Origin of the sequence: Kitasatospora sp. NPDC051984 (genome assembly GCF_044593455.1) — a bacterium.
Classification (GTDB): domain Bacteria; phylum Actinomycetota; class Actinomycetes; order Streptomycetales; family Streptomycetaceae; genus Kitasatospora.
Genome location: NZ_JBIUCB010000002.1, coordinates 391202 through 448872 on the forward strand (window position 1 = coordinate 391202; position 57671 = coordinate 448872).

45 protein-coding genes and 2 pseudogenes (1 of these 47 cut by a window edge) are annotated in these 57671 nt (G+C 71.6%); 21 read left to right on the forward strand and 26 right to left on the reverse strand.

Annotated features, from left to right (window positions below; translation table 11 throughout):
- Together ACIHEI_RS05685 and ACIHEI_RS05690 are read right to left on the reverse strand one after the other, a co-directional pair.
- Positions 1–921 (reverse strand): hypothetical protein (locus ACIHEI_RS05685; protein ID WP_396605738.1); only part of this gene is annotated, 921 nt, incomplete at its 3' end.
- Between the two features lie 280 nt (positions 922–1201).
- A complete protein-coding gene (locus ACIHEI_RS05690; RefSeq protein ID WP_396605739.1) occupies positions 1202–2071 on the reverse strand; it encodes a universal stress protein in 870 nt (289 codons plus the stop codon).
- 185 nt (positions 2072–2256) lie between these two features.
- Between ACIHEI_RS05690 and ACIHEI_RS05695 the strand changes: the two genes are divergently transcribed.
- Complete coding sequence (locus ACIHEI_RS05695) at positions 2257–2658, forward strand: hypothetical protein (protein WP_396605740.1); 402 nt, start codon at positions 2257–2259, stop codon at positions 2656–2658.
- 94 nt (positions 2659–2752) lie between these two features.
- A complete protein-coding gene (locus tag ACIHEI_RS05700) occupies positions 2753–4330 on the forward strand; it encodes a multicopper oxidase family protein (RefSeq protein ID WP_396605741.1) in 1578 nt (525 codons plus the stop codon).
- 11 nt (positions 4331–4341) lie between these two features.
- On the opposite strand, the gene ACIHEI_RS05705 is transcribed toward ACIHEI_RS05700, so the two are convergent.
- Entirely contained in the window at positions 4342–4863 is a 522-nt protein-coding gene (locus ACIHEI_RS05705; RefSeq protein WP_396605874.1) for a hypothetical protein, read from the reverse strand.
- Between the two features lie 95 nt (positions 4864–4958).
- Positions 4959–5231: pseudogene (locus tag ACIHEI_RS05710) on the reverse strand (lytic murein transglycosylase); the annotation flags it as partial.
- A 94-nt stretch (positions 5232–5325) separates the two neighbouring features.
- Here ACIHEI_RS05710 and ACIHEI_RS05715 point away from each other — a divergent pair.
- A complete protein-coding gene (locus ACIHEI_RS05715) occupies positions 5326–5448 on the forward strand; it encodes a hypothetical protein (RefSeq protein ID WP_396605875.1) in 123 nt (40 codons plus the stop codon).
- A 448-nt stretch (positions 5449–5896) separates the two neighbouring features.
- Here the strand turns inward: ACIHEI_RS05715 and ACIHEI_RS05720 are convergent, their stop codons facing one another.
- Together ACIHEI_RS05720 and ACIHEI_RS05725 are read right to left on the reverse strand one after the other, a co-directional pair.
- Positions 5897–6802, reverse strand: a complete 906-nt coding sequence (locus ACIHEI_RS05720; RefSeq protein WP_396605742.1) for a 2-hydroxyacid dehydrogenase — start codon at positions 6800–6802, stop codon at positions 5897–5899.
- A 61-nt stretch (positions 6803–6863) separates the two neighbouring features.
- A complete protein-coding gene (locus tag ACIHEI_RS05725) occupies positions 6864–7235 on the reverse strand; it encodes a hypothetical protein (RefSeq protein ID WP_396605743.1) in 372 nt (123 codons plus the stop codon).
- A 249-nt stretch (positions 7236–7484) separates the two neighbouring features.
- Between ACIHEI_RS05725 and ACIHEI_RS05730 the strand changes: the two genes are divergently transcribed.
- A complete protein-coding gene (locus tag ACIHEI_RS05730) occupies positions 7485–7796 on the forward strand; it encodes a hypothetical protein (protein ID WP_396605744.1) in 312 nt (103 codons plus the stop codon).
- A 21-nt stretch (positions 7797–7817) separates the two neighbouring features.
- Here the strand turns inward: ACIHEI_RS05730 and ACIHEI_RS05735 are convergent, their stop codons facing one another.
- The 8 genes from ACIHEI_RS05735 to ACIHEI_RS05770 form a co-directional block, all read right to left on the reverse strand.
- Positions 7818–8597 (reverse strand): GntR family transcriptional regulator, encoded by a 780-nt coding sequence (locus tag ACIHEI_RS05735; protein WP_387636332.1) that lies wholly within the window; start codon positions 8595–8597, stop codon positions 7818–7820.
- A 178-nt stretch (positions 8598–8775) separates the two neighbouring features.
- The gene (locus ACIHEI_RS05740; protein WP_396605745.1) at positions 8776–9570 is read right to left on the reverse strand and encodes a sulfite exporter TauE/SafE family protein; all 795 of its coding nucleotides are present in this window, start codon (positions 9568–9570) and stop codon (positions 8776–8778) included.
- Entirely contained in the window at positions 9567–10982 is a 1416-nt protein-coding gene (locus tag ACIHEI_RS05745) for a rhodanese-like domain-containing protein (protein WP_396605746.1), read from the reverse strand. The genes ACIHEI_RS05740 and ACIHEI_RS05745 overlap by 4 nt, the downstream gene beginning before the upstream one ends.
- 77 nt (positions 10983–11059) lie before the next feature.
- On the reverse strand, positions 11060–12259 hold the full coding sequence (locus ACIHEI_RS05750; RefSeq protein WP_392950250.1) for an FAD-dependent oxidoreductase: 1200 nt from the start codon (positions 12257–12259) through the stop codon (positions 11060–11062).
- A gap of 408 nt (positions 12260–12667) precedes the next feature.
- Complete coding sequence (locus ACIHEI_RS05755) at positions 12668–13435, reverse strand: transposase (RefSeq protein ID WP_396605747.1); 768 nt, start codon at positions 13433–13435, stop codon at positions 12668–12670.
- A gap of 203 nt (positions 13436–13638) precedes the next feature.
- Entirely contained in the window at positions 13639–14094 is a 456-nt protein-coding gene (locus tag ACIHEI_RS05760; protein ID WP_396605748.1) for a hypothetical protein, read from the reverse strand.
- Positions 14081–17890 carry a DUF6531 domain-containing protein gene (locus ACIHEI_RS05765; protein ID WP_396605749.1) on the reverse strand — a complete coding sequence of 1270 codons (3810 nt, stop codon included), beginning with the start codon at positions 17888–17890 and terminating at the stop codon, positions 14081–14083. Before ACIHEI_RS05765 ends, ACIHEI_RS05760 begins: the two co-directional genes overlap by 14 nt.
- Positions 17887–18609 carry a WXG100 family type VII secretion target gene (locus ACIHEI_RS05770; protein ID WP_396605750.1) on the reverse strand — a complete coding sequence of 241 codons (723 nt, stop codon included), beginning with the start codon at positions 18607–18609 and terminating at the stop codon, positions 17887–17889. Before ACIHEI_RS05770 ends, ACIHEI_RS05765 begins: the two co-directional genes overlap by 4 nt.
- A 40-nt stretch (positions 18610–18649) precedes the next feature.
- Between ACIHEI_RS05770 and ACIHEI_RS05775 the strand changes: the two genes are divergently transcribed.
- Positions 18650–19042 (forward strand): hypothetical protein, encoded by a 393-nt coding sequence (locus tag ACIHEI_RS05775; protein WP_396605751.1) that lies wholly within the window; start codon positions 18650–18652, stop codon positions 19040–19042.
- Positions 19043–19770: 728 nt separating this feature from the next.
- Here the strand turns inward: ACIHEI_RS05775 and ACIHEI_RS05780 are convergent.
- Both ACIHEI_RS05780 and ACIHEI_RS05785 read right to left on the reverse strand, forming a co-directional pair.
- Entirely contained in the window at positions 19771–21282 is a 1512-nt protein-coding gene (locus tag ACIHEI_RS05780) for a M1 family metallopeptidase (protein WP_396605752.1), read from the reverse strand.
- A 143-nt stretch (positions 21283–21425) separates the two neighbouring features.
- A complete protein-coding gene (locus tag ACIHEI_RS05785) occupies positions 21426–21887 on the reverse strand; it encodes a PACE efflux transporter (RefSeq protein WP_387636356.1) in 462 nt (153 codons plus the stop codon).
- 103 nt (positions 21888–21990) lie between these two features.
- Here ACIHEI_RS05785 and ACIHEI_RS05790 point away from each other — a divergent pair, with 103 nt between their 5' ends.
- Together ACIHEI_RS05790 and ACIHEI_RS05795 are read left to right on the forward strand one after the other, a co-directional pair.
- Positions 21991–22875 carry a LysR family transcriptional regulator gene (locus ACIHEI_RS05790; protein WP_396605753.1) on the forward strand — a complete coding sequence of 295 codons (885 nt, stop codon included), beginning with the start codon at positions 21991–21993 and terminating at the stop codon, positions 22873–22875.
- Positions 22876–22907: 32 nt separating this feature from the next.
- Positions 22908–23138: pseudogene (locus ACIHEI_RS05795) on the forward strand (aldo/keto reductase); the annotation flags it as partial.
- Positions 23139–23169: 31 nt separating this feature from the next.
- On the opposite strand, the gene ACIHEI_RS05800 reads toward ACIHEI_RS05795, so the two are convergent.
- Positions 23170–24315, reverse strand: a complete 1146-nt coding sequence (locus ACIHEI_RS05800; RefSeq protein ID WP_396605754.1) for a LuxR C-terminal-related transcriptional regulator — start codon at positions 24313–24315, stop codon at positions 23170–23172.
- Between the two features lie 261 nt (positions 24316–24576).
- On the opposite strand from ACIHEI_RS05800, the gene ACIHEI_RS05805 reads away from it, so the two are divergent.
- The 7 genes from ACIHEI_RS05805 to ACIHEI_RS05835 all read left to right on the forward strand — a co-directional run bounded on the left by ACIHEI_RS05805 (position 24577) and on the right by ACIHEI_RS05835 (position 38981).
- On the forward strand, positions 24577–25854 hold the full coding sequence (locus ACIHEI_RS05805; protein WP_396605755.1) for an acetyl-CoA carboxylase biotin carboxylase subunit family protein: 1278 nt from the start codon (positions 24577–24579) through the stop codon (positions 25852–25854).
- 211 nt (positions 25855–26065) lie between these two features.
- The gene (locus ACIHEI_RS05810; protein WP_396605756.1) at positions 26066–29782 is read left to right on the forward strand and encodes an amino acid adenylation domain-containing protein; all 3717 of its coding nucleotides are present in this window, start codon (positions 26066–26068) and stop codon (positions 29780–29782) included.
- A 44-nt stretch (positions 29783–29826) separates the two neighbouring features.
- Complete coding sequence (locus ACIHEI_RS05815; protein WP_396605757.1) at positions 29827–34836, forward strand: amino acid adenylation domain-containing protein; 5010 nt, start codon at positions 29827–29829, stop codon at positions 34834–34836.
- Between the two features lie 79 nt (positions 34837–34915).
- The gene (locus tag ACIHEI_RS05820) at positions 34916–36211 is read left to right on the forward strand and encodes an MFS transporter (RefSeq protein ID WP_387858856.1); all 1296 of its coding nucleotides are present in this window, start codon (positions 34916–34918) and stop codon (positions 36209–36211) included.
- Positions 36212–36224: 13 nt separating this feature from the next.
- Positions 36225–37415, forward strand: coding sequence for an ATP-grasp domain-containing protein (locus ACIHEI_RS05825; RefSeq protein WP_396605758.1), 1191 nt, complete (start codon positions 36225–36227; stop codon positions 37413–37415).
- A gap of 92 nt (positions 37416–37507) precedes the next feature.
- Complete coding sequence (locus tag ACIHEI_RS05830; RefSeq protein WP_387636380.1) at positions 37508–38026, forward strand: isochorismatase family cysteine hydrolase; 519 nt, start codon at positions 37508–37510, stop codon at positions 38024–38026.
- Between the two features lie 316 nt (positions 38027–38342).
- A complete protein-coding gene (locus tag ACIHEI_RS05835) occupies positions 38343–38981 on the forward strand; it encodes a class I SAM-dependent methyltransferase (RefSeq protein WP_396605759.1) in 639 nt (212 codons plus the stop codon).
- 31 nt (positions 38982–39012) lie between these two features.
- Here ACIHEI_RS05835 and ACIHEI_RS05840 read toward each other — a convergent pair whose 3' ends face one another.
- From ACIHEI_RS05840 to cynR, 3 genes are all read right to left on the reverse strand, one after another.
- The gene (locus tag ACIHEI_RS05840) at positions 39013–39993 is read right to left on the reverse strand and encodes an alpha/beta fold hydrolase (RefSeq protein WP_387636386.1); all 981 of its coding nucleotides are present in this window, start codon (positions 39991–39993) and stop codon (positions 39013–39015) included.
- Between the two features lie 132 nt (positions 39994–40125).
- Positions 40126–41424: a cation:proton antiporter gene (locus ACIHEI_RS05845; protein WP_396605760.1), complete on the reverse strand. Its 1299-nt coding sequence runs from the start codon at positions 41422–41424 to the stop codon at positions 40126–40128.
- A 191-nt stretch (positions 41425–41615) separates the two neighbouring features.
- On the reverse strand, positions 41616–42524 hold the full coding sequence (cynR, locus tag ACIHEI_RS05850; protein WP_396605761.1) for a transcriptional regulator CynR: 909 nt from the start codon (positions 42522–42524) through the stop codon (positions 41616–41618).
- A 356-nt stretch (positions 42525–42880) separates the two neighbouring features.
- Here cynR and ACIHEI_RS05855 point away from each other — a divergent pair, with 356 nt between their 5' ends.
- The 6 genes from ACIHEI_RS05855 to ACIHEI_RS05880 all read left to right on the forward strand — a co-directional run bounded on the left by ACIHEI_RS05855 (position 42881) and on the right by ACIHEI_RS05880 (position 49398).
- The gene (locus ACIHEI_RS05855; RefSeq protein WP_396605762.1) at positions 42881–43879 is read left to right on the forward strand and encodes a zinc metalloprotease; all 999 of its coding nucleotides are present in this window, start codon (positions 42881–42883) and stop codon (positions 43877–43879) included.
- A gap of 222 nt (positions 43880–44101) precedes the next feature.
- On the forward strand, positions 44102–44692 hold the full coding sequence (locus ACIHEI_RS05860) for a hypothetical protein (RefSeq protein ID WP_387636396.1): 591 nt from the start codon (positions 44102–44104) through the stop codon (positions 44690–44692).
- Between the two features lie 120 nt (positions 44693–44812).
- Positions 44813–45961, forward strand: a complete 1149-nt coding sequence (gene solA / locus ACIHEI_RS05865) for an N-methyl-L-tryptophan oxidase (protein WP_387636399.1) — start codon at positions 44813–44815, stop codon at positions 45959–45961.
- Between the two features lie 38 nt (positions 45962–45999).
- The gene (locus ACIHEI_RS05870; RefSeq protein WP_392950200.1) at positions 46000–46770 is read left to right on the forward strand and encodes a class I SAM-dependent methyltransferase; all 771 of its coding nucleotides are present in this window, start codon (positions 46000–46002) and stop codon (positions 46768–46770) included.
- Between the two features lie 207 nt (positions 46771–46977).
- Positions 46978–48276, forward strand: a complete 1299-nt coding sequence (locus ACIHEI_RS05875) for a hypothetical protein (RefSeq protein WP_396605763.1) — start codon at positions 46978–46980, stop codon at positions 48274–48276.
- A 51-nt stretch (positions 48277–48327) separates the two neighbouring features.
- Positions 48328–49398, forward strand: coding sequence for an SDR family oxidoreductase (locus ACIHEI_RS05880; protein ID WP_396605764.1), 1071 nt, complete (start codon positions 48328–48330; stop codon positions 49396–49398).
- A gap of 106 nt (positions 49399–49504) precedes the next feature.
- Here the strand turns inward: ACIHEI_RS05880 and ACIHEI_RS05885 are convergent, their stop codons facing one another.
- Positions 49505–50437 carry a MerR family transcriptional regulator gene (locus ACIHEI_RS05885; protein ID WP_396605765.1) on the reverse strand — a complete coding sequence of 311 codons (933 nt, stop codon included), beginning with the start codon at positions 50435–50437 and terminating at the stop codon, positions 49505–49507.
- A gap of 37 nt (positions 50438–50474) precedes the next feature.
- Here ACIHEI_RS05885 and ACIHEI_RS05890 point away from each other — a divergent pair, with 37 nt between their 5' ends.
- Entirely contained in the window at positions 50475–51992 is a 1518-nt protein-coding gene (locus ACIHEI_RS05890; protein WP_396605766.1) for an alpha/beta hydrolase, read from the forward strand.
- A 101-nt stretch (positions 51993–52093) separates the two neighbouring features.
- Here the strand turns inward: ACIHEI_RS05890 and ACIHEI_RS05895 are convergent, their stop codons facing one another.
- The 5 genes in view from ACIHEI_RS05895 to ACIHEI_RS05915 are tightly spaced (each overlapping or abutting the next) and all read right to left on the reverse strand, a layout consistent with a single transcriptional unit that may run on beyond the window.
- Positions 52094–52939 carry an ABC transporter permease gene (locus ACIHEI_RS05895; RefSeq protein ID WP_396605767.1) on the reverse strand — a complete coding sequence of 282 codons (846 nt, stop codon included), beginning with the start codon at positions 52937–52939 and terminating at the stop codon, positions 52094–52096.
- A complete protein-coding gene (locus ACIHEI_RS05900) occupies positions 52936–53886 on the reverse strand; it encodes an ATP-binding cassette domain-containing protein (protein ID WP_396605768.1) in 951 nt (316 codons plus the stop codon). Before ACIHEI_RS05900 ends, ACIHEI_RS05895 begins: the two co-directional genes overlap by 4 nt.
- On the reverse strand, positions 53879–55120 hold the full coding sequence (locus ACIHEI_RS05905) for a M50 family metallopeptidase (protein WP_396605769.1): 1242 nt from the start codon (positions 55118–55120) through the stop codon (positions 53879–53881). The genes ACIHEI_RS05900 and ACIHEI_RS05905 overlap by 8 nt, the downstream gene beginning before the upstream one ends.
- Entirely contained in the window at positions 55117–56181 is a 1065-nt protein-coding gene (locus ACIHEI_RS05910; RefSeq protein ID WP_396605770.1) for a thiopeptide-type bacteriocin biosynthesis protein, read from the reverse strand. The genes ACIHEI_RS05905 and ACIHEI_RS05910 overlap by 4 nt, the downstream gene beginning before the upstream one ends.
- Positions 56181–57671, reverse strand: partial view of a lantibiotic dehydratase gene (locus ACIHEI_RS05915; protein WP_396605771.1) — the 3' portion only. The gene runs 1161 nt beyond the window's last position; the window shows 1491 of its 2652 coding nt (coding positions 1162–2652); its start codon lies beyond the right edge, outside the window; it ends in the stop codon at positions 56181–56183. Before ACIHEI_RS05915 ends, ACIHEI_RS05910 begins: the two co-directional genes overlap by 1 nt.

Consider the following 57671-nt stretch of genomic DNA (forward strand, 5'->3'; position numbering starts at 1 on the left):
CGAATGCGGCTCCTCACCCACGTCGCGCGTGGCAGGCGAGCGCAGCTGCATCGCCTCCTGCGCAATGGACTGGCTGTGCGTCTGCGAATGCGGCTCCCCACCCATATCCCGGGTGGCGGCCTCGACCAACTTGCTGCCCCCGCCCCCACCGCTCGTCGACTCACTGTGCGTCTGCGAATGCGGCTCCTCACCCACGTCGCGCGTGGCAGGCGAGCGCAGCTGCATCGCCTCCTGCGCAATGGACTGGCTGTGCGTCTGCGAATGCGGCTCCTCCCCACCGACATCCCGCGTAGCAGCCGCAGTCAACTTGCTGCCCCCGCCCCCACCACTCGTCGACTCACTGTGCGTCTGCGAGTGCGCATCCTCCTCACTCCCCACGCCCCGTGTGGCGGCAGACCGCAACTGCGCGGCGTCCTGCGCGATCGCCTGACTGTGCGTCTGCGAATGCGGCTCCTCCCCACCAACATCCCGCGTAGCAGCCGCAGTCAACTTGCTGCCCCCGCCCCCACCACCCGACGTCGTCTGACTGTGCGTCTGCTCGTGGGGAGTCTCGCCGCCCACATCGCGCGTAGCGGCCGAGCGCTGGCTGACGGGGCTCTGGACCTCGAGGGCCGTGCCCTGGCTGTGCGTCTGTCCGTGGCCGCCGCCGGTCCCTTCGCTGTGCGTCTGCGAATGCGCCTCAGGGCCTGCATCACCTGCATCACGCGTGGCGGGCGCCTGCGACTGCGAGGCAGCCGCCGAGCCGCCGCCGGACTGGCTGTGGTCCTTGATAAAGAAATTTTCCGCTTCGCGATCCGCAGGAACGGACCGCACCTGAATCGCCGGAGTCTGATTGTGGCTACAGCTTCCGCTGGCGTCGCTGTCGTGGGACTGACTGTGTCCCACGGCGTCCGCCGATTCCGATGCCAGCTGCGTCTGCACCGCGGATCGCAGGCTGCGGGCGACTTCTCCGGCCAATGTGTCCGAGACCTTCCCCGGGGACGATCCCGCACTATTTTGTTGATCACCAGCCACGTGATTCTCTCCTATACCAACACACAGCCATCGGTCAGCTACTTAGTTCATGTACGCACAGCCTCCCGCCGATGGCATGTTCGTTTGCGCCATTCAGCACACGAGGCCGTCAACACCATCGAGTCGCGGATATCGCACCGCACACACAATTCCGCAAGTCAGGGCAGTGCGGGAAACCCACCGGCGGCTACTGCTCGGCCACACCGGGCACCGTGACGACGGGACAGCTCGCCTCGTGCAGCAGCCCGCGGGGCACGGAGCCGAGCCGCATGCCGGTGAAGCCGCCGCTGCCGCGCCGTCCGACCACGACGGCCAGCGCGTGCCGGGACTCATCGGCGAGCACCCGGACGGGATGGCCGGGGACGACTTCGCTCGTGACGGGCACGTCCGGGTTCGCGGCCAGTTGCCCGGCTGTTGTTTCGGCCATCGTCCGGCGCAGTTCGGCGAGCGTGGCGTCCTCGTCGATGCGTGCCAGGCGCGGCCGCTGCCACACCCACAGAGCCCGCACCGTCGCGCTGCGGTGCCGTGCCAGTTCCAGGGCGGCGGCGAAGGCGACGGCCGAGGAGGCGCTGCCGTCGACTCCGACGACAATTCGGGGCGGGTCGTCCGGCTCCTCCTGGCGTCCGCCGACCACCACCACCGGGCAGTCGGCCTGCGCGCTCACCGGCACGGTGATCGAGTAGCCGCTGAGCAGTTCCTCGACCCGGCTGAGCGACCGCGAACCGAGCACCACGTACGCGGCCTCGCGGGAGGCCCGGACCAGCACCGGGCCCGGCGCCCCCTCCAGGATCTCGGCGGACACCTCCAGATCGCGGTGCCGCGTCCGGGCGAGCCGGCCGGCGAGGTGGAGCTGCCGGCGTCCGACCCGCCTCTGGTCCTGCTGGAAGGCCGCCCCGAGCACGCGCATGCTCCGGGGAGAGGGCTGAACGACGTGGATCATGCGCAACGGGAGGCCTCGACGTTCCGCCTCGTCCGCCGCCCAGCGCAGCGCGTCGTCGTGATTGCCGAGCGCATCGACGCCCAGGACGACCGAACGGCCCGGATCGGTGGCTGCCATCACTCCTCCAATGAGCCCTCGGGCCTCGCCCGCCGGACCTCGTCGGCTCCCCTCTCGCACGGTATGCGGCACCGGGGGAAGCCGCGCGCCGGAGCACCTCGGCCGCCGGGGATCTGTCCCAGTGTGAGGGCGGTTACCGTTGACGCACGGTGGCCGGGACGGGCCAGGGGAGCGGGCGGGAGCAGATGGCAGCGGCGCGGACGTTCGGAGGACCGGCACGCCGGCCACGGGCCCGCCTGTTCCACGCGCTGCTGCTCGCCCTGACCGCGGCACTGGCGCTGCTCGTGCACCACAGCATCTCGGCCGAGTCGTCCCCGGCGGTGCGGAGCATGCCGGGCATGGCGCACCACCTGACCGCCTCGGCGCCGGACGGGCCACGCGCCCACTCCCCCGCCGGCCAAGCGTGCGCGACCGGCATGCACTGCGTCGGGACCGACGTCCGCGGGCCGGTGCTCACCGCGCCGCCCGCCCACCCGGTGCCCGTCGCCGCGGCGGCCGGCACCACGACGGGCGGTGGCCACAACAGCCGTCCGACCACCGGCCGTTCGCCGCCCGATCCGTCACTCCTCTCGGTCCTGCGCAGATAGGCACGGGCCGCGGCCTCCGCATGCCCGGCGGCCGCCGTCGCCCACGTCCACCGGCACGGCCGGGCCGTGCCACGCGCACCCGCGAAGAGGAACGATGACCACCATCAACCGACGCTCCCTGCTGCTCGCCGGCCTGGGCCTGGCCGGCGGCGGAGTGCTCGCCGCCTGCTCCGGCCCGAAGGGCGGCTCCGCCGCACTCGTCGGCCCGTCCGGCTCCGCCGTGGCGGCGGCCGAGACGAAGCGCGCCGCCGGCGGCGCCGAGCGCACCGTCCGGCTGACCGCCGCCGCCACCCCCGTCGACCTCGGCGGAACGACCGTCAACACCTGGACCTTCGGCGGGCAGCTGCCCGGCCAGGAGATCCGCCTCACCGCCGGCGACACCCTGGTCGCCCAGCTCGCGAACAACCTCGCCGCGCCCACCTCGATCCACTGGCACGGCCTGTCGCTGCGCAACGACATGGACGGCGTCCCGCCCGTCACCATGCGCGAGGTACCGGCCGGCGGCAGCTTCGACTACCGCTTCATCGCCGACCGGCCCGGCACGTACTGGTACCACCCGCACGTCGGGGTGCAGCTCGACCGCGGACTGTACGGACCGCTGATCGTCGAGGACCCGCACGAGCCGCTGAAGTACGACGACGAGTGGGTCGTCGTCCTGGACGACTGGCTCGACGGCGTGACCGGCACCCCCGACGAGGCGTTCGCCGAACTCTCCAAGGGCATGGGGGGCATGAACCACGGCATGGACGGGATGGACCACGGCTCGGGCGGAATGGGCTCGGGCGGGATGGACATGGGGCAGAGTCCCTCGTCCACCGGCGGTGGGATGTCGATGAAGTTCATGCTCATGGGCGCCACCAGCGCGCTGCTCGGCGGCGACGCCGGCGACGTGAACCACCCGCACCATCTGATCAACGGCCGGCTGCCCGCGGCCCCGGCGGTCAAGCAGGCCAAGCCGGGGGCCCGGGTGCGGCTGCGGATCATCAACGCGGGCGGCGACACCGCCTACCGGGTCGCGCTCGGCGGGCACCGGCTCACCGTCACGCACACGGACGGCTACCCGGTCGAGCACCAGGAGGTCGACGCGCTGCTGCTGGGCATGGGCGAACGGTACGACGTCCTGGTCACCCTGCAGGACGGGGTGTTCCCGCTGGTGTCCCTCGCGGAGGGCAAGAACGCCACCGGCACGGCCCTGATCCGCACCGGCTCCGGCCAGGCCCCGGAACCGTCCTTCCGTCCGACCGAGCTGGACGGCAGGCTGCTGACCGCCGATCAGCTCCGCGCCGACCAGGGCGTCCGGCTCGCCGCGCGCACCCCCGACGTCACGCACCGGCTCCAACTCACCGGCGGCATGGCCCGCTACGACTGGTCGATCAACGGGCGGCGCTTCGACATGAACGACCCGACCGCCGGCGCGTTCCTGATCGGCCAGGGACAGCGCGTGCGGCTGGAGTTCACCAACTCCAGCGAGATGTGGCACCCGATGCACCTGCACGGCCACACCTTCCAGGTGGGCGACACGGGACCGCGCAAGGACACCGTGATCGTCAAGCCGAAGCAGCGAATCGTCTGCGACTTCGACGCCGACAACCCCGGCCAGTGGATGGTCCACTGCCACAACGCCTACCACGGCGAGAGCGGCATGATGGGCCTGGTCGCCTACCGCGCCTGACAGCAACTCACCTACCGGGACCGGCACTTGTGCGCCGGTCCCGGCAAGCTCACTTGACCGGAGCGGCTCCGGGGGACGCGGACGGGACGCTGCCGGCCCGCGCCGAGGGCGACGGCGACGAGGACGTGGATGCCGTCGGCGAAGGAGCGTTGCAGCCGGGCGAGGGCGAACCCGACGGAGTCGCGGACGGCGACGGCGACGGCGATGCGCTCGTCGTGGGCGACGGGGACGGGGACGGGGACGGCGACGCTGACGCCGATGCGCTCGGGCTCGGGCTCGCGGTGGGACCTGCCGTCGGCGACGGGCAGCCGGAGGGCGTCCCGCTCGGCGAGGCGGACGGCGACGGCGATGGCGATCCGCTTGCCGTGGGCGACGGCGAGGAGCCGGCACTCGTGCTCGGCGCCGGAGTCGGCCCGGCCGTCGGCGTCGGGCTCGGCTTCGGCGCGGACGGAGACGGGGTCATGGTCGGCGTCGGCGCCGGTGCCGGTGCCGGCGGGGTGACCGAGACGCCGGACTGGAAGTGCACCATCCACGCCCGGACCGTCCGCAGGTACTCGGCGGAGTGGTTGTAGCCGAGGACCGCCCGGTCGAGCTGCGCGGGGACGGCCAGGTCGCGGCCGCCCGCGCAGAGGTACCGGCCGGCGGCGAGTGCGGCGTCCCAGATGTTGTTCGGGTCCGCCTTGCCGTCGTCGTTGCCGTCCGCACCCCAGGTCGCCCAGGTGGACGGGATGAACTGCATCGGACCGACGGCCCGGTCCCAGGCGGCACTTCCGTCGTACCGGCCGCCGTCGGTGTCGGGGATCGCCGCGAAGCCGTTCCCGTCGAGGACCGGGCCGAGGATCGGGCGGTAGGTCGTCCCGTTGGCGTCCACCCGGCCGCCGTCGGCCTGTCCGGACTCCACCTCGCCGATCGCGGCGAGCAGTTGCCACGGCAGGTGGCATCCCGGGGACGACTTGGCCAGCGACGCCTCCGCCTTGCGGTAGGCGTCGAAGACGATGGACGGCAGCCGCGCGCCTCCCCCGTCCTGGAGCGCGACGGTCTCCGCACTCGGCGCCCCGTCCGCCGGCGCCGGCGGCTGGGGCAGCGGACGGGCCCCGCCACCGTCCATGGGCACCTGACCGTCCGGCAGGTCGACCGGCCCGTCGTCCGTGAAGGCGGCGAGCGGGCCGACCCCCGCGGCTCGCGCCGGCAGTGGTTCCGCCGGTGCCGTGGATGCCGTCGCCGCTGCCAGGGCCACCATCACGCCCGCCGCATGCAGAAACACCCGTTTACGTATCCGCCGTGCCATCCGGGTCCCTTTCGCCGATCTCGCGGTCAGCAGTTCCGACGAACCTACGGCCTGTCAGGTTCCAGGCAGGCCCGGGGCCTGCCTTCAAACCCCCGCCTGCCCCACAGCCCGCCCGCAGCCCTGGCGGGCTGGGAGGTACCCCGGCACGCGCTCTCGCCGCACCGGGCGAAAGGCCAAGTGCACCCAGTACGAGGCCTTCCACCCGGCACGCCGAGAGCACGCACCAGACGCCGCGGGGCTGCGACGCGGGTTTGAAGGCAGGCCCTGGCGTATCCGCGTCAGCGGGCGAGCGGCTCGCCGTTCTCGAACCGCAGGATCTGCCGGCGCAGCACGCGCTTGGCCCGCGGCAGGAACGCGCTGCTGGGGCCGCCGACGTGCGGGGTGATCAGCACACCGGGGGCGTGCCAGAGCGGGTGGTCGGCGGGCAGCGGCTCCGGGTCCGTGACGTCGAGGGCGGCCCGCAGCCGCTGCGCGGTGAGTTCCGCGAGGAGTGCCCCGGTGTCGACGACGGGGCCGCGCGCGACGTTGACGAGCAGCGCGCCGTCCTTCATCCGGGACAGGAACCCGGCATCGACGAGATGACGGCTCTCGGGGGTCAGCGGTGTCAGCAGCACGACGACGTCGGCGGTCGGCAGCAGTTCCGCCAACTCCGCCACGCCGTGCACCCGTTCCTCCGGGCGGGCCCGGCGGGCGACCCGGACGATGTCGCACTCGAAGGGCTCCAGCCGCGCGGCCAGCGCCCGGCCGATCGAACCGTATCCGAGGATGAGCACCGTCCGGTCGGCGAGCGACTGGTGGAACTCCTGGCTCCAACGCCCTTGGTCCTGAAGGCGGGTGAAGTGCGGGATGCCCCGCAGCGAGGCGAGGATCAGCGCCACTGCCAGCTCGGCGGTGCTGGCGTCGTGCAGTCCGCGCGCACTGCACGCGACGACACCGTCCGGCACCTGCGGCAGGACGTCGTCCATGCCGGCCGTGAGCGTCTGGACCACCTTCAGCGACGGCAGGTGCGGGATCACCGGGAGCGCGGCGGCGTGCCGCAGGTACGGCAGGCAGAAGAACTCCACCTCCCGGAGCGCGTCGTCCGACGGCACCGGCCCCTCCCCGTCCCACACGAGGGCGTCGAGACCGGCGGGCAGGCCGCCGATCGCATCGGGGGCGTACGGGAGGACGTAACGAGCACTCATGCCCCGACCCTAGCCGCACCGACACCCCGCCCCGCCGGGCCCCCTCAACGACGTCCCGCGTTCACAGCACGAAGACCAGCAGGTAGGACAGGGCGCAGGCCAGCAGATAGGCGCCGAGCGCGGCGGGCAGGGCGAGCCAGGCCGAACGCCCGCGCCGGCGCGCCCGGACGGCGCCCAGGGAGGCGACCAGCACCAGCGCCACCAGACCGGCCCACGGAAGGGCGACCGCGAGCAGCCACACGGCCGGTGTGCACACCGGCGCCGAGCCACCGGCGCCTCCCGTCCCGCAGCTGTCCGTGGCGAACAGCATCCCGAACGAGAACAGCGCGTCGACCAGCCCGCCGAGCACGGCGAACAGCACCACCACGACGATGTACCCGACCGGCCGCCGGGCCGCCGGCGCCGGCAGGTACCCGCCTTGGTATTCCCCCACCACTCAGGTCCTCCCCACCACCCGGCACGTCCCTCTCGACGCGCCACCCACCAGGGCGGCACACACTATCCACTCGCCGTCCGGCTGTCACACAGGAGCCGCAAGGACACTGACGCCTCGTCAGCACCGGGCGCCGTCGTCGACTGGCAGGATATCGACGCAATTAGTCATTTCTGCCACCTTCGCGTACGGGCTTCCCGACCCAGAATGGAGAAACCCGATCGCATTGCCCGAACGGAGAGATCCCCCGTGCGTTTCCTCGACCCCTCCTCCTTCACCGCCGAACGCCCGTGGGGCGCCCTCGACCTCGCCGCGATGGACGACGCCACCGTCCGGCTGCACTGGACCGACCAGCCCTACCGATGGCACGTCAACGACGGCCCGGAGGTGTTCGTCGTCCTCGACGGCGCCGTCGACATGCACTACCGCGTCGACGGCGTCGAACACACCGAGCACCTCACCCCGGGCCGGGTGTGCTGCGTGGAACCCGGCGACGAACACGTCGCCCACCCCGCGCCCGAGGCCCGCATCCTGGTCGTCGAGCGGCGCGACAGCGACTGACCGCGGCAGACAATCCGGCGGTCAGAGTGCGTGGATCGGTGCGCCCAGGCGGTAGTCGGTGTTGGAGAACGCGGCGGAGACGGCGAAGCGGTCGGCGCGGACGAGGGTCTGGCGCCATTCGATGAGGCGGCCGCGGGTGTCGTGGCCGAGGCGGTCGATGGCGAGCAGGGCGGTGGTCGGGGGGCAGTCGAGGAGGATGCGTTCGCCGCGGCCGGGGACGACGGCGCGGATGCGTTCCCAGCCGCCGCAGATGCGGCTGCCGCAGTGGCGTTCGAGTTCGTCGTAGAGCGCGGTGTGGGTGAAGTCGACCTCGAGGAGCGGGTGGGCGATGTCCGCGGGGAGCCATATCCGGTCGACGGCGAGCGGTTCCTCGTCGGCCAGGCGGATGCGTTCGAGGTAGATCAGTGGCGTGGATTCCTCGAGCCCGAGGCGGGCGGCGATGACGCCGTCGGCGCGCTGGTCAAGTGCGCGCACGACGCTGCGCTGGACGGCTCCGACTTCCTCGACGGAGCGGAAGAGGCTGTACGCCTCGCCGACGTCCTGCTCCAGCGGGCGGTTCGCGGTGAACCGGGAGGCCTTGCCGCGCTGGGCGCTGACCAGGCCCTCCTCGCGGAGCTTCCGCAGGGCCTCGCGGACGGTGTGCCGGCTGACCTGGTACTCGGCGACCAGGTCGTGTTCGCCGGGGAAGACGTCGCTGAACTCGCCCTCGTCGAGTCGGCGCAGCAGGTCGGCGCGGAGTTGTGCCCAGAGCGGGTTCCCCGGGGCGCGGACGAGGGGCTGGGGGCCGGGGGCGGTGGTCACGGCGCCGTCCTGGGGTGGTGAGTCGGAAGGGTGGTGCGGGGCACGAAGTGAATGTTCGTACCTTTGCGGGGGCAGCGCAAAATCGGCGCCGGCCGCTCTACGGGGGAGACGCGGCGACCGCTGCCCGGGCGGGTTCGTCCCGGGCAGCGGTCGTGGGGAGGCGTTCGCACCGGAACTGTCAGGCGACGGCGCCGATCAGCATGGCGGCGGACACCGCGAGCAGCATGGCCGCGAAGGTGCGTTGCAGGGCGGTGCCGGAGATCTTGGCCGCCAGTCGTTTGCCGTCCCAGGCGCCCAGGACGGCGGCGCCCACGAACGGTCCGAAGACCGCCAGGTTCAGGGACATCCCGGAGACCGTCAGCCGGGTGGCGAGGGAGACCACCGAGTTGACCAGGATGACCACCAGGCTGGTGGCGGCCGCCTTGCGCATCGGCAGCCGGAGCACGGACACCAGGGCGGGCACCGCGAGGAAGCCGCCGCCGACTCCCAGCAGCCCGGTCACCGCCCCCAGTCCGGCCCCGGCGGCGAGCGTGCCCGGGTGCCCGCCCCGACCGCCCCGACCGCCCCGGCCTGCGGCGTCGGCCGGTTCCGCGGACGGCGCGCGCCGCGCGGTGCGGGTGCCGCGCAGCATCGCCGCGGCGGCCAGCGCGGCCAGCACGGCGAACGCGGCGGTCAGCACCGCCTGCGGGATGCGGTGGGCGAGCGCGGACGCCCCGATGGCGGGGAGCACGCCGGCCGCGGCGAACAGGAAGCCGGTCCGCCACTCGATGGTGCCGGCGCCGGCGTGGCGGGCGAGCGCGGTGACCGAGGTGGCGATGACGATGACCAGGCTGGTGGTCCCGGCCTCCGCGGGCGCGACGCCCAGCAGGTACACCAGGGCCGGGACCGCCAGCACTCCCCCGCCGCCGCCCAGCGCGCCGAGCGCCACGCCGACCACGGCTCCGCAGAGCAGAGCGGTGATCAGAACGCTCACGCCGTGACGCCGTCCGCATCGCCGGCCGGGCGGGCGACCTCGCCCTGCCAGGCGGCGAAGCCGCCGCGCAGGTCGGTGGTGTCGAAGCCGCGGGCGCGCAGCACGGACGCGGCCACCGAGGAGCGGTTGCCGCTGGCGCAGATCACGGTCAGCGGCTGTCCGGTCGGCAACTCGCCGAGGCGGGCGAGGAGTTCGGGCAGCGGGATCAGTCGGGCGCCGGGGACGGTGCCCTTCTCCTGCACCTCGCCGGGGCCGCGCACGTCCAGCACCACGAGGTCGGCGGCGGCGAGCTGCTCGGCGAGGGCGTCGGCCTCGACCCGTATCGCGCGGGTCAGGTGCTCGGCGCCGACGGCGCCCACCGGCGCGGCCAGGGCGCCGAGCACGCGGTCGAAGCCGATCCGGGCCAGCCGGGTGCGGGCCTCGACGGCGGTGTCCGGGTCGCCGCACAGCACGACGGTGTCCTGGGCGTCGAGCACCTGGCCGGCGAGTTCGGCGAACCGGCCGCCGAGCGGGACGTTGACCGCGCCGTGCAGGTGCGCGGCGGCGAACGCCTCCGGGTCCCGGGTGTCCAGCACGATCGCGCCGCCGGCCCGCGCCTGGAGCAGTTCGTCCGGGGTGAGCGACGGGACGCCGGTGTCCTCGTCCAGGACCGGGCGGGCCTGCCGGTTGCGCACCGAGGTGAACGCGAAGTAGGCGGGCACGGCGGGCTGACCGTCCGTCACCACGGCGACGAACTCGTCCTCGGTCATGTCGGCCAGCGCGTAGTTGCCGCGCCGCTGGTTGCCGATCGAGCAGCTCAGCTCGGCGGAGAGGTTCTTGCCGCAGGCCGAGCCGGCCCCGTGCGCCGGGTAGACGCGGGTGTCGTCGGGGAGGGCGAGCAGCGCGCGGGTGGAGCGGTACAGCAGGCGGCCCATCTCGTCGGCCGACCGGCCGCGCGAGCTGAGCAGGTCGGGGCGGCCGACGTCGCCGATGAACAGCGTGTCGCCGGTGAGCACGCCGTACGGGACTTCGTCGTCCGCGTGCTCGCGCACCACCACGCAGATCGACTCCGGGGTGTGGCCCGGGGTGTGCAGGATCTCCAGCTCGACCTCGCCGAGGACGAGGCGCTCGCCGTCGGCCAGCGGGTCGGTGTCGAAGTCGAGTGCGGCGGCGGAGCCGTAGGAGATCCGGGCGCCGGTGCGCTCGGCCAGCTCCAGGTGGCCGGAGAGGAAGTCCGCGTGGATGTGGGTCTCGATGACCCGCTCGATGGTCAGGCCGTGGCGCTCGGCGGTGACGAGGTAGTCGTTGACGTCGCGCTGGGGGTCGACCACGACGGCGCGGCCGGTGGTGCGGTCGCCGACCAGGTAGGAGGCGTGGGAGAGGCAGTCGAGGTAGAACTGCACGAGGACCAGCGGTCCGGCGTTCTCGGGCATGACGGGCTCCTGAGGGTGGGCAGGGATGGTGGCGCCGCGAGGCGCGGGACGGTGACGCGGGTCGGTCGGCCTTCGGCTCAGGCGAGCCCGCGGAGCATCAGGTTCCAGTAGAGGAACGGCAGTCCGCGGCGCTTGAGGTACCACATGTCGGTGCGCTCGCGGACGGTGTTGATCACCGGGATCGACGGGGCGGGCCGTCCGCTGTAGTCGAACTCGGCGAGCAGCATCTTGTTGCGCGCGGTGGTCAGCGGGCAGGACGAGTAGCCCTGGTAACTCGCCCTGGGTTCCCGGCCGCCCAGCACGGCGAGCAGGTTCTCCACCAGCACGGGTGCCTGCTTGCGCACGGCGGCGCCGGTCTTGGAGTTCGGTGACGATCCGGCGTCCCCGAGCGCCCAGACGTTCGGGTACCGGACGTGCCGCATGGTGTGCTTGTCGATCTCGACGTAGCCGGCCGGGTCGTCGGCGCCGGCCAGCGGGCTGCGCTTGATCCAGTCCGGGGCGCTCTGCGGCGGCACCACGTGGGCCATGTCGTACGGCAGCGTCGTGGTGCCGCCGCCGTCCAGCTCGGTGACGACCAACTCGCGCGCCTCGGGGCGCACTTCGGTGACTTCGCTGCCGTAGTGGACCTTGATGCCGTACCGGCGCACCACGCCGTCGAGCACGCGGGCGAACTCCGGCACGCCGAAGATCGCGGCGCCGGGGATCACCAGGTGGACGTCGATCTTGTCGAGGACGCCCTGCTGGCGCCAGTGGTCGGCGGCGAGATAGGCGATCTTCTGCGGGGCGCCGCCGCACTTGACGGCGCCCGTCGGCATGCTGAACACCGCGCTGCCGGAACGGGTTTCGCGGATGAAGCGCCAGGTCGCGGGGGCGTGCTGGTACGAGTAGTTGCTGGACAGTCCGTCCTTTCCGAGCCCCGCCTCCAGGCCCGGTATGCGGTCCCAGTCCAGCTGGATGCCCGGGCAGACCACGAGCTGCTCGTACGAGACGGTGCCGCCGTCGTCCAGCGCCACCTCTCGCGCCTCGGGGTCGACGGCGACCGCGGCACTGCGGATCCACCGGACGCCCTTCGGCATGACGGACGCCTGCGAACGGACACTCTCCGCCAGCGGTGCCCGGCCACCGCCGACCAGCGTCCACAGCGGCTGGTAGTAGTGCCGCTCGCTCGGATCGAGCACGGCGACATCCCGTTCCCCGGCGCGGCGGAGCCGGGCCGCGACGGTGATCCCGGCGGTACCGCCGCCGATGATCACGATCCGGTGATGCTGCTTGGCCATCAAGGACCCCCTTCAAATGTACGGACATTAAGTTAGGACGGCGCAGGCCGAACACGCAAGCCACCTGCGAGGATTCGGCCGAATTTGTCCGTACATTTAGCCGGGAGAGTGCCATCGGGGCTCTCCGACAGGGCATGCAGGAGCAGGGCGGCGCCTGCGGATCACGTCGCCCGAGGCCACCTGACGCGCCGACGCCCACCCCGCCGCCACCGCCGGCCCTCTGAGCCCCGAAGCGAGAGGTGACACCGCGAGCATGACGACCTCGACGATGCCGAACCCGGCGAGCTCACCGCCCCTCGTCGTGATCAGCATCCGGTCCGTCCGGGCAGCCGGAACACCTAAGGGTTGTCCCGTAATTGATCTCTGGCGGTGGCTGGGCGGGCCTCGTCCACCGGTGGCAGGCCCGGACTATGCGGCTTGGAGGAGGTAGTGGAGGCGGGCGATGCCGAGCATGGCGTGGTGGACGCCATCGCCCTTGAGGCGGCAGTCGCGAAGGATCTTCCAGGTCTTCATCCGGGCGAAGACGTGCTCGACGCGGGCCCGGACCCGCTTGTGGTCGCGGTTGTGTCCGGTCTGCCATTCGGTGAGCTCGCCGCCCTTGGGCCGGCGGTGCGGGATCACGAGACCGGTGCCGGGGTAGCCACCGTCGGCGATGGTGGTGGCCCGGCCGGCGGCCGCCTTGGCGCCGGACTCGACCCAGGCTTTGCAGTCGTTGCGGTTGCCCGGAACGGGAGTGCCCACCATGACGACCAGGCGGGTGTGGGCGTCGACGACGACCTGATGGTTGGTGGAGTACCTGTAGTTCTTCGACTTCTCCGCGATGGTGTGGTCGCGGGTGGGGACGAGGGTCCCATCAACGATGAGCACAGAGTCCTTGCGGAACCGGCGCCGGGGCTTGAGCGCCAACAGCGGGCCGACGTGGTCGATGATGCGGTCGGCCGCCGACTTGGACACGCCGAACAGCGGCGCGAGCTGCCGCAGCGTCAGGTTAGTCCGCCAGTAGGCCGCGACCAGAAGGACCCGGTCCTCCAGCGGAAGACTCCAAGGCCGGCCCGGCCGCACGGTGTCAGCGCCCTCTCGGCGGAGCATCGTCATCAGCTTGCGGAAGTCGCGCGGGCTCAGCCCCGTGAACGGGGTTATCCAGGACGATTCCGACGCCGTGATCACACCAGCCATGGCGAGATCATCCCAGCCGGGATCACTGCTCCGGGAGCCAGTTCGCGGCCCTCAAGGCGCACGGCGGGCGCCCGAATCAGAATCGGTCGCCCGGCCGGGCGACCATCGGATCGATCGAATTATGCCGCCCCCTTGCTCTCCCGGGCGACTGCCAAGAGAAGTGCCAACCGGAGAGCCAAGGGGCGCGCATCAATCACTTCCTGTCACGACTCGGGCCTTCGCCCGACATGGGCCTGGTAGTAATGCTCGCCTTCCGTTACGGAAACGACGAGGTCGAGCGCCGAATTGACGAACACCCAGGGATCAGCCAGAACCTTCCGAATTCCGGTCACCCATCCACTCGATGGCGCGTCGCACTCGATCCACGGGTAACCGCTGAGATGACTGGAGACGAATACCGTCCCCGTGATCCCGTGCTGTGCGAGCAGGGATTCGATCCAGGCGTCGACCACGGCGGGCGCTTCCTCGTCCGACAGGACCGCTGCGGGCTCGGCGGACATGTCCCAGAAGCCCCACTCGGTCTCGCGGACCCAGGCCGGCATTTCACCCTCTACCAGGGCGCGACCCGTGAACAGACCGGACAGCTCGCGGCCGATCTCCGCCAGCTTTGCGCTCTCCTGCCGTTCCCTGAGTTTCCGCCGGAGCTCACTTTCCTGCATTGCACCCTCCCTCCGTGTAGTAGAGGTGATGCTTCGGCATGATCTGCTTGTACGTCTTGCCCTGCATATTGACTCCCGGCGGCGCACCCTCTGGCGGCTTTCCAGCATGAAAATGAGGATACGGGGCTTTCGGGTCGGATGTGTGTTCGGCGATGACCCGCGTGCCGTGCGGCGTATCGAACTGATAATAACGTCCCCATCCGGCGCGCGGGTCGAGCACCGAGTTCGAGGCCGGATCGTACGGGCTGTAAACGTAGTTTGCCCGCCCGGCCAACCTCGCGTCACCACCGACCGTCCATTGACGAATGGGCTGGTTGGCCCGCGGGACACCGGCCATGTCCCTTGCCTCGAGGAACGCTTCTCTGCGCGTCCTGAATATTGGGTTCTTGGTGGACGCCAGGCCGAGCGGGTCGAATGCGGTGTGGGGGTTGTCCACATAAGCGTGCGGGTTGGGGGACGGCAGGAGGCCGAGAGGGTCGGGCGTGAGGTAGCGGGCGGTGGTGGGGTCGTAATAGCGGTGGTGGTTGTAGTGCAGGCGGGTCTCGGAATCGTAGTACTGGCCGGGGAACCGGAGCGGGGTCGAAGTGATGCCCGTCTGCTGCTCGGCGGCAGCACCCCAGATCGTCGTACGAGCCTGCCAGGCGAGGGTGCCGTCCGCGTCGAGAAGGTGGGTGGGGGTACCGATGAGGTCGGTGACGATGGCGAAGAACCGGCGGTTCACGTCGTCGGGGGAGTCCGACACGGCGAGGCGCTCGGTCTGGGCGATGGGGTGGTAGCCCTCGTGATCCCAGGTCAGGGTGTATGGGCCCGGAAGTGCCGGACTGTGAGCGGTCTGCTCGACGAGGATCGAGCCGTCCCAGGTGAAATCGGTCCACTCGAGCACGTTGGTGCTGCTCTCATCGGCGAGGTGCAGCTTGGCGATCCGCCGGCCGAACGGGTCGTACAGGTAGCGCCATCGAGCACCGTCCGGGGTGGTGACCGCGGTGAGGCGGTCTTCGGCGTCCCAGGTGTAGTGCCAGGTACTGGCCCGGCCGGAGAGGGTCGTCTGCCTGCGGGTGGCGATGCGGCCCTGCCGGTCGTGCTGGTAATTGACTCGGCCCGCCTCCTGGATGAGGGTTCCCCGATAGGTCCGGTTACCCCGTGCAGGCTCGTCCCGTCGAGTCGGCCAGGTGGCAGCGGTGAGGTTGCCCGCACTGTCGTACGCGTAGGTCTCGGACCAGTCGGGGGCACGAGCGGCAGTCACCCTGCCCGCCGGGTCCAGCTCGAAGCGGCGCGTGCCGGTGTGCGCGTCGGCCACGGACAGCAGATCGCCGTTCTCCCGATACGTGTAGGACCGGGTCTGCAGGGAACTGCCGTCCGACCGACGGGTGATGGCGTGGGCGGTCGGGCGGTCGAGCCCGTCCCATGCGGTGGCGAGCGCGAGATCCGGACCGATATGACGGGAGATCTCCCGGCCGAGCCCGTCCCGTTCGAAGGCCATGAGGGTGCCGGAAGCCGTGATCGAGGAGACGTTGCCCGCTGCGTCGTAGGCCCACCCCGTGTCGGCACCGGACGGAGTACGGCGGCTGGTACGACGGCCGAGCCTGTCATAACCGACGGCGATGGTACGCCCGTTGACCGTCTCGGACGTCAGGCGGCCGAGCGCGTCGTAGCACCGGGTGAGCTCGACGCCGGGGCAGGACGCCCTGATCAGACGGTCTGCCTTGTCGTAGCCGAAAGTGGAGACCACGCCGTCGACGTTCTTGGAAACCAGGTTCCCCAGGAGGTCGTACTCGTAGGCGACGGTCTGTCCAGCACCGTTTGTCCGGGAAACCAGCTGCCCCGCCGCATCGCGCTCAAGGGTGAGGGCAGTTCCGTTGAAGTCCGTCTCCGACACGACCTGCCCGGTCGGCGAGTAGGAATAGTTCCAGCTCGCCCCCTGCGGGTCGGTCACTCGGACGAGCCGGAGTTCGCTGTCATGGGTGAAGCGGTAGCGGGAGCCGTCGGGCCCCGTACGGGCTGCGAGCAGATCAAATTGGGTGTACTCCATCAAGGTCACCGCGCCGACCTGATCGGTGTGGGTCAGCGTGTTGCCTTCGGCGTCGTACGTCCACGACTCCACCGTGCCGTCCGCCCTGGTGTACGAGAGGAGTCGACCCTCAACCGTCCACGTGTACCGGCTGGTGTTGCCCAACGAGTCCGTGACGGCGATCGGGCGCCCGAAGGCGTCGCGCTGATAGGCGGTTCGTCCGCCCAGTGGATCGGTGACTTCAATGACCAGTCCGACGGCATTGTCCCGCACGGTGGTCATCTGCCCCGACTCGTCCGTGACGGACGACAGATGGCCGGCCTCGTCATAGCCGAGGAACGTGGTCGCTCCGGTCGGGTCGGTGAGGGAGATCCGGTTGCCGGCGCGGTCGTACGCCTGTCGCCAGACGGAACCGTCGACCGCCACGATCTCGACCGGCAGACGTAGATCGTTGTACCGGACGGCCAGGTGAGTGCCGTCCGGGCGGTCGATACGTGTGATCTCGCCGTGGGCATCGAGGGTGTAGCGCGTGGTTCGCCCGAGGCCGTCGGAATGCGACAGAAGGCGGCCATGGCGGTCGTGCTCGGTACGGACCGTGCCGCCCGCAGCGTCCACGACCATGCTGATGTGCCGGTAGCGGTCGTAGTGGTAGCGGGTGCTGTTGCCAAGACTGTCGGTGACCGTGGTCACGCAAGCCTGATCGTCGTACTCGAAAGTGGTGTCGAGGGCACCGTTCGAGCCGTGACCACGTACCACCCGGCCGTCGGGACCGTACTGATACTCATACCAGTACTCGTTCCGGTCGGTCCACGAGGTGATCCGGTCGTGGGCGTCGAACCCGTAGACGAATGGGCGGCCGGAGGAGTCGCTGACTTCGACCAGTCGGCCTCGAGCGTCATAGCCGTACATCGCGACTGTGGTGCCGAGGCCGTGGTTGGCGCCGTCGAGCAGGCGCAGGGATTCGATGCGCGGGCCGACAGCGGTGTGGATGACGTCGATCGCGACCCGGTATCCGCCCGAGTGGCGGATTTCGGCCGGAAGACCGTCACCGTCGTACAGATAGTCGATCCGGTGACCGTTGCGGTCGGTCATCGCGCTGAGGAATCGGACGGCCCCTCCGCCAGGCGCTGCGGCGAAACTCCTGGTCCAGCCGGTTTCCACATCCTCGATCTCGACGATGTCGCTGTCCTGGTCCCACGTGAGAGGCCAGCGGGCTCCATCGACAGGCAGCGTTTTCCCGCTTCCCGACGGATCGGGGTAGTGGAGAAGCTCCGCATCCTCACCTGCGTAGTGAACGCCTTGGTGGTCAACCTCTACGCGCTGGTCCAAGGTTGAGGACCAGCCGGGACCGAAGTGGCACCCGTACCGATAGCCGGAGGCATACGAACGCCGAAAGACCAGCGGCAATGCCCCGGCCAGCTCCAGGTCGACCTTGGACATAATCATCTGCCCCGAGACCACGTCCACCGGGTCGCCCGCAGTCCGGCACTTGCCGTTGCCATGAGAAGCCTGGCCGGGCCTGCTCGGGCCACCGAGCGAAGCGATCCGCGTCGTGCCACCCCGGCCACCGCGCGGAGAGTGCGGCATGTCTGTCTTGCCGTCCCCGAGAATCTTGCGCAGCTCGGCGGCGTGCCTGGCGTCGACCTCGCGGGTGTTCTTGGCGACCTTGGTCAGGTTGTCTCCGGCCTGCTTGTACAGCTTGTGCACGGCCTTGCCCGCATCCTCTGCGAGCGTCTTGCCGAGCTTCTGCGCGCCGTGTTCGAGCGCCTTGACGATCCGGTTGCTCATTCGAAGCTCACCCCCGCAAGCTTGGACTGGAAGGCCTGCGCATGCCCGGCCACGGTCTCGGCATGCTGGTGCATGGTTCGCGCGTGCGCCTCCAACGCATCCGGGCTGATCCGGAACCCGGTACCGCCATCGCCGCCGGAGACGCCGAGCGTCGATCCGACGGCCTGGAACACCAATCCGGACACCGCGCTCCCCACGACCTCCACCAGCGGGTCGATCGCGGCCTCGATCACCTGGCCGATGATGTAGTCCTCCAACTGCTGCTCCAGGAACTGAACCAGCTTGCGCCCGGCCAGCACCGTCGCCGCCGCCGCAGCCTCCGCCGCACCCAACGTCGCCACCGCCGCCGCCTGCTCGGCAATCAACGTGGCTGCCAGGACAACCAGTTCAGCGATCGCCTCCACCTTCATCGCCACGATCACGTCCGCCGCCACATCCAATGCGGTGGCCACCACGTGACACGCCTGCACCAACTCGTTCATGTGGCTGTCGGACAGCAACGCCCACTTCGCCAGCAGTGCATCGTAGGAGGCGCCCTCGTACGCCTCGCCCAACGCCCTTATCGTCGCCGTGGAATCCCGGTGCGCCTCGTCCACCTTGTCGGCGAAGTCCCGGACATGGTCGGCGAACTCACGGACCTTGTCCTCGTTCACCGATGGCCACCTGATCCCGATGAACGATAGGCACGACTCCACCTCATTCGGCAGTTCGATCGCCATGCGTACCTCCCCCATCGCAGCATGTGCGGCTACGACCATAATGCGGGACCATGACAGCACGAACACGAGTTCCAGCTCGATTGCAGGTGACAGGGCATGTGAGCGGCGGCCCTTCTTCCGGACCGTCACCACCGACCCGGCGGAGACCCGGGAGACCCTGGGCGTCTCGCCCCACGCGCGGCTGGTGGTGCTGATGTCCAACGGCGGCCGCGGCCACGAGAACAAGGCCCGCGAGCACTTCGCCTACAGCCTGGCCATCCTCTCCCGGGTGAAGCAGCCCGACCTGTCGGTCCTGCTGGCGCTCGGCCCGCTGTTCCGCTCCCAGGTGGAGATCCCCGCAGAATTTCCGCACCGCATCACTGTGCTGCGCGAGGCAAGGAACCTGGCGAACGTCCTGTACGCGGCGAACCTGGCGGTCTGCCGCAGCGGCTAGGGCCTGTCCGGTCGATCTTGTCGGATCAGCGCGCGGCGTCGGGCGCCCGGCTGGGAGTGCCGGCGAACCGTCCTCGTACTGGGTGTACTTGGATGGTTTGCCGGTGCTTCCAGGCGGGATGATCCGGCGTCGCGCGCCCGGCAAGATCGGCCGGACAGGCCCTATGGCTCGCTGCACGAGGCAACCGCCGGCGGCGCCCGGGTCCTCGCCTGTCCCGCCCACCGGAACTTCGACGACCAGCGGGCCAGGGTCGAACAGTTCGCGTCCCACAGCGCCTGCGAGCTCGTGGAGAACACCGCCCCGGACGACCTGGCGAAGCAGATCGGCCGGGCACTCGAAGCCGGCCCGATCCGGAACCGGACCGCGCCGCCGCGGAGCGAGTCGCTCGACCAACTTGGCGCCCGCCTGGGGCAGCTGGCACGACCGGGCGCGCGCCCTCGGCCTGCCCGTCGTCCGTGCGCACCAGCAGCCGCCGTTCGCCATCCGCAACACCAAAGCCGAGAAGACGAGGCACACGGGAAGCCCGCTGAGCTGGCACGACATGTGGCATCAGAACAACATCCGCCGAGCCGAGGAGAACCTGCGCCTCGGCCGCCTCACGGCGAACCGCGACCGTACGCCGGTCAAGGTCCTGCTCAACTCCACTCATCAGGTGGAGGTCTGCCCCGGGCCGCGAGCTGCGCGGGCCGGCGGCCCCCGCGGACCGCCGGCTCTTCATAGCGGGAGCGTCACTTCCAGTGCGTGTGAACGGAGTTGGCCTCCTGGATCTGCCGCCAGGACTTCGGTTCCGCCGGCGGCTGCCCCTCGGTCCGGGTCGCGGTGGCCGCCGTGGCGTGCAGGCCCGGGCCGACGGGGGGCTTGGCGGGGGTGAAGAGCCAGGTGTTCAGCAGGTCGCCGAGCTTCCGGCCGGAGATCCGCTCGGCGTAGGCCTGGAACTCCGGGATGGTGGCGTTGCCGTAGCGGCGCTCGGTGGGCCAGCCCTTCAGGATCCGGAAGAACGTTTCGTCGCCGACGGTGTTGCGCAGCGCCTGGATGGCGGCCGCGCCGCGCTGGTAGACCGCCCAGTGGAACTGGTTCTCGTCTCCGGGGTCGCCCGGCTTGACCTTCCAGAACGGGTCGTCGGCGGGGTGCGAGGCGTAGACGTAGTCGGCCAACTCCTGTGCGGTGCCCTCGTTCTCGTGCTCGGACCAGAGGTACTGCGCGTACTGGGCGAAGCCCTCGTTCAGCCAGATGTCGCTCCAGCGGGAGAGCGAGACGCTGTCGCCGTACCACTGGTGGGCCAGCTCGTGCGCGACGACGGAGGTGTTGGATCCCCGGGCGAACACGCCGGGCCCGTAGAAGACCCGGGTCTGGGTCTCCAGGGCGCCGCCGGCCTTGAGGTTGGGCACGTAGCCGCCGACCGAGCTGAACGGGTACTCGCCGAAGTAGCCGCTCAGCCAGTCCACCAGTTCGCCGGTGCGCTCCACGCTGGCCTTGGCGGCGTCCGCGTTGTCCCCGAGGTCCTTGCTGTAGGCGTTGTAGACCGGCAGCCCGCTCGCGGTGACGTCCCGGGTGATGTCGAACTTCCCGATCGCCAGGGTCGCCAGGTAGGTGGCCTGCGGCTTGTTCTCGCGCCAGCTCCAGCGGGTCCAGCCCGCCTGCGAGCTGGTGCCGGTCAGGACGCCGTTGCTGATCGCCTGGGTGCCGTCCGGCACCAGCACCGAGACGTCGAAGGTCGCCTTGTCGCTGGGGTGGTCGTTGCTCGGGAACCACCAGCCGGCCGACACGGGCTCGCCGGCCGCCACCGCGCCGTCCGGGGTTCGGCTCCAGGCGGTGAAGCCGCCGTACTTCTGCACCGTCGACGGCACGTCCTTGTACCGCACCACGACGGTGATCGGGGCCCCGTTGGCCAGCGGCCGGGCCGGGGTGATCTCCAGCTCCTGGTCTCCGCTGTTGGCGAAGGCCGCGGGCCGCCCGTTGACCTGGATCTCGGAGACCTTCAGCGCGAAGTCGAGGTTGAACCGGGAGAGGTCCTGGGTGGCGGTGGCGAGGATGGTCGTGGTGCCCTCCAGCTCGTCGGTGGCGGGCTGGTACTTCAGCCGGACGTCGTAGTGCGAGACGTGGTACCCGCCGTTTCCGAGGGTGGGGTAGTACGGGTCCCCCAGGCCGTCCGCACCCGGTTGGAAGCCGGAAGCCGAGGCGGGTACGGCCAGGAACAGGCTCAGGGCGCTGGCCGCGGAAACGATCAACCTCTTGCGCACGTGGTCCTCCAGGGATCACCGGGACGATGGGGTCGGATCGATCCCTGTCCCGGCGGCTGCCCGCCTACTCCCCGGCGGTGAGAACTTCATGAAGAAACACACCATCGAGACGGTGCCGCCACAGACACCGGACCGCCCGTCAACTACGGCTGCGCAACCAGGAGTTGCTCGTCCGAAGCCACGACGTTCACCGCCGACGCCGGAACCCCGAAGATCCGGTCGAAGGCCCAGTTGTAGGCGAAGGTGTAGAAGGGGACGTAGATGATGAACGTCAGGTCGAGCAGGAATGCCCGGACCAGGGTGAGCTCCAGCCACCACGCGATGAGCGGGACGAGGAAGCAGACCAGCGAGGCCTGGAACCCCACCGCGTGCAGGATCCGGCGCCACACGGTGCGGGTGCGGTCGGCCCGGCGCGCTTCCCACGCCTCGAAGAGGTAGTTGAACGCCATGTTCCACAGCGTCGCCGTGACGGTGATCATGATCGCCAGCGGTCCGGTGGAGGACATCGAGTCGCCTGTCAGCAGCGTCATCACCGAGGTGCCGATCACCAGCCCGAGGATCTCGTACCCCCCGACGTAGACCAGCTTCCGCTTTATCCCTTGCATGGTGGTTGCTCCTCTTTCGCCTGCCCGAGAGAGAAGAAGCTAGTTCAGGTAGTCTGGCGAAAAAAGCAAGGTTCTTTCAGGAACACTGACAGGTGGAGCTCGCATGGCGCTCTCCAGCGACGACATCACGCTGATCCTGGCCGTAGTGGACCACGGCTCCTTCTCCGGCGCGGCCCGCGCGCTGCGCCGGGTGCCCTCCGCGGTCAGCATGGGCATCGCCAACATCGAGGCCGAGCTCGGCTACCCGCTGTTCGACAGGTCCCACCGCGAGGCGGTGCCCACCGCGCAGGCGATGGCCCTGGTGCCGCAGGCCCGCACCCTGGCCAGCGGCCTGCGGTTGCTCCAGGTGCACGCCGCGCAGTTGTCGCAGGACCTGGAGAGCACGCTCACCGTCGCCGTGGCCGCCGGCATCCGGGACCGGGAGCTGCTGGACGCCGTGATCCGGATCGGCGCCAGCTACCCGCTGCTGCGCGTCAACCTGCTGCGTGCCCCGCAGGACCGGGTGCGCGCGATGCTGCACCAGGAGCGCATCGACCTGGCACTGATGGCCGCTCCCCCGCAGGTGGACCGGGAGGAGGCCCGGGCCGCCGTGGGAGAGGTGACCTTCGTCGCCGTGGCGTCGGCCACCGTCGACACGCCCAGCCTGCCCGCCGACCTGCGGCGGCTGGAGGACCTGAGCACCAGCCGCCAGATCGTGCTGGCCGGCCCCGACGACCCCGCCGACCGCCGGCTGCTGATCTCCGACGACCGGTGGCACGTGGAGGCGGTGGAAGCCGCACTCGACCTGGTGCAGGGCGGCGCGGGGTGGGCCAACCTGCCCACGCACGCGATCCGGGAGGCGGTCGCCGCCGGCCGGCTGCGGGTGCTGGAGTTCGACAACACCGAGAACGGCGTGCCCCTGCCCGTCCACCTGGCCTGGCTGCGCAGGAAGCCGCTGCGCCGGGCCGCGGGGGAAATCGTCGAGCTGATGCACCGCAGCCACCGCTGAGGATTCAGCGAAAGGCTCCCGCCCTGGCGGCGCCGCAGGTGGCGATCAACTGGCTGCTGCGCCGGCCCACCGTCTCCTCGGTGATCATCGGCGCCCGCAACGAGGAGCAGCTGCGGCAGAACCTCGGCGCGGTGGGCTGGGAGCTGACGCCGGAGCAGGTGGCCCGGCTGGACGCGGCGAGCATCCGCACCGCGCCGTACCCCTACTACCCGTACCGCCGTCAGGAGGGCTTCGCCCGGCTCAACCCGCCGGTGGCGGGCTGAGGTTCGGCGGGAGAGCCGGGCGAAGCGCGGATCACCCCGCGGTGCGGCAGCGGCCGGCGGGTCTGGGAACGGTGCCCGGTGGGGCGGCCCCCTTGACCTCGTCGGCCGCCGCGATGTTCCCGGCCTCCGCGGTCGCCTCCTCGTGGTCGGCCCCGGGCGCCGCCGTGGTGGCCGGCCCGGCCGGGAGGTCGTCGTCGGGGGGCGGGAAGCTGAGGCCGGCCAGCTCGTCGCGGAGCAGGTAGCCGGCGTGCAGCCGGTTGCGCGCGCCGATCCGGCGCATGATCTCGGAGATGTGCCGCTGGCAGGTGCGCACGGACATGCCGAGGCGCTTGGCGATCAGCTTCTCCTCGTAGCCCTGCACCAGCATCCGCACGATGGACGACTTGATGTTGTTGGAGGTCTCCCGGACGCGCTGGCGCTGCTGCACGGCGGGGAACTCGTCGGCCGCCACCCAGGCGCGTTCGAAGGAGGCGACGGCGAAGTCGATCACGCTCGGGTCCTGGACCAGGGCGGCGCCGAGCGGTTCGTCGCGGAGTTCGATCAGGGCGGTGGCCCGGTCGAAGACGATCACCCGGACGAAGGCGTCGCTGACGGTGCGGACCTCGGCGCCGAGTGCGGTGACCTTGCGGACGTACTCGACGGTGTTCTGGTCGTACTGCGCGGTGTGCTGGTAGAGGGTGCGCATCCGCACGCCGCGGTTCAGCAGGGACTCGGTGCGGTGGAGCGATTCGCTGAGCACCTCCTCCGAGCGGGCGCCGCCGGGCTGGGAGGCGAGCACCTCGGTGGTGCTGCGGGCGGCGAGTTCGGTGATGGTGCGGCGCACCGACGCCAGGTCGGTGAGGCGTTCCACCTGCTTTCCGGCGACCCGTCCGAGGGTGCTGGACTCGTAGACGGGCAGCAGCGCGGCCAGGGTGCTGTGCATCTCCTGGAGTTCGCGGTGGTGCCGGACCAGGTCGCGGACGGCGGGTGCGAGCGCCTCCATTCCCGCCCGGGCCGGGGTGTCGGCGCGCAGGTGCCCGTCGGGGGCCTGCCGGACCAGACGCAGCTCCAGCAGGTGCCGGACGGCTAAGTCGAGGTCCACGCGGTCCGCGGCGAGGGCCGCGTGGAGTTCCGCGAGGGAGGCCGGGCCGTGGTCGGCGAGGTGGCGGTACACCTCGGCGCCGACGGCGCGGGCCACGGATGGATCTAGTTGCGTACTGGTTTCCACCTGATCCTCACTTGTCGCCCATCGTCTTCTTACGTGGCGAGAATACGAGCCCCACCGGACACGCCACCGACACTTTTGATCATGCACAGTAATTCCTGAGCGGCGATGACCGATTGCTGCCCGGATCTGACGGGTTATCACCATGTCCACACGTTTCATCCGTGACCTCGGGTGGGGCTGACCGCCGACACCCGGCCGTACGAACCCACGCCTTCGAACGGAGCAGGTCAGTTGTCCAGCGCACCCAACTTCGTGTCCCCCGACCGGCGTTCCCCGCACCGGCTGCCCCTGCTCGCGGTCGTCTACGACCTGGGGGCGGTCGGACCGGCCGAGATCGTCGCCGCCGCCCGCGGCCTGTGCCGCGTCGTCCTGCTGTGCGACCCCGACCGCCCGCACGTTGCCCGGATCCTGCCCGAACTGCGCGGGTTCGCCGACGTGCTGGAGACCGGAGCCGACCCCGAACAGACCGCCCGCACACTGGCGGAGCTGACGCCGGACGGCATCACCACCTTCAGCGAGTACGCGATCCACGCCACGGCGGAACTCGCCGCCCGGCTCGACCTGCCCTACCACGACGGCCCGACCGCGGGCCGGCTCACCGACAAGTACCTGCAGCGCGAGGCGCTGGCCGCCGCGGCGGTGGACGCCGTACGGTGCGTCGCCGTCCGGCAGCGGCCGGAGATCGACCGGGCGCTGACCGGGGTCGGCGCACCCGCCGTGGTCAAGCCCCGCCGCGGCGCGGGCAGCCGGGCCACCCACCGCGTCGACACCACCGCCGAACTGGCCGACCTGCTCGGCGCGTTGACCGCCGACGGCGACGAGGAGTACGTCGTCGAGGAGTTGCTCACCGGCGACCCGGCGGCGGCCGGCGCCGACTGGGGCGACTACGTCTCGGTGGAGTCACTGGTCCGCGACGGCGAAGTCCGACACGTCTGCGTCACCGGCAAGTTCCCGCTGGCCGAACCGTTCCGCGAGGTCGGCCAGTTCCTGCCCGGCGTACTGCCGGCCGACCTCGCCGAGCAGTGCACCGCGCTCACCGAACGCGCCCTGCACGCCCTCGGCGTCACCGTCGGCGTCACCCACACCGAACTGAAACTCACCGACCGCGGCCCACGCGTCATCGAGGTCAACGGCCGGATCGGCGGCTACGTCAACGACGTGCTGGGCCGCTCGGCCGGCTACAACCTGCTGGCCGCCGCCCTGCGCACCGCACTCGGACTCCCGCTGCCCGACGACGGACCGGCGTTCCGCCAAGTCGCCTTCCGCCGCTACCTGGTGGCCCCCGCCACCGCCCGACAGGTCGTCAGCCTGAACGGCGCGGACCGGATCGGCGCCATCCCCGGCGTCCAGTACGTCGAGTGGCGGGCCACCCCCGGCGCCCCGCTCGACTGGCGCGACGGCACCCAGGGCTGCCTCGGCGTGGTCTACGGCATCGCCCGTGACCACGACGCCCTGCGCCGGATCGGCGCCGAGATCGACCGCCTCTTCACGCCCGTGTTCGCCCACTGAGCGACCCCCCGACCGGGCCTTCTTCCGCCCCTCCCGTCGCAGGCCGCAAGCCTCTTGGCCGCGACGAGGCTTCCGCACGCCCCGCCCCGCTCCACCGGCCGCCGCCCGGCCCGCCCCCGACCGGGGCCGCCGGGTGGCTCACCGCCGCGCGTCCCCGAGCACCAGACCCGGCCCAACCGTGTCCGTCCCACCATCGAAGGAGCGCACGTCCGTGGACCGCCATCCCCTCGGCGCACCCGCCGACCCACCCCACTCCGGGCCTCCCGAGCGTCCCGAGCGGCCGCTCGACCTGCCCGGCGCCCGGCCCTGCACCGGCCGCTGCGACCTGCGGCACACCACCGTCCGCCTGCCCCGCACCGGCGGCGACCCGCTGGCCGCCCTGTTACTGGTACTGCGCAAGTACACCGGCGCCGACCTGCTCCCGCTCGGCCGCCTGGACGCGGCCGGCCGGCCGCTGCCCGCCGTCGAGGTGGGCATCGATCCGGCCGCCACCCTCGCCGAGTTCACCGCCCACGCCGCCGAGGCGCTGCGCACCGCCGACGGCGGCACCGGCCCGCAGAGCGTGCTGCTCGCCGACACCCCGCAGGCGCTCGCCGCGCACCCGGTGCCGTTCGACCTCGCCGTGTGCGCCACCGAGGACGGCGCCGAACTGCGGCTCGACGTCCGGGTGCACGCCGACGCCGTCGACCCGGCCCTCGCCGAGGCGCTGCCCCGGCACCTCGCCCTGGTGCTCGACGCCCTCGCCGAGCGGCCCGAGCAGCGCGTCGCCGACACCGGCATCATCGGCGCGCAGGAGCGCGACTTCGTGCTGCACGAGGTCAACGCCACCGCCGTGGACTACCCGCGCGACGCCTCGCTGCCCGCGCTGTTCGCCGAGCAGGCCGCCGCCCACCCCGAGCGCACCGCACTGGTCGGCCCGGACGGCGAGTCCCTGAGCTACGCCGAACTCGACCGCCGCTCCGCCCGGTTGGCCGGGCGGCTGCGCGCCGCCGGGGTAGTCCCCGGCAGCCGGGTCGCGCTGCGCGCCGAGCGCACCGCCGCGATGGTGGTCGCCACCGTGGCGGTGCTGCGGGCAGGCGCGGCGTACGTGCCGGTCGACCCGGGCCACCCCGAGGAGCGGGTCGCGTACACGGTGGCCGACAGCGGCGCGGTGCTGATGCTCACCTCCGACCCGGGCCTCCCGGCCCCGCTGCCGCTCCTGTCCTGGGACACCGCCGACGGCGACCCGACCGGCCCGGACAGTCCGGCGGCCGCCGAAGCGACGGCGTACGTGATGTACACCTCCGGCACCACCGGCCGGCCCAAGGGCGTGCCGATCAACCACCGCAGCGTGGTGCGCCTGGTACGGGGCAGCGACTTCGCCGAACTGGGCCCGGACACCCGGGTGTTGCAGACCGGCGCGCCGGTCTTCGACGCCGCCACGCTGGAGATCTGGGGGCCGCTGCTGAACGGCGGCACCCTGCACCTGGTCGACGACTCCGTGATCCTGGACGCCCGGGCGCTCGGCCGGGCGGTGCGCGAACGCGGCATCACCACCATGTGGCTGACCGCCGCCCTCTTCAACCAACTGGTCGACCAGGAGCCGGCCCTGCTGACCGGCCTGCGCGAACTTCTGGTCGGCGGCGACGCGCTGTCCGTCCCGCACATCGACAAGCTGCTCACCGCCTGCCCGGGCCTGAAGGTCACCAACGGCTACGGGCCGACCGAGAACACCACCTTCTCCACCACCCACCCGGTCACCCGCCCGCTCGGCGAGCGCATCCCGATCGGCCGGCCGATCGCCAACTCCACGGCGTACGTGGTCGATCCGGACGGCGGACTGCAGGCCGTGGGCGTCCCCGGCGAGCTGCTGGTGGGCGGCGACGGCCTGACCGCGGGCTACCTCGGCCGGCCCGACCTGGACGAGCGGGCCTTCGTCCCCGACACCTTCGGCGGCGGCGGGCGGCTGTACCGCACCGGCGACCGGGTGCGGCTGCTGCCCGACGGCGCGCTGGAGTTCCTCGGCCGGGTGGACCACCAGGTCAAGATCCGCGGCTTCCGCGTCGAACCCGCCGAGGTCGCCGAGCAGTTGATGCGGGAGCCAGGCGTACGCGAGGCCGTGGTGGTGGCCCGGCAGTACCCGGAGACCGGCGAGAAGTACCTGTGCGGGTACGTCGCGGCCGACGCCGCCGCCGACCCGGCCGCCCTGCGCACCGCCCTGGCGGCCCGGCTGCCCGAGCACCTGGTGCCGGCCCGGATCGTCCGGCTGGACGCGCTGCCGCTCACCCGCAACGGCAAGGTCGACCGGGCGGCGCTGCCACTACCGGAGACCGCCGCACCCGATGCCGGCTACGCCGCCCCGCGCGACGAGCTGGAGCGCTTCCTGTGCGAGCGCTGGCAGCAGGTGCTCGGCCGTGAACTCGTCGGCCTGGACGACGACTTCTTCGACCTGGGCGCGAGTTCGCTGACCGCCGCGATGCTCGCGGGGGACGTCCAGCGGGAGTACGCCGTCGACTTCTCGGGCGCGCTGATCCTCACCCACCCGACGGTGCGCGAGGTCGCCGAGCTGCTGCGCGCGGCGTTCGCCGAGGCCGCCGACTGGCCCGCCGACGCGGGCGTCCGGGAGCTGCCGACCGCGCCCGAGCTGCCCGACCACCCGGTCACCCCGCAGCAGAAAAGGCTCTACGTCGAGCAGTTGAAGGACCCGTCGACCACCCAGTACCACGTCCCGCTGGTGGTCGACCTGCCCGCCGGGCAGGTCGGGGCGGACGCGCTGGAGGCGGCGCTGCGGCAGCTGATCGCGCGTCACGAGGTGCTGCGCACCGCCTTCGTGCACGACGGCGACGAGCCCCGGCAGCGGGTGCTGTCCGAGGTGCCGTTCGCACTGGAGCGCGAGGAGCGGACGGTGCGCGAGCTGCTGCGGCCCTTCGACCTGGCCGAACCGCCGCTGCTGCGCGCCGCGTTCTTCCCGCGCGGCGACCACGACCGGCTGCTGCTGGACGTCCACCACATCGTCGCGGACGGCACCTCGGTGGCGGTGCTGCTGGCCGAACTGGCCGACCTGTACCGGGGCGTGCCGCTGCCCGAGCCCAAGCACCAGTACCGCGACTACGCGCACTGGTGGCGGCAGCACGGCGAGGCGCTGGCCGAACGCGAGCACCGGCCGTACTGGCTGGAGCTGTTCGCCGAGCCGCAGCCCGCCGCCGACCTGCCGGTGGACCGGCCGAGGCCCGCCACCCGGGGCACCGCGGGCGACCGGACCGCCTTCGACCTCGGGCCCGAACGCACGGCTGCGATACGGGAGTTGGCGTCCCGCCACCGGGTGACCGTGTTCGGTTTCCTGGCCGCCGCGCACGCGCTGTTCCTGTCCGCGGTGACCGGCAGCCACGACGTCACCGCGGGCGTCCCCACCGCAGGGCGGACGGTGCCGGGCACCGAGCGGCTGCCCGGCATGTTCGCCGGCACGGTCTGCCTGCGCAGCCGATTCGAGCCCGGCACCCCGTTCGCCGACCACCTGCGGGCGGTCGCCGACCAGGCGGTGCAGGCCTTCGCCCACCAGGACCAGCCGTTCGACACCCTGGTCGAACTGGTCGCCGGGGAGCGGGACTACAGCCGCAACCCGCTGTTCGACGCGATGCTCGCCTTCCAGGGCGGCGGGGTCGGACCGGGCGACTTCCTCGGCGCGCGGCCGCGGTTCGCCGACACCGACACCGCCCACACCATGTTCGACCTGAACCTCCAGTTCCACGAGGCCGGCGAGTCCGTCGAGGCGGTGTGGGCGTACAGCACCGACCTGTTCGACCGCGCCACCGCCGAGGCCTTCGTCCGCCTGCTGCTCGACATCGTCGACGGCGCGCTGGCCGACCCGCACGCGCCCGTCGGCCGGCTGATCCGCCCCGCCGCACCGACCGTCGCCCCGGCGGCCGTCGCCATCGAGTTCGACCTGTGAACCGCGCCCCGGGCGGCCCCGCTCCACACCCAGAGGAGAAGACCATGGCCCAGCACGAGACCTTCGGACAACGCAAGATCATCGCGGCGCAGCGCCCGCTGGCGACCGCCTACTGGAAGGGCCTGATCCGGCCCGGCCGGTACCGCTCCGCCTTCCCCGCCGACCTGCACCACGGCATGCCGGACGACGCGCCGCGGGTCACCGCCGACACCGCGCTCGGCGCCGAACTCGCCACCGTGCTCGACCGGTTGACCAAAGGCAGCCCGGACGCGCTGCACACCCTGCTGACCGCCGGCGTCGCCGCCCTGCTGCACCGCTACGGCGCCGGCGAGGAGCTGACGCTGGCCCAGCCGTACCCGGCGGCCGACCACGAGCCGCTCGGCGACGCCCTGCCGCTGGACCTCGCGCTGGACGCGGACACCGACCTGCGCACCGCGCTGTCCCGCACCCGGGAGGCCGTGCTCGGCGCCCTGGAGCACCGCGACTACCCGCTCGACGTGCTCGCCGCGGAGGCCGGGCTGACCGCCCCGGCCGGCGACAACCCGCTGTTCGACGTGGTGGTCCGGCTGGCGGGCCTGCACGCCGCGGCCCCGGCCGCCGGCGTCCGCTTCGACGCCCGCCGCGAGGACGACGGCCTGCACCTGACCGTGGACTGCGACGGCCGCCGCTACGAGGCCGGCACCGCGCGGCGGCTCGGCGCCCACCTGGCGCTGCTGCTGGAGCGCTGGGCCGCCGCGCCGGAGACCCCGCTCGGTGACCTGTCGCTCTTCACCGGTCGGGACGCCGCCCGGCTCGCCGAGGCCAACGCCACCGACGCGCCGTTCGAGGACGGGCCGCGCCTGCACGAGCTGTTCGAGCGTCAGGTCCGGGCCACCCCGGACGCGCCGGCCGTCGTGCTGGACGGCGAGAGCGTCAGCTACGCCGAGTTCAACGCCCGCGCCAACCGGCTGGCCCGCACCCTGGTCGCGCGGGGCGTCGGCCCGGACACCGTCGTCCCGGTGGTCGCCGAACGCTCGGTGGAGATGCTCACCGCCGTGTACGCCGTGCTCAAGGCGGGCGGCGCCTACCTGCCGGTCGACCCGTCCTACCCGGCCGAGCGGGTCCACTACCTGCTGCGCGACAGCGGCGCCGCCCTCGTCCTCGCCCGCACCGCGCACCTGGGCCTGCTGCCCGACGGCACCGCGATCGTCGACCTCGACGACCCCGCCTCGTACGCGGACGCCGACGGCGACCTGGAGAGCTTCGGCACCGCCCGCGACCTCGCCTACGTGATCTACACCTCCGGCTCCACCGGCAACCCCAAGGGCGTCGCCGTCGAACACCGCTCGGCCGTCAACCGGATCGGCTGGATGCAGCGCGCCTACCCGATCGCCCCCGGCGACGTGGTGCTGCAGAAGACCTCGATCTCCTTCGACGTCTCGGTGTGGGAGCTGTTCTGGTGGGGCCAGCGGGGCGCCGCCGTCTGCCTGCTCGCCCCCGGCGGCGAGAAGGACCCGGAGACGATCATCCGCACCGTCGAACGGCACCGGGTCAGCACCCTGCACTTCGTGCCGTCGATGCTCGCGGTCTTCCTCGACTACGCGCACGGCACCGGCGCGACCGGCGCCCTCGCCACCCTGCGGCAGGCCTTCGCCAGCGGCGAGGCGCTCCCGCCGCACCTGGCCGCCCGGTTCGCCGAGGTGCTGCCCGGCAGCCGGCTGATCAACCTGTACGGGCCGACCGAGGCCACCGTCGACGTCACCCACCACGAGGTGCACGGCCGTCCCCACCGCGTCCCGATCGGCGCGCCGATCGACAACACCCGCCTGCACGTCGTCGACCACAAGCTGCGCCCGCAGCCGATCGGCCTGCCCGGCGAGCTGTGCCTCGCCGGCACCGGCCTGGCCCGCGGCTACCTGCACCGGCCGGAGCTGACGGCGGAGAAGTTCGTCGAGCGGCCCTTCGACGGCGAGGAGCGGGTCTACCGCACCGGCGACCTGGCCCGCTGGCTGCCCGACGGCACCGTCGAGTACCTGGGCCGGATCGACAACCAGGTCAAGATCCGCGGCTTCCGGATCGAGCCCGGCGAGATCGAGGAGCAGCTGCGCCGCCACCCCGCCGTCACCGAGGCCGTGGTGGTCCCGCACCGCGGCGCGGACGGGCAGCTCCAGCTGCACGGCTACGCGGTCGCCCCGGCCGGCGGCCCCGACGAGCGCGAACTGAAGGAGCACCTGCGGGCCGCGCTGCCCGAACACCTCGTCCCGGCCCGCGTGGTGCGCCTGGACGCGCTGCCCGTCACCCCGAACGGCAAGCTCGACCGGCGCGCCCTGCCGCTGCCCGCGGACACCTTCACCGGGCCGGAGTACACCGCGCCGGGCAGCGCCACCGAGCAGCGGCTGGCCGGGATCTGGGGCGAGGTGCTGGGCCTGGAGCGGGTCGGCGTGCACGACTCGTTCTTCGCGCTCGGCGGCAACTCGATCCACTTCGTCAGCGTGCTGGCCCGCAGCCGCCGGCACGGGCTGGAGTTCACCTTCCAGGAGTTCTTCCAGCACCCGACCGTCGCCGAACTGGCCGCCCTGCTCGACCGGGAGGGCGCCGAACGCACCGGCGAGAGCCAGGAGTTCGCGCCCCTCTCGCTGATCTCCGAGGCCGACCGGGCGCTGCTGCCCGCCGACGCCCAGGACGCCTACCCGATGTCGATGCTTCAGGCCGGCCTGATCTTCCAGAGCGAGATCACCCGCGGCACCGCGCAGTACCACGACATCATCAGCTACCTGATCACCAGCCCGTTCGACGCCGGGCTGTTCGCCGAGGCGGTGCGGATCCTGGTCGAGCAGGCGCCGATCCTGCGCACCACCTTCCACCTGACCGGCTTCTCCGAGTCGCTGCAGATCGTCCGCTCCGAGGTGCCGCTGCCGCTGACCATCACCGACCTGCGCGGACGCACCCCCGACGCCCAGCAGTTCTGGTACGAGCAGTGGGTGAAGGAGGAGCGCGGCCGGCGCTTCCGCTGGGAGGAGCCGGGCCTGATCAGCCTGCACGTCCAGGTGCTGCGCGACGACCTGTACCGGTACAACATCAGCCTGCACAACTCGGCGCTGGACGGCTGGAGCATCAATCTCGTCCACACCCGGCTGTTCGACATCTACTACCGGCTGCGCGACGGCCGCCCGATGCCCGAGGCGCCCGGCGACCACCTGCGCAACCACGTCGGCCTGGAGCTTCGCGCACTGAACTCCCCGGCCGCGCGGGAGTTCTGGGCGGGCATGCTGGACGGCGCGGAGAGCACCGCGGTGCCGCGCCCGGCCGTGCCGGACAGCGAGGAGTTCGCGGTCGGCATCTGCCCGGTGCCGATCCCGGCCGAACTGTCGGCCCGGATCGTCCGCCTCGCCGACCAGCTCGGCGTCCCCGTGAAGAACGTGCTGCTCGCCGCCCACCTGCGGGTGCTCGGCCTGCTGGCCGGCCGCACCGACGTGCTCACCGGCTACGAGCACAGCGGGCGACCGGAGTTGGAGGGCGCCGACCGCTCGATCGGCATGTTCCTCAACACCGTGCCGTTCCGTGTCGAGTTGTCCGGCGGCAGCTGGGCCGAGCTGATCCGCTCGGTCTACCGGGCCGAAATCGACCTGCTGCCGCACCGCCGCTACCCGATGGCGCGGATGAAGCAGGACGCCGGCGCCCACCGGCCGCTGTTCGAGACGGTCTTCAACTTCACCCACTTCTACCTGCTGAAGGAGCTGAAGAAGCTCCCCGAGTTCGCGCTGCTGGACGTGCAGGTGCAGGCGGAGACCGAGTTCGTGCTGCGGGCCGAGTTCTCCCGGCACTTCTTCGAGGACAACGTGCGGCTCAGCCTGCACCACCACGCCGACGTGCTGAACAGCGAGCAGATCGACCGGATGGGCGGCTACTACCTCACCGTCCTCGACCTGATGACCGCCGACCCCGACGGCCCGTCCGTCACCCCGGAGCTGGCCCTCGCCCCCGAGGACCGCGAACTCCTGCCCCCGGACGCGGAGTTCGAGGCCCCCGCAGCGGTGGCCGCACCCACCACCGGCGGCCCGTCCGCCGTGCGGCGCCGGATCGCCGAGGCCTGGTCGCAGGTGCTGGGCGTGCCCGCCTCGCGGATCGGCGCCGGGGACGACTTCTTCGAACTCGGCGGCAACTCACTGGCCGCGCTGCGGGTCGGCATGCTGCTCGACGGCACCGTCTCGCTGGTCGACGTGATGCGCTACCCCGTCCTCGGCGACCTGGCCGCCGCCGCCGAACGCTCCGCCGAACAGAACGACGAGCAGCCCGGCCACCTCCAGCCGCTCACGGTGCCCGACGGCACCCCCGACGCGACGCTGATCTGCTTCCCGTACGCCGCCGGCAACGCGGCCAACTTCGTCCCGCTGGCCCGCGAACTCGCCGCCCTCGACGACCGGATCGCGGTGTACGCCGTCGAACTGCCCGGCCACGACCTGCACCGCTCCGACGAACCGTGCCTGGACGCCGCCGCCACCGGCCGCCTGGTCGCCGAGGAGATCACCCGGCACATCGACGGCCCGGTCCTGCTGTGGGGCCACTGCGGCGGCGCCTCGGTCGCCGTCGAGACCGCCCGGGAGCTGGAGCGCCGCGAGGCCGACCTGCGCCACCTGGTCATCGGCGCCAAGCTGTTCAACCCCGTCGACGACATCCACGAGGCGATCGGCATCCTGCACGGCATGTCCGACCAGGACATCGTCGACTGGCTGATCGAGCGCACCGGCTACGGCATCGACGACGGCCTGGCCATGGACCGCGCCCGCACCATCGCCACCCTGTTCCGGCACGACGTCGAATCCAGCCACCGCTACCTGCTCTCGCTGCGCGAGCAGACCGGCACCCCGCTGCGCGCGCCGATGACCTTCGTGGTCGCCCAGGACGACCGGACCACCGTCGAGTACCCGCAGCTCCACCAGGACTGGAAGCTCGTCGCCCCCGACCTGCGGCTGTGCGAACTCGACGCCGGCGGCCACTACTTCATCCGCACCAGGGCCGCCGACGCGGCCCGGATCGTCCGCGAGGCCTGGCAGCAGGCCGCGCCCACCGGCTGATCACCCCGCACCCCGGGCCGGTGCGGCACCCCGCCGCACCGGCCCCACCGCCTCACCCCTTTGAGATGAGAGATCCCCGATGAAGTCCTACCTGTCCGTCCTGCGCCTGCGGGACTACCGGCTGCTGTGGTCGGCCTCCGTGCTCAACCTGCTCGGCGACGGCGCCACCTGGACGGCACTGTCCTGGCTGGCCATCTCCAAGGCCGGCGCGGGCGCGCTGGGCGTGCTCGCCATCTGCTACACCATGCCGGTCATCGTCGGCGGCGCCTTCGTCGGCCCGCTGCTCGACCGCTTCTCCCGCAAGTTCGTGCTGATCGGCGACTCGGTGCTGCGCGGCGTCATCGTGGCCGGCGTCCCGCTGATCGCGCTCTTCGGCGACGTGCCGCTGTGGCAGCTGTACGCGGTGGCGGGCACCTACGGCCTGCTGAAGATCGTGCCGCTCGGCGCGGTGCCCACCATCGTGCCCGAGCTGGTCCCCAAGGAGCAGCTGCAGCCCGCCGCGGCGCTGGAGACCATCGCGTACGGCGCGGCCGGCTTCGCCGGTCCGGCGCTCGGCGGTGTGCTCATCCCGGTGATCGGCGGCGAGGCGGTGCTCGCCCTGGACGCGGCCAGCTACCTGCTCTTCGCGCTGGCCATCTGGGCGATCCGCGCCCCGCTCTCCCGTCCCGAACCCGCCGCCCCGGCCGCCCCCACCGCCACCGGGAAGAAGCCCAAGTCCGGAAACTGGGGCTGGGGCCCGGTGTTCGCCCTGCTCAAGCGGGACAAGGTGCTGCTGAGCATCACCGTCGGCTTCGCCCTGTTCAACTGCGCGATGGGCATGCTGCGCGTCACCAACCCGTGGCTCGCCCACAACGCGCTGCCCGGCGGCGCCGAGACCCTCGGCCTGCTGCTCGCCGCCGCCAACGGCGCCGGCCTGATCGGCTCGCTGATCGCCGGCGCGCTCAAGCCCTCCGACAAGCAGATGGGCCGGATCGGCCTGCTGCAGATCTTCGCCGGCGCCTCGCTCGGCCTGCTGCTGATCCTCAACCTGCCGGTGATTCTGATCGGCCTGGTCCTGTCCGACCTGCTCTCCGCGCCGATGACGGTCTCCTCGCAGGTGGTGCGGATGGTCCGCATCCCGGCGGAGGTCCGCGGCCGCACCATGACCTTCATGCGCACCCTGATGAACAGCACCAGCCCCGCCGGTGCCGCGCTCGCCGCCGCGCTCCTCGCCGGCAACATCTACCGCCCGACCGTGGTGATCATGACGCTGGTCGCCGCCGTCCCCGGCCTGTTCATGTGGCTGGCCTACCGGAAGACCTCCTTCTCCGAGGAGCTCGGCCTGAACAAGTCCGAGGAACCCGCCGCCGAACCCGCCCCCGCCCCCGCGCGCTGAGAGGACACCGACCATGCCCAAACTGCTGCTGGTCGGGGTCGGTGAACTCGGCCTGCCCTACCTGATCGCCGCCAAGCGGCTGCGGGCCTCCGTCGGCCTGGTGGAGACACCCGGCCGGGCGGCCCTGCTGCGCGACCTGGTCGACGAGGTCTTCCCGGTCGCCGGGACGGCCGAGGAACAGTGGTCCGAGGCCGCCCTCGGCGCCGCCGCCCGCTGGTCCCCTGACGGGGTGCTGGCGCTCGGCGAACCGCAGGTGCTGGCCGCGGCGCTCACCGCCGGGCGGCACGGCCTGCCCGGGCCGTCGCTGGGTGCCGCGGTGGTCTCCCGCAACAAGGCGCTCCAGCGGGCGGTCTTCGCCGCGGCCGGGCTCCCGCAACCCGCCTCCACCGTCACCGAACGGCTCGGCGCCGCCGCCGACTGGGCCGCCGAACGGCTGCCCGTCGTCGTCAAACCGCTCTCCTCGTCCGGCAGTTCCGGCGTCGAGCTGGTCCCGGACGCCGCCGCCTGGGCGGACGCGGTGCGCCGCCGCGACGGCGAGGGCCGGCTGCTGGTCGAATCCGCCGTCACCGGACCGGAGTTCAGCTGGGAGGGCCTGGTCCGGGACGGGCAGGTGCTGCTCGGCAACGTCACCGAGAAGGAGACCGGCCCCGCGCCGTACTTCGTCGAGGTGGCGCACCGGGTCGGCACCGCCGCCCCCGCCACCGTGGCGGCCGGTCAGCAGCTCGGCCGCCAGGTCGTCGAGGCGCTCGACATGCGCACCGGCATCGTCCACCTCGAATTCCGGCTCACCGCCGACGGCCCCGCCATCATCGAGGTCGCCGTCCGCACCCCCGGCGACTCGATCATGGACGCCGTCGGCCTGGTGCACGGCCTCGACCTGTACGAGGCCGTGGTCCGGCTCGCCCTCGGCCTGCCCACCCCGGCGGTCGAACGCGCCCGCCAACTCCGTTGCAGCGCAAGCCTGTTCCCCACCGCCACGCCCGGCCGGGTGGTCGCCGTCCACGGCGCCGCCGACGTTCGCGGCCGCCCCGGCGTCGCCCGCGTCCACGTGGGCGTCCGCCCCGGTGACACCGTCGGCCCGATCCGCTGCTCGGCCGACCGCCCCGCCGCCGTCCTGGTCGAGGCCGCCGACCCCGAATCCCTGGAGAAGGCCGTCGCCGGGGTCCGCGCCACCCTCCTCGTCGAAACGGAGCCCACCCCCTGACACCCTCTCGGCGGGGCCGGTCCCGAACCCCGGCCCCGCCCCCTTCACCCCTCGCGGCACGCGGGTGCGCCGGCACTCGCTAGAGTCACCCCGTGACTACTCAAGGACGCCTCGCCCTGATGCTCATCGACCTCCAAACCCGCATCGTCGACCTGGAGTTCAAGCCGCGCAGCGGCCGCGAGGTGGTGGCGACCGCGCGCACCCTCGCCGACGCCTACCGCACCGCCGGCGTCCCCGTCGTCGTGGTCCAGGTGCACCGCCCGGGCATCCCCGAGCAGCCCCCGGGCAGCGAACTGGTCGACGGCGTCCTCGCCGAGGGCGACCTGCTGTTCACCAAGCAGGCCATCGGCGCCTTCCACAGCGGCGAACTCGACACCCACCTGCGCGAGCGCGGCATCGACACCCTCGTCCTGGCCGGCCTGGTCACCAACATGGGTGTCGAATCCACCGCCCGCGCCGCCGTCGACCACGGCTACAAGGTCCACTTCGTCGAGGACGCCATGGCCGCCCTCACCGCCGAGGAACACGACCACGCCTTCCGCCACACCTTCCCCCGCTTCGGCACCATCACCACCGCCACCGAAGCCGCCACCCTCGCCCAGCCCTCCTGACCCACCGCCGACACCGGCCCCGCCGCGGTGGAACGGGCGGCGCGGCCGGATCGGCGAGGGCCCGCAGCCGCCCCTCCGGTTCCGCCGCCCGGGGGGGCCGCGTCGGTGCCGCCCGGGCGACTCCCCCACCGCGTGCCGCTCCGCTGCGGCAGGGCGGCCACTTGCACGGTCGGGATCCCGCTCGATCCCGCCCACCCGAGGAGGCCCCCGATGCGCCTGCCGGCCCTGACGACGACCGCCGTCGGCGCCCGGAACCGATCGCCGGCCGTTCACTGCCCCTGACCGGCAGCTTCGTCATCGCCATAGGATGCGGACCATGGACAGCACCACCCCGGCACACGACGAACCCATACCGACGGCGACGCGGCGAACCCGCTGGCAGGAGGCGGGGAACAGCGGAAACTTCGGCAAGCGGTTCGCCGAGCTCGTCTCCACCGGCGAGGACATCGACGGCGAGGCCCGACTCGCCGACACGCTCCTGCCGCGCGGCGCCCGGGTGCTCGACGCCGGGGCCGGCATGGGCCGGGTCACCGCGGCCCTGCTGCGGCGCGGGCACGACGTGGTCGCGATCGAGCCCGACGAGGCACTGGTCCGGCAGGCCCGGGAGACCTATCCCGGGCTGCCGATCCAGGAGCGCGACATCCTCGACCTCCGCCCCGACGACGGCCCGTTCGACCTGGTCGTCTGCGTCGGCAACGTCATGCTCTACCTGGCCGAGGACACCGAACGCGAGGCCCTGCGCGCCATGCGCGCCGTCCTCGCCGAGAACGGCCGCATCCTGGTCGGCTTCCACCTCCAGGACGCCCCGGCGCACGCCCGCACCTACACCCCGGCCGAGTTCGAGGCGGACCTGACGGCCGCCGGCCTGCGCGTCGACCTGCGGGCGGGCACCTACCAGCTGCACCCCGCGAACGACGCCTATGCCGTCTGGATCCTGAGCCGCGCCCAGGACTGACCCCGCTCCAGGTCTCCCGCCGCGGACCGCTTCAGGAGGGCAGGGACTCCAGCCAGTCGACCAGCAGCCGGTTGACCTCGGCGGGGCGTTCCTGCTGGATCCAGTGCCCGCAGCCGTCGAGGACGTGACAGGAGAGCAGGCCCGGCAGGGTCTCCGGGTAGGCCGCGATCGCATCGGCCATCCAGGTGGTGGAGGCGTCCAGGCCGCCGCCGGCGAACAGCGACGGCTGGGTGATGGCGACACCGTCGAAGGCGGCGAGGTCCTCCCAGTCGCGGTCCATGTTCCGGTAGCGCGCCAACCCGCCGCTCATACCGGTTCGTTCGAACTCTCCGGCGTACACGTCGAGGTCCTCCGCGCTGAGCCAGGCAGGCCGCCGGCCGACCGGGAACCGGTCCCGCAGCCGGCCGCCCCGGACCACGAAATGCGGGTCGGGCGCGTCGGCCGCAGGCATGGTGTCGGCGGACAGCGCGGCGTAGAAGCCCGCGAGCCAGCCGCGCACGTCCGGTTCGATCTCGGCCTCCGCCCGGCCCGGCTCCTGGAAGTAGGAGATGTAGAACTCCTCGTCGCCGCCCATCCGCCCGAAGATCTCGCTCGGCCTCGGCCCGCCCCGCGGGCGGTAGGGCACGCTCAGCAGTCCCACCGCGCGGAAGACGTCCGGCCTGGCCAGAGCGGAGTTCGCGGCGATGACCGAGCCCCAGTCGTGGCCGACGACCACCGCCCGCTCCTCACCCAGGGCGTGCACCACGGCGACGTTGTCCTCGACCAGGTCGGGCATCCGGTACCCGTCGATCTCCCCGGGCCTGCTGGAACGCCCGTACCCACGGACATCGACGGCGACCGCCCGGTACCCGGCCGCGGCCAGCGCCGGCAACTGGTGACGCCAGGAGTACCAGGACTCCGGAAACCCGTGCACCAGCAGAACCAGCGGCCCGGTGCCCTGCTCCACCAGGTGGATCCGGCCGGCGGGCGAGGAGACCAACCGATGGGTGACGCCTGCGGTCCCTGCTGACATGAAACCTCCCGAGATCTCGGCCCACTGCGCGCCGGATCCGTCGCCCGACGGACCAACACCGATGGTGCTGCGCACAGTTGACGGCGAACAAGCCGTGTTGCCACTTCGGCAAACCGCCCGGGCGGACACGGTTCACGCCCTGTGGGCGTCGTCGGTACCCACGGAACCGCCGACGGCGACCTGCTGGTGGGGCAGGACGGCAGTGCCGGCTGCCGCTTCGGCCGAACGGGTGAGGCGCCGGATGATCGGGTTGACGGGCAGGGTCGCGGAAACGGCGGCGACGAGCAGGATCGTGAAGAGCCGGTCGCCGATGATGCCGAGGTCGCGGCCGATCGTCAGGATGAGGACCTCGCCGAGGCCCTTGGTGTTGAGCAGTACGCCCACGGCCATCGCCTCGCGGCGCGGCACGCCGACCAGCCGGGCGCCGATCCGGACACCGGCGAACTTGCCGCCCCAGATGACGGCCAGGACCACCAGCGCCGCCGCCAGGCCCGCGAAGCCGAGTCCGCCGAGGTCCACGGACAGGCCGGTGAGCGCGAAGAACACCGGCACCAGCAGCGCCCCGGCGTTGCGCAGTGGCGCCTCGACGGCCTGCCGCAACTCCTGCGCGGCGTCGCGCGGCATGACGAGCCCGAAGGCGAACGCGCCGACCGCCGGGTGAACGCCGAGGAAGGAGGCGGTCCAGCCGGACAGCAGGACCCCGCTGCCGAGGGCCAGCAGGGTGAGCGACGGGTGCCCACCGCCGGCCGGGCGGCGGAGCAGTCGACGCAGCAGCGGGCGGACCAGGAACGCCATCCCCGCCGAGTAGCAGGCGAGTTCGACGAGGGCGAGAACGAGGTGGCGCGCGCCGTCGCCGTGCGCCGCGGGGGCGAGGCAGGCGACGGCGCACCACACGGCGAGGTCGGTGAGCGCCCCGCAGGCCGCGGCCATCGCGCCGGTCCGGGCGGCCTGGAGCCGGTTCTCCCCCACGATGCGCGCCATCACCGACAGCGCGGTGGCCGACAGCACGATGCTCAGGAACACCGTCAGCAGCACCGGGGAACCGGCCCCACCGACGAGGTGCGGCCGGCCGACCGTGAGGGCGGCCGCCAGCACCGCCGCGCAGGCGAGGGGGACCGCGACCGAGGTGACGGTGACGGCCAGCACGACGCGGACCCGTCCGTGCAGCTGCTTCAGGTCGAGCTCCCACCCGGCGGCGAACAGCGTGAAGACGATGCCCAGTTGGGCGATCCCCAGGAGGTGCACCCGGGCCTCGGGCGGGAACAGCAGGTGCGGAAGGTCGCCCGGGAACAGCCCGAGGACGCTCGGCCCGAGGATCACCCCCACCGCGATCTCACCGACCACCACCGGCTGGCGCAACCGAGTGCGCAGCGGCGACAGGAGCAGTCCGACCAGCAGGATGACCGCGACATCGGCCATCGCGGTCGTCAAGGAGCCGTCCAAGAGCGTGCGCCTTCCTGGGAGTTGGCGTGGCGTCCTGTGCGTTATCGGCACGGCCGGTTCGTCGACGTAGCGTTCCTCCCGCGCCGCAGGAGCACGACCGCCCGGCCCGCGCCCCGGCGCCACACCTTGCGCCCCTCGCGCACCTCCTCTTCAACTCCCCCTCCGCCCGGGCCGCTCGCTCACCGGGGCGGCGTGTACCCCCGGCTGCGGACGAGGTCGCGGGTGATGCGGGTGAAGGCGTGGGCGGCGACGCTCTGATAGGCGCCCTCGCGGTGCAGCAGGGTGACGGTGCGGGTGGGCAGGGGCGGGTCGAGGGGGACGGGGGCGAGGTGGGGGTGGTCGTGGGTGAGGGCGTCGGGGAGGACGGTGACCAGGTCGGTCCGTTGAACGATCTCGGTGAGCGCCTGGATGGAGTTGGCCTCGACCGAGATGCGCGGGGTGCTGCGATGGCGCGCGAAGTACTCGTCGATGTGCCCTCGGGTGGCGAAGTCGCCGGTGAGCAGCGCGAGTTGCTTGTCCTTGAGGGCCTTGACCGGTAGTGGGTCGGGCATGGCGCGGGCCCGTTCGGTGCCGGCCACCAGGGCGAGCGTCTCGGTGAACAGCGGCGTGCCGGCCAGGCCGGGGAGGTGGTCGCCGGCGAAGGCGATGCCGAGGTCGAGGTCGTCGGCGAGCAGGGCCGCCTCGATGCGGTCCTGGGTGGCCTCGGTCAGCGTGAGGTCGATACCGGGATGGCGGCTGTGCAGCTCGGCCGCGAGCGGGCCGACCAGGTACGCGATGAACGTCGGCGTGACGCCGAGGCGCAGCTGGCCGCGGCTGAGGTCCTGCACGTCGTGGACGGCGCGTTCGGCGGCGGCCAGATCGCGCAGCGCGCGCCGGGCGCGATCGGTGTAGACGGCGCCCGCGTCGGTGAGCCGCACGGTGCGGCCGCTGCGGTCCAGCAGCTGAACGCCGAGGGTCTTCTCCAGCTGCTTGATCTGCTGGGAGAGCGTGGGCTGCGAGATGTGCAGTTCTTCGGCGGCGCGGGTGAAGTTGCCCTGCTCGGCGACGGCGAGCAGGTAGCGCAGGTGACGCAGTTCGACTTGAGCCATGGGCACCACCATAGGTACCACCAATTGCTTCTGCCGCTGACGCCCCCAGGGCGCTATGCACGCTGGTCATGCCGGATCTCACGAGCGGGGAGGCGAAGGCTCGTCGGTGAGGGTCGGCGCACCCGGCGGCGGACCGCCGGTTTTCGGACAGCCGGGGGTCGGCGCCATGCCCGCGCGCGCGACGGGAAATCCCCCGTGTGCGACCGGGGCGAGCCGCTCAAACTCTCGAACTTTGTCCGATTCGTCGTCAGAATCTCGAGGCCGGAACACGCCTGACGCGGACATGCCCCTTTGCGTAGCCTTGACCCCCGGCGGCCCCCTCGACCGCCGTCCCCCACAACTCCCCAGGAGCGCAGATGCGTCGTTCCGTTCGCGTCCCCTCGCGTACCGCCGGCAGGATCCTCGGCGCCGCAGCGCTGGTCGCAGGCGTCGGCCTCGCTCAGTTCGCCGCCCCTTCCACGGCCACCACCGCACAGGCCGCGGCCTCCACCGAGTGCGCCGGGGCGGCGACCAACGACGACGCCGCGGCCCGCAAGCCCGCCGGCAACACCGTCGGCCACGACCCCAACGCCGTCACCGACGCGCAGGTCAAGACGATGGAGGCAGACCTCAACGCCCGCGTCGCCGAGCTGGCCGCCTCCGGCCAGGGCGGCGCCCTGCTCGCCCCGGGCGTGACGGCGGCCACGACCATCCCGGTGTACATGCACGTCGTCCACTCCGGGACCACCGGCAAGCTGTCGGCCACCACCATCGCCAAGCAGATCGACGTCCTCAACGCGGCCTACAGCGGCCAGGGCGCGGGCAACACCCCCAGCCAGTTCCAGTTCCAGCTGGTCTCCACCGACTACACCGACAACGCGACCTGGTACAACGGCGTCGCGCCGGGCTCCACCGCCGAGAGTGCGATGAAGAACGCGCTGCGCAAGGGCGGCGCAGGCGCCCTCAACCTGTACAGCGCCAGCCTCGGACAGTCACTGCTCGGCTGGGCGACGTTCCCGAGCAGCTACAAGTCCAGCCCGAAGGACGACGGCGTGGTCATCCTGGACACCTCGTTCCCCGGCGGCTCGGCCACCAACTACAACGAGGGCGACACCGCCACCCACGAGGTCGGCCACTGGCTCGGCCTCTACCACACCTTCCAGGGCGGCTGCGGCGGCCAGGGCGACTACGTCGCCGACACCCCGGCTGAGAAGAGCGCCGCCTACCAGTGCCCGACCGGCCGGGACACCTGCACCGCCACCGGCGTCGACCCGATCCACAACTTCATGGACTACACCTACGACTCCTGCATGACGCAGTTCACCCCCGGCCAGGTCGCCCGCATGGCCAGCTCCTGGGCCGCCTACCGGATCTGACACCCACCGCCCCGACACCGGCGGGTACGTGGCGACACCGCCACGCACCCGCCGGCACGCATGTTCCCGGATACACCCACAGCGTTCTTCGCCGCCGGGCGCGTCGACATTCTCGGGTCGCCCAACTCCCTTGTCCCACTGTCTCGTTGGCCCTCTGGTGGAACCGGCCCGGGCCGGGCACCATGGGGGCCGGTGGACGGAGTGGATCGCAGGGGGACTGCAATGCTCCAGTACTTGAGCGTGTCGGCGTCCGAACCGAACTGGCTGATCTCCGCGGCGGTCGGAGCCGTTCTCGGCGCCCTGGTGGTACCCGCGGCGAACCTCGCGCTGTACCCGGCCCGCAGGCTGCAGGCCCATCCGATGGCCGGCCATTGGTATTCCTACCATTTCAGCTACCTCTCGGGGCAGCCGGTGCTGCGCTACGGGACGATCGTCATCCGGACGGGCGTCAGGACCCGGCACGTGATCGAGCGGCACAGTTCGGCGAGTCCGATCGGCCCCGATCTCGCACTGACCCCGCCGGTGCTCAGCTATCGCGGCGGGTCTCTGATCGACGAAGCGGATCATATTGTCATGACCTTTTCCGGGAAAACCCATCGCGAAACCCTGGTGTACAGGTTTCTCAGTCGCATCCCGTCGAACGCGAGTGTCATCCCCGGCGTCTGGATGGCTTACGACCATGATTTGAACCCCGCTGCGGGCGCGGCTATCATCAGCCGCGAACCGTTGGCCGACTCGGACATCAGACGCCTTCTCGAATCCTGGGTGGTCAGCGAGGGATTCGCCCTGCACCTCCGGAAATCCCCCCGCTGAGAGTTCCACCCGCAGCAGCTCGGCCCGCTACCCGACATTCATGAAATCCCTGAAATTCATGCAATGTCCGGTCCCGACCGGTTCGGAGAATTCCGACACACGAGTGTGGAGCTGTCGAATATGACCAATTCGGTGGATGCGGACGTGATCGTCGTCGGACTCGGCGCGATGGGCAGCCAGGCCCTCTGGCAGCTCGCCCGGCGCGGGGTCGGGGCCATCGGCATCGAGCAGTTCACGCCGGGACACGACCGGGGTGCCAGCCACGGCGAGTCCCGCATCATCCGCACCGCCTACGCCGAGGGCACCGCGTACGTCCCGCTGGTGAAGCGGGCCTGGAAGCTCTGGCAGGAACTCGAGCAGACGTCCGGCCGGAGCCTGCTCGACCGGACAGGCGGCCTGATGATCGGACCGGCCGACTCCTCGGTGATCGCCGGGCCGCTGGCCTCGGCCAAGGCGCACGATCTCAAGTACGACCTGCTGTCCGCCGACGACCTGCGGCGGGACTTCCCGCAGTACCTGGTCACCGACGATCTTCGGGGCTTCTACGAGGAGGAAGCCGGGGTGCTGCGGCCCGAACTCGCGGTCACGGCGGCCGTGGACGCGGCCGTGGCGAGCGGGGCCGAGGTGTTCGACGGGACGGCCGTCCGGGAGATCGTCCCCGACCCGAGCCGCCCGCGGGTGGTGCTCGACGACCACGAACTGACGGCGCGCCACGTGGTGGTGGCGGCGGGCGGCTGGCTGCGGCAGCTGCTGCCGAGCACCGCGGGACTGATCACCGTCGAACGCAGGGTGATGGGCTGGTTCCGCGCCCAGGACCCCGCGGCATTCGCCCCCGCCCGGTTCCCGGTCTTCGTCCGCTGCGACTCCAGCGGCGACCACAACTGCTACGGCTTCCCGTCCACCGACGGCGCCACCGTCAAGGTCGGCCTGCACACCTGGCCCGGCATCTACGAGCCCACCGACCCCGCCGCCGGCCACCGCCCGCCCGACCAGCAGGACGCCGAGCGCTTCGCGGACGCGATCCGCGGCACCCTGCTCGACGTGGACCCGTACCCGGTCCGGATGACCTCCTGCATGTACTCCCTCACCCCGGACCATCACTTCCTGCTCGGCCCCCGCCGCGAACTGCCCGGCCTCACCCTGCTGGGCGGGTTCTCCGGACACGGCTTCAAGTTCGCCACCGTGATCGGCGAGATCGCCGCCGACTTCGCCTGCGACGGCTCCACCCGGCTGCCCGTCGCCCAGTTCGACCCGCACCGCTTCGCCTGACACCGACCCGAGCGCCGCACCGAGAGGGGCCGCCGTCCGTGTTCTCCGACGCCGAGTACAGCGAGCACGTGGCGGCCGCCTACGACGACGGGCAGCACCTGCCGCCGCACACCATGCGGAAGTGGGTCGACCTGTTCGTCCGGCACGCCGGCCACCCCGGCCCCCGGACGGTGCTCGACCTCGGCTGCGGAACCGGCCGGTTCACCCCACTGCTCGCCGAGGCGTTCGACGCCCTGGTGGTCGGCGTCGAACCGTCCGAACCGATGCTGACCGTCGCCCGGGCCGGCCGCTCCCACCCCCGCGTCGACTATCGCGGAGGAAACGCCGAGAGCATTCCACTGCCTGACGCCTCCTGCGACCTGACGCTGATCTTCCAGGTCGTCCAGCATTTCTCCGACCCCGCCCGGGCCGCCGCCGAGACCGCCCGCGTCACCCGGCCGGGCGGGCGCGTCCTGATCCACGGGTTCTTCGCCGGACGGGGATACCGGCGGGCCCACTCCGCGTACTTCCCGAGCGCCCACGGAATCGAGGAATCCCGCCTGCCCGGAATGGCGGAGACCATCGGCCATTTCACCGCCGCGGGCCTCCGACCCGGCGGAACCCACCGTTGGGCAATGGACCTCGCCACCAGTCGAAAAGCCTATTACGAACGGCTGAGCCACCGCGCACTCTCGATATTCCAGTACCTCTCCGAAGCGGAGATCGAATCAGGCCTGAACACCCTGCGCGCCGAGGCCGACTCCGAAACCGTCCCCCGCCCGGTGCCGCAGCCCGCCGAACTCCTGGTCCTGCACAAGCCGCACAGCTGACGAAGCCACCGGTAGCGGTCGATCAGGCCCGGCTGCCGGCCCGCCGTCGTCGACCGCACCGGAGTCCGCGAACTGCGCGACCAACTGGACCGCGCCTTCGCCCGCGCCGCCGGCGGCGACACCCTGCGCCGCTGGATCGACCGATAAATCACTCGATAGCGTGATCGGCTTGGCATTTGTCATGCCATCAGGGCAGGATCTCGACCGGTGCGCGACGACGGCCATTCCTCCCATCGCCCAAGCAGAGAGCCCAGGGTCACCATGACAATGCCGCGGCAACGGCGCGCGCGACGTATCGGCCCGGTCGATCAAGTGTTCCTGGATCTGTCCCCCGCCCTGATCGGCGGATTCATCCTGGAATTCACCGGCAGCCTTCCGGACACGGCCGCTCTGCGCGAGCAAATCCACGAGCGGGCATCGAAACTCCCCACCCTCGCCCTCACCTGCCCGGCTTCGGCGAAATCGAAATGGTGGCGCACCGCAACTCCGGCTGAATCGATCACCTTTTCCGTCCGCCCGGACATCTCCGACGAGGACGCCCTTCGGGTCGCGGTCACCGAGCTCTTCGACCGCCCGTTCCCGTCCGCACCGGCCCCGCAGTGGGACATGCACATCCTTTCTGAATACAGCCTTTCCGGGTACAGCGCGCACCGGTTCACGGTGATCTATCGCGCGAATCACGCCCTCCAGGACGGGGTCGGCATCGTCCAGCACCTCCAGGCCCTGCTGGGCGATCCGCGCGGCGAACCCGTGGGGCTCCGTCCCCGACGCCGGGCGACCGCCCGCGCGGTGATCAACATCGCCAGGGACGTCCGCGCCACCCGGGAGAGCCCGGGGACGGAAGCGGTCGAGGGCTCCCCGGCCCCGCTGCAGTGGCACTTCAGGGACATCGAACGGCCACTCCTCGCGGCCGCCGCGAGGAGCCGGGGCGTCACGGAGAACGACCTGTGCCTCACCACCCTCGCCCGCGCCGTACGGGCCGTCGGCCTGCGCCATACGACGCTGCTCGTCCCGATGTCGATCCGGCGCCCTTCCGAGCGGTACACGCCCGGCAATTTCACGGCCGGATATCTCCTCAGAATTCCGCCCGAAACTCCGCTCTCGCCACATGACGCACTCCGGAGCATCCGCGAACAGACGAGCAACGCCCGCCGCACGAACGAACGGGACACCCGACGCGCCGTTCTCTCCCTCCTGCCGAATGCACTCGCCAGGAGAGCGGCCCGGCCGGTCATCGTGAACATCGGGCTGACCGCGAGTTCCGTCTCCCTCCCGCACCTGGAAATCGGAGGAGCCCGCCTGACCGGTGCTTCCGTCGCGCACTCCGCTCCTTCCTCGCTCGCGCTCGACGCCTACGTGTCGTTCGCCACCACCGGAACAGCCGTCCGATGCTCGGTCTTCCATCGGAAGAAGCTGCCGGGCGAGCTCCTGGTCGAGACATTCCGCAACCTCTTCCTCGAAATGCATCAGCACGAACCGAGTCCCGAATTACGCCTCGGCACGTGACGGCGCGAAGCCGTGACAACGAACGAAAACGAAAGAAGTGGAGCACCCTTCATGCGACCCGTCGCCCTGGTCACCGGGATCTCAGGAGTCCTCGGCTCGGCCGTCATTCCGGCCATGGCCCAGTCGTTCGACATCGTGGCCCTGACCGGACGCCGCCCGGTCGACCTGCCGTGCCGGCAGGTCGGCATCGACCTTCGGGCTCCGCAGCTGGGTCTGGACACCCCCACCTTCAAGGAACTCGCCCAACAGGCCGACGTGATCGTCCACTTGGCCGGCAACGTCCGCTACACGGCGTCCGCCGACGACCTGCACGCGGTCAACGAGGGCGGCGCGGCGGAGATGGTCGCACTCGCCGAGACGGCCGGCAGCCCGCTGCTCTACGCCTCGACGGCCTTCGCCGGGCGTCACACGCAGGCCGCCAGGGAGGACATGGTCGGCGCGGTGTGCTCCTCACGGCCGTCCGCCTACCACCGGTCGAAGGCCGCCGCCGACGACCGGATCCGGTCCTGCACGCAGCCCTGGTCGATCATCCGCCCCTCGATCATCATGGGCGACTCCCTGGACGGGGCGATGCCCGAGCTGCAGAACATGCACCGGATCATGATGTTCATCGCCTCCGGACTGCCCGCGGTCTTCGGCCGGCCCGAACAGCGGGTGGACATGGTCCCGCGCGACCACGTGGCGGCAGCCGTCAACGCACTGGCCCGCCTGGCCGTGGAAGGGTCGCCGCTCCCCCGCGAGTACTGGGCCACGGCCGGCCCGTCCGCCCTCACCGTCGCCGAGTGGGTCGACGCCCTCGGCGCCACGATGACCGCCGCCGGTCTGCCGTTCCAACGCCCCGCCCTCCTGGACCCGTTCACCACCGAGCTGACGGCCTACCCGCAATGGGAGACCACCCGCCGGTCCGTGCGCCGGGCGCTCGGCAACCTCTACGTCAGCGCGCTCGCACTCGGCGACGGCGAGAGCTTCCCGGCCTCCGCACTGCCCGCGAGCCACCGGGTACCGGAGATCGACAAGGCGGCCGCCCGCTCCCTCTTCGCGAACGACATTGCGTGGCTGCTCCAGAAGCACGTCGTCCCCGGCCCCCGGAAGCACGCCACCAGCCCGAACCCGGTGGCATAGGCACGGTCAAACCTCCGGACGGCCGGCGGGACCGGACAAGGCAGCGCCCACCCCGCCCCGCGACTCCCACGGGGCGGACACACCATCACCCCCCGGCCAACCGCCTTCAGTTCGCGGCGAGTTGCGCGGCCAGCGCGGAGCTGAGCCAGGTGTTCGCGGCGCCGAGAGTGGGGCCCGGGGTCAGTTCGCCCGCGAGTGCCCAGTAGCGGCGTATGGCGGGGTGGTCGCCCACCGCCAGGTGACGGCCGAGTTCGCGGCGGTAGTCGAGGGTGTCGCGGCGGTCGTTCGCCCGGGCGTGGGCGGTGACGAAGCAGTCCAGGGCCTCGCCCGGGGCGGGGCCGCGACCGGCGAGCAGGGCGGGCGCGGCAAGGTCGTAGGCCTCGCGCAGGCCGTCGTAGAGCATGTCCGGCCGTGGCGGCGAGGGCCGGTGTTCCGCGAGGCACGCGTCGTTCATGGCCGCGGTCAGTTCGTGCAGCCGGGCGAAGGCCAGCACGTGTGCCGGCGAGGGTTGCTCCGGCAGCGGCGGCACCGCCGCCTCCACGATGGCGGCCACCAGCCGGGCGGGGAGCCGCACCGGCAGCAGCCCGCGCCAGTAGCGGGCCAGGGTCTCCGTGCTGGGAGGTGTGCCGAGCGCGCCGACCAGACGCAGGAGTTCGGCGCGCTCCGCGGCCGCGGCCTCGTGCAGCAGCCGCAGTGCCGCCTCCCGCCAGCGCAGCGCGGCAAGTTCGGCACCGAGGCTGTCCAGCTGCCTGGCCACGACGGCCTCGAGGCCATCGTCGAAGCCGTCCCCGTCCCCGTCCTCGCCCGTCTCCTTCTCGACCACACGGGCGATTTCCGGCAGCGGCACGTCCAGCGCGCGCAGCGAGCGGATCAGCCGCAACCGCTCCAGCGCCTGCGGGACGTAACGGCGGTGTCCGCCGCCGCTGCGGCCGGCCTCGGGGAGCAGGCCCTGTTCCGAGTAGAAACGCACTGCCTTCACGCTCACCCGGGCGCGCTCGGCGAGCTCACCGATGGTCAACAGATTGTGCGGCAGCACCACTTGAACCTCCCGTTAGGGGAGTTCCTACCGTACCCGCATGCGAAGCGATCATGAGATTCGGACCGCGTTCATCCTGGCCTCCGGCCCATTCACGGGCGGGCCGCTGTGGGACCGGGTGGGCGAGAAACTGCGCGAGGCGGGCGCCGAGGTGCACGCCGCGGCACTGACCGGCACGGGCGGCGGCACGGCGCCCGCAGGCGGGACGGGCCTGGAGACCCACATCGCCGACGTGGTGCGGCTGATCGACGGGGTCACCGCACCGAAGGTGGTGCTCGTCGGCCACGACTACGCCATCCACCCGGTGCTCGGCGCGGCGCAGCACCGCGTGGAGCGGGTCACCCGGATCGTCTACCTGGACTCCGGGCTGCCGCAGGACGGCGACCTTCCCCTCGCCCTGGTGCCCGACACCGACGTGCAGGCGCTGCTGCGCGAGCAGCCGGACGCGACCGTACCCGCGCCCGCGCCCGACCAGTGGCAGAGGTGGGGCAACACGACCGGCCTGTCGCCGGCCGACCTGGAGCGGCTGTCCTCGCTCGCCGCCCCGCAGCCGGGCCGGACGCTGACCGAGCCGCTGCGGCTGACCGGCGCGCTGAAAGACGTGCCGACCAGCGGCATCCTGTGCACGGCGAGCGGGTTCACCATCGAGGCCGTGCAGCAACTGGTGACGTCGGGCATGCCGCAGTTCCAGTCCCTCGCCGAGCCGGGCGTGGGCTTCTTCGAACTGGCGACGGGCCACTGGCCGATGCTCTCCCGCCCCGACGAACTGGCCACGACCCTGCTGCGCGCCGCCGCCGGAGAGGGCCACCGGCTCACCCCGGCGAACATCACGCCGTTCCACGAGCGTCCGTTCCTGCTCGACGCACCGGTGGCGGCACGGGAACGCACCGGGCGTCTGGACCTCCATCTGCCCGGCCCGGCCGACGACGACGGCCCCCGCCCGGCGATCCTCTTCGTGCACGGCGGCCCGCTACCGCGCGACATGGTGCCCGAGCCCCGCGACTGGCCGCTCTACGTCGGCTACGCCCGGCTCGCGGCGAGCCAGGGCGTGATCGGCGCGGTCGTCGCCCACCGGCTCCACGCGACGTCCGACTACCCGACAGCCGCGGCGGACATCGCCGAGGCACTGCGGGTACTGCGAGCGGATCCGCGCGTCGACGCGGACCGGATCGCCCTGTGGACCTTCTCCGGCGGAGGCCTGCTGATGTCCGACCACCTGGCCGCTCCCCCGCCCTGGCTGCGCTGCGTCGCCGCCACCTACCCGGTCCTGGCCCCACTGACCGGCTGGATCGGCGTCGACCCGCGCTTCGCCCCTGCCGCGGTGCTGCCGAAGGCAGGCCGACTGCCGGTCGTGCTGACCCGGGTGGGGCTCGAGGCACCGGAAATCGCCGCGACAGTCACCGCGTTCCTGGCAGCCGCCGACGAGTGCGGCGCGGCACTGGAACTCGTGGACGTACCGCACGCGATGCACGGCTTCGACGTGCACGACCCCACGGACGAGACCCGGGAGGCCGTACGGCACGCACTGTCCGCCGTCCTCACACACCTCCGCGCCTGACCGAACGCCCGCGTTGAGCGGTGTGGGCGGGAACGGGGGATCCGTGTTCGACTTCCACATCCGCACGGCAGGCCTGCACATCCGCATGGCAGGCCTGCCGGTCAGGTCATGTCGCGGCGCGAGACGAGTAGCGCGGAGAGGCCGAGGAACACCACCACGTACGCCGCCAGCACGATGCTCGCGGTCAGCGGTCCGGCAACCGAGACGACCCCGGGGATCGACGTGTTGGGCTTGCCCGACGGGTCGAGGGCGGTGGCGAGGGAGCCCGCGCACGGGCCGATCAGCAGCTTCTGGACGCCTTTCAGTGCGGACAGGATGCCGGCCAGTCCGGACACCAGGTTCTCGACCGCCAGCAGCCAGAGCAGGCCCACTCCGATGGCGGCCCCGGTGCCGCGCAGCAGAACGGCCAGGAAGATGCCCAGGCTCGTCGCGGCCATGCTGATCAGCCAGATGGCGCCGATTCCGGCCAGCAGCGTCGCCGTGTCCGGCCAGTGCGCGGGCCGGCCGGTGAGCGCCGCGATGAGCGCGCTCGCTCCCGCGCCGACCACCACCACCAGCACCGAGATGCACAGTGACGCCGCTGCCGCGGCCCCGGCCTTCCCGAGCACCACCGAGGTGCGGCTGGGCCCTTGGACCAGAAGCGTGCCCCAGGTCCCCCATCGGTGCTCGCCGCCGACGAGGACGGCGCCGAGGATCAGCATCAGCGCACTGCCGAACATGGGGTACAGGCTGACGGTGCCGGACAGGAACTTGTCCGGCAGCAGACCGTTGATCAACTCCTCGGGGTCACCGGACGATCCGATCGGCTTGTTCCTGATGGCCAGCCAGATGATGTACGGGACCGCCATCCCGAAGGCCACCGACAGCGCGACCCACGCCCCGCCGATGATCCAGGCGCCGGGGCGCTTGCGCGTCGACAGCAGCTCTGCTCGAAGGACACCGTTCATCGGTTGGCCGCCTCCACGGGTGCCGGTTCAGTGGGCCGGTGTTCTTCGACCAGGTCGAAGAACACGTCTTCCAGCGAGAGGACCCGTTTGCGGAGTTCGCTGACCTCCAGTCCGTTCACCACGAGCAGCCGGTTGATCGCGGCGGCCTCACCGGGGTCGACAGCCACCTGCAGTTCCCCGTCGACGACCGTCGCCGAGCGGACGGCCGGCAACTCGCGTACCAGCTCGGCGGCGCGCTCGGGCACGTTCACGGCGACCGTCAGCCCGCCTTCGCCGACGCCCCGGCGGAGTTCCGCCACCGTGCCGTCGGCGATCAGCCGGCCCCGGCGGATCACACCCACCCGGTCGCACACGTGCTCCACCTCGCCCAGCATGTGGCTGGACAGGAGTACCGTGCGGTTGTCGCGGCGCAGCCCGGTGATCAACTCCCGCATGCTCGCCATGCCTTCGGGGTCGAGACCGTTGGTCGGCTCGTCGAGGATGAGCAGCGCGGGGTCCTTCAGCAGTGCGGCGGCCACCCCGAGTCGTTGTTTCATGCCGAGCGAGTACGTGCGGAAGGCGGCGTCCGCCTTGGCGGCCATCCCGACCTCCTCGAGGACTTCCCCGATGCGGGTGGCGGGTACGGAGGCGTATCCGGCGAGGATGCGCAGGTTGTCCCGGCCCGACAGGTGCGGGTACAGGGCCGGGGCCTCGATCAGTGCCCCCACCCCGCGCAGGCTGCGCGGGGTCCCGGCCGGGTGGCCCAGCACCGTGGCGGTTCCCGAGGTCGGCCGGATCAGCCCCACCAGCATGCGCATGGCGGTGCTCTTTCCTGCCCCGTTGGGGCCGAGGAATCCGTAGACCTCCCCGCGGTGGATGCGCAGGTCGAGGTCGAACACGCCGGTGTCCGGGCCGTACTGCTTGGTCAGTCCGCTGGTACGGATCGCGTAGTCGTCGCTGTCACTCACCGGTGGTCCGCCGTTCGCTCGAGCTGCCGCGGGCGACGGCTGAAAGGACACCGGCGGCCACCGCGGTCTCCGCGGCGAGAATCACCACTGCCCACGTCGGCCCTACCCAGTGCTGAAGGCTGCTGAACCACACCGACATCATCGCGCCGTAGGCGGAGAGGAGAAGGAGGAGGGAGACGCTCCCGTAGAGGGCGTAGGTGCGGATGTCGCGGGGCGGGTAGGCGCTGAGGCTTTCCCGCGCGGCCGGGTCGCGCCAGCGCAGTCGCAGCCGCCAGAACCGGAAGGACTCGCGGCGCAGATCGGCGATGTTCAGCGCGTGGGTGAGCATCACGTAACCATCCGATCGTAGAACTGGCAGCAGGCTGATCGCCGTGGCACCACTGCCGAAGAGCAACAGACCGGCGGCGAGCGGCCGGCCGAACATGCCGTCACCGGCCAGCCACCACCAGGCCGCCACCGGCACCAGCGCCAACCAGCTGACGAAGATGCCGGCGAACGCGGTGCCCACCCGGGCCCTGCGCCGCTGGAACAGCACGATGTCGTCCGTGCGACAGTAGGGGACCAGCATGGGAAACCGCCAGCTGACTCCGATCTCCGTTACCCTGCCGCCGAAGTGACGACACGTCACGCCGTGGGCGAACTCGTGCAGCACGGTGATTCCCCACACCACGAGCGCCGAGAGCGGCAGGGTGATCATCGGGTGCTTCTGATGCGTCGCCTCGTGGGCCAGGGCGCCGACGTGTGTCCAGACGAACAGCTGGACGGCGGCCAGCAGGACGAACGCCGGGACCAGGAACGCCGTGCGGAAGGCGAAGGACAGACGGCTCGCCAAGGTGGCGCACAGCTGATCGGGGCGCAGGATCACCCAGCGCCGGCGCAGCCAGCCCTGCCGCGCCGACTGTTTCGCCTCGTGGGCCTGCTTCAGCCTGTCCAGCGCCGCGTCGTCGGCGTACCCGTCGAGCAGTTGGTAGCGGCCGAGCATGGTGAAGATCTGCTGCCAGTGCTCGGGGCCCAGTCTGCGGTCGAAGGTGTCGGCGTAACTGCGCCCGATGTCCTCGATCGTGTGCTGTCCGTCCATCAGTCCCATGACGAAGTACTCGCGGGAACCGACCCGGTAGTAGCAGCCGGTGCGCGCGTCCTTGACGTGGTGAACGGTCCTGGGGCCGGAGCGCATGCCCGGGCCGAGTGCCACCTCCGGCCGGAGCCGGGGCCGGTCGTGGGCGGTGCCGGTCACCGCTGCGCCTCCTGCGGAGCCGTGTCGGACAGTGCCTTGCACAGGATGTACGACAGGTAGATCTCGTCGAGGATGCTCACCCCGAGCCGGTTGTTGGTCATGTGGACGTAGGAGCTGAGCACGATGGCCAGTGCGACCTGCGGGTCCTGCACGGGTCCGTCGCGGAAGGTCAGGGACCCCGCGTCGGTCATTCCCAGTACCTTGTCACGGAGTTCGCCGCAGTGCGCGAGCCACGATCGCTCCAGCGGGGTGGGTGCTGCCGAGGAGGCGTCCCTGGCGCTGTCCCGCACGTGCTCCAGCCGGGCCACCAGCCGGTCCTTCATCCGCTCGTAGCTGCGGTCGAAGCGCTTGTGCTGGTCGTCGCTGGGTTCCTGGTACGAGGCCTCCCACATCATGCGGTAGTTGACCAGGAAGCGGGCCACCGCCTCCTCGTCGCGCAGGAACGCGAAGCACAGTCCCGCGGTCAACTGCGCGGCCTGGCCCAGCAGTACGGTGCGCACGTGCACGTTGGTGGTCTCCAGCAGGGTCATCACCGTCTCGCTGGATTCCTGGAAGTGCCACTCCGCGAGTTCCATTCCGGCCGGGCCCCCGTACCGGTCCAGCTCCCGTTCGTAGGGGATGCGGGCGACGCTGTTGTTGTCCCGGAACGGCATCGTGCCCTCGGCGCCGTACAGCTCGTTCCAGCGCTCCTCGCTGTATTCGGCCAGGAACATGTTCTTGTACAGGTCACCGCTGGCGTTGCGGTCCTCCTCGTACAGGGCGGGGCGCTCGCGCAGGTACGACTCGAGTGCGGTTCGCGCGGCCTCGGCGACTTTCGCGGTCGCCGACGCCTCGGCCGGCAGCAGTCGCAGCCGGATGTGCGGGCCCTCCAGCCAGTAGCGGATGAAGAACCACGAGCGCAGCAGACCCTGTTCGCGCAGGCTCTCCACCAGCGGCCGCACGCAGTTGACCAGCACCGGGTTGGCGTTGGCGGCGTAGAAGACGTGGAGGCTGATCCAACCGTCGCCGTCCGGTTCCGCCTCGATGTGCCCGCCGTCGTTCGCGTCCTGATCGGCGCCCATCACCGCTCCGCATCCGTTGCTTTGATTCCGTTGAGTTCGACCGTGAGTTCGGTGACGTACCGGTGCCGGTCGTCACGCAGCCACAGCTGGTCGGGGCCGGGCAGCATTTCGGTGAGTGTCACCGCCGAGTCGCTCTTGCGGACCGCGGCCTCGAACAGCCGGAGGCACGTGTACGAGTCGAAGTCCACGTACTGCGGCTTGCGTTCGCCGCCGAGACCGGCGAACACGTGGCGGGGCAGCCCGGCCGCCCGCTGCCATTCCCGCCATGCGAGGAACCACTCGTGGTCCGGTTGGCCGGCTGTCGCGGGCGGGAGCTGGTCGGCGGCGAACCGCCAGGACTTGCGTTGCAGCACCACGTTTCCGAGCCGCACGCGCGGAGTCGCGCCGTTGTCGCGCTCCGGGATGCCGGTGCCCTCCCACAGGTCGAGTTGGACCATGGTGGTGGAGGAGAAGTTGAGCAGTACCTGCTGCACCTCCGGCAGTGCCATCGGAAGCAGGAAGCCGAGGTAGACGGGAATCACCTCGACGCCCAGTGCGCGGGACCGCAGAAGCAGCCGGTCGGTGGCCGCGTCGTGCTCGACGACCAGGTCCTCCACCGGGATCTGTTCGTGCGGCGGCCGGAAGCTGGTCTCTCCGGGACAGACGATCTCGTAGGGCGTGACGACCGGATGCAGGTTCAGGTTCGTCGTGTCGTAGCCGCCCTTCAGTTCGGCGAACACGGCTCCCTCCGGCACGGCGTCGTCCAGCGACCGGCGCAATGACGTGGTGAGGCCCTCGTCGAAGCAGTGCGCGAACCGCGAGAAGAGCAGGGTGAGTCCGGAGTAGACCCGGTTGACGACCACCAGCGGGTCCTCGGTGCCGTCCTCGGCGATCTGGAGGAAGAAGGACAGCGAGCGCAGGCGCTCGTGCCCGGGCAGCAGCCCCTCCACCGTGGCCAGGAAGTCCTCGTCCAGCTCGACATCGGCTCCGGTGGCGCAGGCGCTCCGGTAGCGGAGGTCCATCTCCCGGGCCACTGCGGCTCGCGCACGGTCGACCGCCGTGATCTCCTCCTGCCGGAACCAGTTGTCGTAGTGACGGAAGTCGGTGCCGTCGAAGCGCTGGTGGCGCATCAGCCGCTTGTTGTAGTTCTCGTAGAAGTCCTGGTTGAACTGGTGGGCGAAGGAGAGGAAGTCCTCGCAGCGCCCGCCTTCCCCGTAGCGTGCCCGGAAGAATCCCTTGGTGACGAGTCTGCGCACCAGGTTTCCGTCGAACGCCGGGAGGATCCTGGCGAGTTGCTGGAGCCCGGGGGTGAGTTTCCGGGTCCAGGTCGAGGCGTCACCGGTCACCGTCAGTCCGGGCAGGGTGGTGTCCTCGTAGACCAGGGTGCGCAGCACCGGGGTGTCGCCGCGGCCCGCGAGACGGTGCGCCTGTGCCGCCGACTCCCTTATCCCGGAGAGGAGTTCACGCCTCTCGGGCAGGCCGGCGTCGGCGAACCGCTCGACGTCCGCACC

Coding starts and splice junctions, on each gene's coding strand:
- ACIHEI_RS05690 (WP_396605739.1), bottom strand. CDS start 2,071: ATGGCAGCCACCGATCCGGGCCGTTCGGTCGTCCTGGGCGTCGATGCG.
- ACIHEI_RS05695 (WP_396605740.1), top strand. CDS start 2,257: ATGGCAGCGGCGCGGACGTTCGGAGGACCGGCACGCCGGCCACGGGCC.
- ACIHEI_RS05700 (WP_396605741.1), top strand. CDS start 2,753: ATGACCACCATCAACCGACGCTCCCTGCTGCTCGCCGGCCTGGGCCTG.
- ACIHEI_RS05715 (WP_396605875.1), top strand. CDS start 5,326: ATGGACGGCAGCCGCGCGCCTCCCCCGTCCTGGAGCGCGACGGTCTCC.
- ACIHEI_RS05720 (WP_396605742.1), bottom strand. CDS start 6,802: ATGAGTGCTCGTTACGTCCTCCCGTACGCCCCCGATGCGATCGGCGGC.
- ACIHEI_RS05745 (WP_396605746.1), bottom strand. CDS start 10,982: ATGCCCGAGAACGCCGGACCGCTGGTCCTCGTGCAGTTCTACCTCGAC.
- ACIHEI_RS05750 (WP_392950250.1), bottom strand. CDS start 12,259: ATGGCCAAGCAGCATCACCGGATCGTGATCATCGGCGGCGGTACCGCC.
- ACIHEI_RS05755 (WP_396605747.1), bottom strand. CDS start 13,435: ATGGCTGGTGTGATCACGGCGTCGGAATCGTCCTGGATAACCCCGTTC.
- ACIHEI_RS05760 (WP_396605748.1), bottom strand. CDS start 14,094: ATGCAGGAAAGTGAGCTCCGGCGGAAACTCAGGGAACGGCAGGAGAGC.
- ACIHEI_RS05765 (WP_396605749.1), bottom strand. CDS start 17,890: ATGAGCAACCGGATCGTCAAGGCGCTCGAACACGGCGCGCAGAAGCTC.
- ACIHEI_RS05770 (WP_396605750.1), bottom strand. CDS start 18,609: ATGGCGATCGAACTGCCGAATGAGGTGGAGTCGTGCCTATCGTTCATC.
- ACIHEI_RS05775 (WP_396605751.1), top strand. CDS start 18,650: ATGCGGGACCATGACAGCACGAACACGAGTTCCAGCTCGATTGCAGGT.
- ACIHEI_RS05785 (WP_387636356.1), bottom strand. CDS start 21,887: ATGCAAGGGATAAAGCGGAAGCTGGTCTACGTCGGGGGGTACGAGATC.
- ACIHEI_RS05790 (WP_396605753.1), top strand. CDS start 21,991: ATGGCGCTCTCCAGCGACGACATCACGCTGATCCTGGCCGTAGTGGAC.
- ACIHEI_RS05815 (WP_396605757.1), top strand. CDS start 29,827: ATGGCCCAGCACGAGACCTTCGGACAACGCAAGATCATCGCGGCGCAG.
- ACIHEI_RS05820 (WP_387858856.1), top strand. CDS start 34,916: ATGAAGTCCTACCTGTCCGTCCTGCGCCTGCGGGACTACCGGCTGCTG.
- ACIHEI_RS05825 (WP_396605758.1), top strand. CDS start 36,225: ATGCCCAAACTGCTGCTGGTCGGGGTCGGTGAACTCGGCCTGCCCTAC.
- ACIHEI_RS05835 (WP_396605759.1), top strand. CDS start 38,343: ATGGACAGCACCACCCCGGCACACGACGAACCCATACCGACGGCGACG.
- ACIHEI_RS05840 (WP_387636386.1), bottom strand. CDS start 39,993: ATGTCAGCAGGGACCGCAGGCGTCACCCATCGGTTGGTCTCCTCGCCC.
- cynR (WP_396605761.1), bottom strand. CDS start 42,524: ATGGCTCAAGTCGAACTGCGTCACCTGCGCTACCTGCTCGCCGTCGCC.
- ACIHEI_RS05855 (WP_396605762.1), top strand. CDS start 42,881: ATGCGTCGTTCCGTTCGCGTCCCCTCGCGTACCGCCGGCAGGATCCTC.
- ACIHEI_RS05860 (WP_387636396.1), top strand. CDS start 44,102: ATGCTCCAGTACTTGAGCGTGTCGGCGTCCGAACCGAACTGGCTGATC.
- solA (WP_387636399.1), top strand. CDS start 44,813: ATGACCAATTCGGTGGATGCGGACGTGATCGTCGTCGGACTCGGCGCG.
- ACIHEI_RS05880 (WP_396605764.1), top strand. CDS start 48,328: ATGCGACCCGTCGCCCTGGTCACCGGGATCTCAGGAGTCCTCGGCTCG.
- ACIHEI_RS05890 (WP_396605766.1), top strand. CDS start 50,475: ATGCGAAGCGATCATGAGATTCGGACCGCGTTCATCCTGGCCTCCGGC.
- ACIHEI_RS05895 (WP_396605767.1), bottom strand. CDS start 52,939: ATGAACGGTGTCCTTCGAGCAGAGCTGCTGTCGACGCGCAAGCGCCCC.
- ACIHEI_RS05910 (WP_396605770.1), bottom strand. CDS start 56,181: ATGGGCGCCGATCAGGACGCGAACGACGGCGGGCACATCGAGGCGGAA.